This is a genomic window from Arthrobacter sp. FW306-1B-F12A (assembly GCF_058781865.1).
In genome coordinates this window covers 1-56,571 of the sequence record NZ_JBYSXD010000014.1, presented here as the reverse complement: position 1 = coordinate 56,571, position 56,571 = coordinate 1, and the positions used below count along the sequence as shown (strand labels likewise).

At 63.6% G+C, this 56,571-nt stretch carries 55 protein-coding genes and 1 tRNA gene (1 of these 56 only partly in view); 15 read left to right on the top strand and 41 right to left on the bottom strand.

Translation table 11 applies throughout. The annotated features are described in order from the left end of the window. Positions 1 to 88, bottom strand: partial view of an NUDIX hydrolase gene (locus AC3WJU_RS09360; RefSeq protein WP_059387458.1) — the start only. The gene continues 371 nt to the left of window position 1, outside the view; only the first 88 of its 459 coding nucleotides appear in the window; it begins with the start codon at positions 86 to 88; the stop codon falls past the left edge of the window. Positions 89 to 144: 56 nt separating this feature from the next. On the opposite strand from AC3WJU_RS09360, the gene AC3WJU_RS09355 reads away from it, so the two are divergent. After that, positions 145 to 1,188, top strand: a complete 1,044-nt coding sequence (locus tag AC3WJU_RS09355) for a pirin family protein (RefSeq protein WP_307052550.1) — start codon at positions 145 to 147, stop codon at positions 1,186 to 1,188. 9 nt (positions 1,189 to 1,197) lie between these two features. Here AC3WJU_RS09355 and AC3WJU_RS09350 read toward each other — a convergent pair whose 3' ends face one another. Together AC3WJU_RS09350 and AC3WJU_RS09345 are read right to left on the bottom strand one after the other, a co-directional pair. Continuing rightward, on the bottom strand, positions 1,198 to 2,112 hold the full coding sequence (locus AC3WJU_RS09350) for an N-acetylglucosamine kinase (RefSeq protein WP_492259712.1): 915 nt from the start codon (positions 2,110 to 2,112) through the stop codon (positions 1,198 to 1,200). A gap of 34 nt (positions 2,113 to 2,146) precedes the next feature. Further along, entirely contained in the window at positions 2,147 to 3,121 is a 975-nt protein-coding gene (locus AC3WJU_RS09345) for a LysR substrate-binding domain-containing protein (RefSeq protein ID WP_492259711.1), read from the bottom strand. 107 nt (positions 3,122 to 3,228) lie between these two features. On the opposite strand from AC3WJU_RS09345, the gene AC3WJU_RS09340 reads away from it, so the two are divergent. Next, positions 3,229 to 4,503 carry an MFS transporter gene (locus tag AC3WJU_RS09340; RefSeq protein ID WP_492259710.1) on the top strand — a complete coding sequence of 425 codons (1,275 nt, stop codon included), beginning with the start codon at positions 3,229 to 3,231 and terminating at the stop codon, positions 4,501 to 4,503. 6 nt (positions 4,504 to 4,509) lie between these two features. Here AC3WJU_RS09340 and AC3WJU_RS09335 read toward each other — a convergent pair whose 3' ends face one another. Continuing rightward, the gene (locus AC3WJU_RS09335; protein WP_284991379.1) at positions 4,510 to 5,673 is read right to left on the bottom strand and encodes a trans-sulfuration enzyme family protein; all 1,164 of its coding nucleotides are present in this window, start codon (positions 5,671 to 5,673) and stop codon (positions 4,510 to 4,512) included. A gap of 131 nt (positions 5,674 to 5,804) precedes the next feature. Here AC3WJU_RS09335 and AC3WJU_RS09330 point away from each other — a divergent pair, with 131 nt between their 5' ends. Beyond that, positions 5,805 to 6,308 (top strand): Lrp/AsnC family transcriptional regulator, encoded by a 504-nt coding sequence (locus tag AC3WJU_RS09330; protein ID WP_059387454.1) that lies wholly within the window; start codon positions 5,805 to 5,807, stop codon positions 6,306 to 6,308. 34 nt (positions 6,309 to 6,342) lie between these two features. Here the strand turns inward: AC3WJU_RS09330 and AC3WJU_RS09325 are convergent, their stop codons facing one another. From AC3WJU_RS09325 to AC3WJU_RS09315, 3 genes are all read right to left on the bottom strand, one after another. Then, a complete protein-coding gene (locus tag AC3WJU_RS09325) occupies positions 6,343 to 6,570 on the bottom strand; it encodes a 2-nitropropane dioxygenase (RefSeq protein ID WP_306958920.1) in 228 nt (75 codons plus the stop codon). Beyond that, on the bottom strand, positions 6,567 to 7,232 hold the full coding sequence (locus AC3WJU_RS09320) for an ArsR/SmtB family transcription factor (RefSeq protein ID WP_059387452.1): 666 nt from the start codon (positions 7,230 to 7,232) through the stop codon (positions 6,567 to 6,569). Before AC3WJU_RS09320 ends, AC3WJU_RS09325 begins: the two co-directional genes overlap by 4 nt. A 90-nt stretch (positions 7,233 to 7,322) precedes the next feature. Continuing rightward, positions 7,323 to 8,561, bottom strand: coding sequence for an MFS transporter (locus tag AC3WJU_RS09315; RefSeq protein ID WP_492259709.1), 1,239 nt, complete (start codon positions 8,559 to 8,561; stop codon positions 7,323 to 7,325). A 169-nt stretch (positions 8,562 to 8,730) separates the two neighbouring features. Between AC3WJU_RS09315 and AC3WJU_RS09310 the strand changes: the two genes are divergently transcribed. The 4 genes from AC3WJU_RS09310 to zapE are packed head-to-tail and all read left to right on the top strand — an operon-like array spanning position 8,731 to position 11,257. Next, positions 8,731 to 9,291: an Lrp/AsnC family transcriptional regulator gene (locus AC3WJU_RS09310; RefSeq protein ID WP_059387451.1), complete on the top strand. Its 561-nt coding sequence runs from the start codon at positions 8,731 to 8,733 to the stop codon at positions 9,289 to 9,291. Positions 9,292 to 9,300: 9 nt separating this feature from the next. Continuing rightward, a complete protein-coding gene (locus AC3WJU_RS09305; protein WP_059387450.1) occupies positions 9,301 to 9,726 on the top strand; it encodes a DUF1761 domain-containing protein in 426 nt (141 codons plus the stop codon). A 17-nt stretch (positions 9,727 to 9,743) separates the two neighbouring features. Beyond that, on the top strand, positions 9,744 to 10,739 hold the full coding sequence (gene corA, locus AC3WJU_RS09300; protein ID WP_059387449.1) for a magnesium/cobalt transporter CorA: 996 nt from the start codon (positions 9,744 to 9,746) through the stop codon (positions 10,737 to 10,739). Further along, positions 10,739 to 11,257 carry an AFG1/ZapE family ATPase gene (gene zapE / locus AC3WJU_RS09295; protein WP_284991373.1) on the top strand — a complete coding sequence of 173 codons (519 nt, stop codon included), beginning with the start codon at positions 10,739 to 10,741 and terminating at the stop codon, positions 11,255 to 11,257. Before corA ends, zapE begins: the two co-directional genes overlap by 1 nt. Before the next feature lie 78 nt (positions 11,258 to 11,335). On the opposite strand, the gene AC3WJU_RS09290 is transcribed toward zapE, so the two are convergent. The 6 genes from AC3WJU_RS09290 to AC3WJU_RS09265 form a co-directional block, all read right to left on the bottom strand. Further along, a complete protein-coding gene (locus AC3WJU_RS09290) occupies positions 11,336 to 11,482 on the bottom strand; it encodes a lmo0937 family membrane protein (RefSeq protein WP_113990531.1) in 147 nt (48 codons plus the stop codon). A 187-nt stretch (positions 11,483 to 11,669) separates the two neighbouring features. Beyond that, positions 11,670 to 12,176, bottom strand: a complete 507-nt coding sequence (locus AC3WJU_RS09285; RefSeq protein ID WP_492259708.1) for a hypothetical protein — start codon at positions 12,174 to 12,176, stop codon at positions 11,670 to 11,672. Positions 12,177 to 12,209: 33 nt separating this feature from the next. Next, positions 12,210 to 12,773, bottom strand: coding sequence for a GNAT family N-acetyltransferase (locus AC3WJU_RS09280; RefSeq protein ID WP_332601998.1), 564 nt, complete (start codon positions 12,771 to 12,773; stop codon positions 12,210 to 12,212). Positions 12,774 to 12,843: 70 nt separating this feature from the next. After that, positions 12,844 to 13,212 (bottom strand): fluoride efflux transporter CrcB, encoded by a 369-nt coding sequence (gene crcB, locus AC3WJU_RS09275; RefSeq protein WP_284991369.1) that lies wholly within the window; start codon positions 13,210 to 13,212, stop codon positions 12,844 to 12,846. Next, positions 13,209 to 13,709 (bottom strand): fluoride efflux transporter FluC, encoded by a 501-nt coding sequence (locus AC3WJU_RS09270; protein ID WP_084784312.1) that lies wholly within the window; start codon positions 13,707 to 13,709, stop codon positions 13,209 to 13,211. Before AC3WJU_RS09270 ends, crcB begins: the two co-directional genes overlap by 4 nt. Further along, on the bottom strand, positions 13,706 to 14,242 hold the full coding sequence (locus AC3WJU_RS09265; RefSeq protein ID WP_059387445.1) for a universal stress protein: 537 nt from the start codon (positions 14,240 to 14,242) through the stop codon (positions 13,706 to 13,708). The genes AC3WJU_RS09270 and AC3WJU_RS09265 overlap by 4 nt, the downstream gene beginning before the upstream one ends. 104 nt (positions 14,243 to 14,346) lie before the next feature. Between AC3WJU_RS09265 and AC3WJU_RS09260 the strand changes: the two genes are divergently transcribed. Next, the gene (locus tag AC3WJU_RS09260) at positions 14,347 to 15,081 is read left to right on the top strand and encodes an SOS response-associated peptidase (RefSeq protein ID WP_306958925.1); all 735 of its coding nucleotides are present in this window, start codon (positions 14,347 to 14,349) and stop codon (positions 15,079 to 15,081) included. A gap of 17 nt (positions 15,082 to 15,098) precedes the next feature. On the opposite strand, the gene AC3WJU_RS09255 is transcribed toward AC3WJU_RS09260, so the two are convergent. From AC3WJU_RS09255 to AC3WJU_RS09205, 11 genes are all read right to left on the bottom strand, one after another. Then, on the bottom strand, positions 15,099 to 15,368 hold the full coding sequence (locus tag AC3WJU_RS09255) for a hypothetical protein (RefSeq protein WP_148667388.1): 270 nt from the start codon (positions 15,366 to 15,368) through the stop codon (positions 15,099 to 15,101). Between the two features lie 105 nt (positions 15,369 to 15,473). Further along, a complete protein-coding gene (locus AC3WJU_RS09250; RefSeq protein ID WP_492259707.1) occupies positions 15,474 to 17,819 on the bottom strand; it encodes a gluconokinase, GntK/IdnK-type in 2,346 nt (781 codons plus the stop codon). Then, entirely contained in the window at positions 17,809 to 19,038 is a 1,230-nt protein-coding gene (gene manD, locus AC3WJU_RS09245; RefSeq protein WP_059387443.1) for a D-mannonate dehydratase ManD, read from the bottom strand. The genes AC3WJU_RS09250 and manD overlap by 11 nt, the downstream gene beginning before the upstream one ends. Before the next feature lie 175 nt (positions 19,039 to 19,213). Continuing rightward, positions 19,214 to 20,626, bottom strand: coding sequence for a glucuronide transporter (uidB, locus tag AC3WJU_RS09240; RefSeq protein ID WP_332602001.1), 1,413 nt, complete (start codon positions 20,624 to 20,626; stop codon positions 19,214 to 19,216). A 422-nt stretch (positions 20,627 to 21,048) separates the two neighbouring features. Next, a complete protein-coding gene (locus AC3WJU_RS09235) occupies positions 21,049 to 22,371 on the bottom strand; it encodes a mannitol dehydrogenase family protein (RefSeq protein ID WP_492259723.1) in 1,323 nt (440 codons plus the stop codon). Between the two features lie 86 nt (positions 22,372 to 22,457). Continuing rightward, complete coding sequence (gene uxaC, locus AC3WJU_RS09230; RefSeq protein ID WP_059387439.1) at positions 22,458 to 23,864, bottom strand: glucuronate isomerase; 1,407 nt, start codon at positions 23,862 to 23,864, stop codon at positions 22,458 to 22,460. Between the two features lie 89 nt (positions 23,865 to 23,953). Then, positions 23,954 to 25,000, bottom strand: coding sequence for a LacI family DNA-binding transcriptional regulator (locus AC3WJU_RS09225; RefSeq protein WP_059387438.1), 1,047 nt, complete (start codon positions 24,998 to 25,000; stop codon positions 23,954 to 23,956). Positions 25,001 to 25,101: 101 nt separating this feature from the next. After that, positions 25,102 to 26,268 carry a Gfo/Idh/MocA family protein gene (locus AC3WJU_RS09220; protein ID WP_059387437.1) on the bottom strand — a complete coding sequence of 389 codons (1,167 nt, stop codon included), beginning with the start codon at positions 26,266 to 26,268 and terminating at the stop codon, positions 25,102 to 25,104. 24 nt (positions 26,269 to 26,292) lie between these two features. Next, complete coding sequence (locus AC3WJU_RS09215; protein ID WP_492259706.1) at positions 26,293 to 27,153, bottom strand: sugar phosphate isomerase/epimerase family protein; 861 nt, start codon at positions 27,151 to 27,153, stop codon at positions 26,293 to 26,295. A gap of 41 nt (positions 27,154 to 27,194) precedes the next feature. After that, positions 27,195 to 28,202 (bottom strand): Gfo/Idh/MocA family protein, encoded by a 1,008-nt coding sequence (locus tag AC3WJU_RS09210; RefSeq protein WP_307052534.1) that lies wholly within the window; start codon positions 28,200 to 28,202, stop codon positions 27,195 to 27,197. A gap of 42 nt (positions 28,203 to 28,244) precedes the next feature. Further along, the gene (locus AC3WJU_RS09205) at positions 28,245 to 29,090 is read right to left on the bottom strand and encodes a sugar phosphate isomerase/epimerase family protein (protein WP_307052533.1); all 846 of its coding nucleotides are present in this window, start codon (positions 29,088 to 29,090) and stop codon (positions 28,245 to 28,247) included. A gap of 386 nt (positions 29,091 to 29,476) precedes the next feature. Here AC3WJU_RS09205 and AC3WJU_RS09200 point away from each other — a divergent pair, with 386 nt between their 5' ends. After that, positions 29,477 to 30,025, top strand: a complete 549-nt coding sequence (locus tag AC3WJU_RS09200) for a gluconokinase (RefSeq protein ID WP_332602006.1) — start codon at positions 29,477 to 29,479, stop codon at positions 30,023 to 30,025. After that, the gene (locus tag AC3WJU_RS09195) at positions 30,022 to 31,533 is read left to right on the top strand and encodes a GntT/GntP/DsdX family permease (RefSeq protein ID WP_441432546.1); all 1,512 of its coding nucleotides are present in this window, start codon (positions 30,022 to 30,024) and stop codon (positions 31,531 to 31,533) included. Before AC3WJU_RS09200 ends, AC3WJU_RS09195 begins: the two co-directional genes overlap by 4 nt. 85 nt (positions 31,534 to 31,618) lie before the next feature. On the opposite strand, the gene AC3WJU_RS09190 is transcribed toward AC3WJU_RS09195, so the two are convergent. Both AC3WJU_RS09190 and AC3WJU_RS09185 read right to left on the bottom strand, forming a co-directional pair. Beyond that, positions 31,619 to 32,263, bottom strand: a complete 645-nt coding sequence (locus AC3WJU_RS09190; protein ID WP_172465468.1) for an NADPH-dependent F420 reductase — start codon at positions 32,261 to 32,263, stop codon at positions 31,619 to 31,621. A gap of 151 nt (positions 32,264 to 32,414) precedes the next feature. Continuing rightward, positions 32,415 to 33,551 carry an App1 family protein phosphatidate phosphatase gene (locus AC3WJU_RS09185; protein ID WP_492259705.1) on the bottom strand — a complete coding sequence of 379 codons (1,137 nt, stop codon included), beginning with the start codon at positions 33,549 to 33,551 and terminating at the stop codon, positions 32,415 to 32,417. A gap of 215 nt (positions 33,552 to 33,766) precedes the next feature. On the opposite strand from AC3WJU_RS09185, the gene AC3WJU_RS09180 reads away from it, so the two are divergent. Together AC3WJU_RS09180 and AC3WJU_RS09175 are read left to right on the top strand one after the other, a co-directional pair. Then, complete coding sequence (locus tag AC3WJU_RS09180; protein WP_059387432.1) at positions 33,767 to 34,207, top strand: VOC family protein; 441 nt, start codon at positions 33,767 to 33,769, stop codon at positions 34,205 to 34,207. Positions 34,208 to 34,536: 329 nt separating this feature from the next. Next, positions 34,537 to 35,637 carry an ATP-binding protein gene (locus AC3WJU_RS09175; protein ID WP_492259722.1) on the top strand — a complete coding sequence of 367 codons (1,101 nt, stop codon included), beginning with the start codon at positions 34,537 to 34,539 and terminating at the stop codon, positions 35,635 to 35,637. A 238-nt stretch (positions 35,638 to 35,875) separates the two neighbouring features. Here the strand turns inward: AC3WJU_RS09175 and AC3WJU_RS09170 are convergent. The 5 genes from AC3WJU_RS09170 to galU form a co-directional block, all read right to left on the bottom strand. Next, positions 35,876 to 35,948, bottom strand: a tRNA-Ala gene (locus tag AC3WJU_RS09170). 31 nt (positions 35,949 to 35,979) lie between these two features. Next, positions 35,980 to 36,780 carry an SDR family oxidoreductase gene (locus AC3WJU_RS09165; protein ID WP_492259704.1) on the bottom strand — a complete coding sequence of 267 codons (801 nt, stop codon included), beginning with the start codon at positions 36,778 to 36,780 and terminating at the stop codon, positions 35,980 to 35,982. A 6-nt stretch (positions 36,781 to 36,786) separates the two neighbouring features. Next, positions 36,787 to 37,608: a hypothetical protein gene (locus AC3WJU_RS09160; protein ID WP_306958935.1), complete on the bottom strand. Its 822-nt coding sequence runs from the start codon at positions 37,606 to 37,608 to the stop codon at positions 36,787 to 36,789. Positions 37,609 to 37,820: 212 nt separating this feature from the next. Continuing rightward, a complete protein-coding gene (locus tag AC3WJU_RS09155; RefSeq protein ID WP_284991345.1) occupies positions 37,821 to 38,441 on the bottom strand; it encodes a GNAT family N-acetyltransferase in 621 nt (206 codons plus the stop codon). A gap of 6 nt (positions 38,442 to 38,447) precedes the next feature. Further along, entirely contained in the window at positions 38,448 to 39,353 is a 906-nt protein-coding gene (galU, locus tag AC3WJU_RS09150) for a UTP--glucose-1-phosphate uridylyltransferase GalU (protein ID WP_441437642.1), read from the bottom strand. Between the two features lie 117 nt (positions 39,354 to 39,470). Here galU and AC3WJU_RS09145 point away from each other — a divergent pair, with 117 nt between their 5' ends. The 3 genes from AC3WJU_RS09145 to cpaB all read left to right on the top strand — a co-directional run bounded on the left by AC3WJU_RS09145 (position 39,471) and on the right by cpaB (position 41,450). Next, positions 39,471 to 40,076, top strand: coding sequence for a 5-formyltetrahydrofolate cyclo-ligase (locus AC3WJU_RS09145; RefSeq protein WP_307052526.1), 606 nt, complete (start codon positions 39,471 to 39,473; stop codon positions 40,074 to 40,076). Between the two features lie 154 nt (positions 40,077 to 40,230). Then, positions 40,231 to 40,494 (top strand): FmdB family zinc ribbon protein, encoded by a 264-nt coding sequence (locus tag AC3WJU_RS09140; protein WP_059387425.1) that lies wholly within the window; start codon positions 40,231 to 40,233, stop codon positions 40,492 to 40,494. A 200-nt stretch (positions 40,495 to 40,694) separates the two neighbouring features. After that, entirely contained in the window at positions 40,695 to 41,450 is a 756-nt protein-coding gene (gene cpaB, locus AC3WJU_RS09135) for a Flp pilus assembly protein CpaB (protein WP_172465467.1), read from the top strand. Between the two features lie 19 nt (positions 41,451 to 41,469). Here the strand turns inward: cpaB and AC3WJU_RS09130 are convergent, their stop codons facing one another. The 10 genes from AC3WJU_RS09130 to AC3WJU_RS09085 form a co-directional block, all read right to left on the bottom strand. Then, positions 41,470 to 41,715: a hypothetical protein gene (locus AC3WJU_RS09130; protein WP_445286177.1), complete on the bottom strand. Its 246-nt coding sequence runs from the start codon at positions 41,713 to 41,715 to the stop codon at positions 41,470 to 41,472. 9 nt (positions 41,716 to 41,724) lie between these two features. Further along, entirely contained in the window at positions 41,725 to 45,639 is a 3,915-nt protein-coding gene (locus AC3WJU_RS09125) for an AAA family ATPase (protein WP_492259703.1), read from the bottom strand. Positions 45,640 to 45,767: 128 nt separating this feature from the next. Next, the gene (gene guaA, locus AC3WJU_RS09120; RefSeq protein WP_284991339.1) at positions 45,768 to 47,372 is read right to left on the bottom strand and encodes a glutamine-hydrolyzing GMP synthase; all 1,605 of its coding nucleotides are present in this window, start codon (positions 47,370 to 47,372) and stop codon (positions 45,768 to 45,770) included. 121 nt (positions 47,373 to 47,493) lie between these two features. Next, the gene (locus AC3WJU_RS09115; protein WP_492259702.1) at positions 47,494 to 48,012 is read right to left on the bottom strand and encodes a DUF3817 domain-containing protein; all 519 of its coding nucleotides are present in this window, start codon (positions 48,010 to 48,012) and stop codon (positions 47,494 to 47,496) included. Further along, on the bottom strand, positions 48,009 to 48,851 hold the full coding sequence (locus AC3WJU_RS09110) for an SURF1 family protein (protein ID WP_307052524.1): 843 nt from the start codon (positions 48,849 to 48,851) through the stop codon (positions 48,009 to 48,011). Before AC3WJU_RS09110 ends, AC3WJU_RS09115 begins: the two co-directional genes overlap by 4 nt. Before the next feature lie 58 nt (positions 48,852 to 48,909). Then, entirely contained in the window at positions 48,910 to 49,398 is a 489-nt protein-coding gene (locus AC3WJU_RS09105) for a PTS sugar transporter subunit IIA (protein WP_059387422.1), read from the bottom strand. A gap of 39 nt (positions 49,399 to 49,437) precedes the next feature. Continuing rightward, positions 49,438 to 51,198 (bottom strand): glycerol-3-phosphate dehydrogenase/oxidase, encoded by a 1,761-nt coding sequence (locus AC3WJU_RS09100; RefSeq protein WP_059387421.1) that lies wholly within the window; start codon positions 51,196 to 51,198, stop codon positions 49,438 to 49,440. A 100-nt stretch (positions 51,199 to 51,298) separates the two neighbouring features. Then, positions 51,299 to 52,435 carry a GuaB3 family IMP dehydrogenase-related protein gene (locus AC3WJU_RS09095; RefSeq protein ID WP_306958937.1) on the bottom strand — a complete coding sequence of 379 codons (1,137 nt, stop codon included), beginning with the start codon at positions 52,433 to 52,435 and terminating at the stop codon, positions 51,299 to 51,301. A 148-nt stretch (positions 52,436 to 52,583) separates the two neighbouring features. Then, positions 52,584 to 54,095: an IMP dehydrogenase gene (guaB, locus tag AC3WJU_RS09090; protein WP_284991334.1), complete on the bottom strand. Its 1,512-nt coding sequence runs from the start codon at positions 54,093 to 54,095 to the stop codon at positions 52,584 to 52,586. Positions 54,096 to 54,302: 207 nt separating this feature from the next. Continuing rightward, positions 54,303 to 56,357 carry an acyltransferase family protein gene (locus tag AC3WJU_RS09085; protein ID WP_492259701.1) on the bottom strand — a complete coding sequence of 685 codons (2,055 nt, stop codon included), beginning with the start codon at positions 56,355 to 56,357 and terminating at the stop codon, positions 54,303 to 54,305. Between the last annotated feature and the right edge of the window lie 214 nt (positions 56,358 to 56,571).

Genomic DNA, 56,571 nt, shown 5'->3' with positions numbered 1-56,571 from the left:
CGTCTTGCTTCCAATAGGCGAGAAGGATCGCTCCGTCGCGGATGACCACTCCGTACGCGGCCGGGCGGGTGTCGAACTGCATGCTCATGGAGCCAGCCTAGGCCTAAGCTGGAGGGAACACTGTTCAGCACATGGAGTTGTATTGTGACCAACTTGGAAACGGCCCCGTCCCAGGAAGTCTGCCCGGCCGGACATCCCGGGCAAGGACCTTTTGTACAGCTCTGGCCGGCCCGCGAGGTTCCCCTCGGCGGCGTCCGGGCCATGAACGTCTCGCGCACCCTCCCCCAACGCGGAATGCCGACGGTTGGAGCCTGGTGCTTCCTGGACAGCTTCGGCCCGGACCGCATCGCGATGAGCGTCCTTCCCCACCCGCACATGGGACTTCAGACGGTCACGTGGCCCCTCCAGGGCGAGGTGCGGCACCGCGACAGCGTCGGAAGCGACGTGCTGGTCCGTCCCGGGCAGTTGAACATCATGACGGCCGGTCGCGGCATTTCGCATTCCGAGTTCGGTGTCCTGCCGGCAGGACTCGACCCGGACGCGCCCGACGGCGGCGACCTCCTGCCGCTGTCCCGGGGCCTGCAGTTGTGGGTTGCTTTGCCCGACGCCGTGAGGCACCGTGCGCCGTCGTTCCAGCAGATCGTCGACCTGCCGGTGGTCGTGGCGGACGGTTTCAGGGCCACTGTGCTCGTGGGAGAGTTCGCCGGACAGCGCTCCCCCGCGGTCATGTTCAGCCCGATTGTCGGCGTGGAAGTCTCAGCCTCGGGCGCCGTCGAGTTACCTCTGAATCCCGATTTCGAGCATGCGGTGCTGGTCCTGGACGGTTCCACGATGATCGACGGCCAGGAAGTCGACCCCGGCCCCTTGGCATTCCTCGGCATGGGCCGGGAATCGCTCCGCCTCGATGCAGCCCCGGGAACCCGCTTCATGCTCCTGGGCGGTGAACCCTTCGAAGAGGACATCCTGATGTGGTGGAACTTCGTGGGCCGGACGCACGAGGAAGTGGCGCAGGCCCGCGAAGATTGGGAAGCCCAGGCGCTCCTGAGCGACGAGGACGCCCGTAATGCGCGCTTCGGTTGGATCCATGGCCACGGGCCCGACGCCGGAGCGGAAGCCGGGCGCATCCCCGCACCGCCTATGCCAGGGGTCCAGCTCAAGCCGAGGTCCCGGAACAGGGCTACTGACTAACGGTCCCGGCTAGGGCAGCTCCGCGACAATCCGCAGCACACCGAAAACCGGTTCCTGGTCCAGGACCCGGACATCGGTGATCCCGTGTGCGGCCAGTCCCGCCCGGAAAGCGGACTGTAAAGGCTCCACGTTCATGCCGAGCCCGCCGCCAAGAATCACCGGTCCGGGAAGGCCGAGTTGCCGGACGGCTTGCGCCGCGAGTTCCGCGAGATCCCGTCCTGCCTGGTCCAGGAGTTGGCGGCTGATCTCGAGGCCTTCCCGCGCGGTCTCGACTACGGCGCTTGCGCGCTGGGCCCAGTACCGCCGGTCGGTGTCCTCCGAGTGGAACAGCGCGATGAGTTTGTTGGGATCGTCCACCCCGCAGGATTCCAGGAGGGCCGCTGTGAGGCCATCCGGTTCCAGCCCTTTGTTCATGCGCCGGAGGCTGTGGCGCACCGCCTCCCTACCCAGCCAGTATCCGCTGCCTTCATCGCCCAGGAGAAAGCCCCAGCCCCCGGCACGGGCTTCTTCCCCCTCGGCATTCTTGCCCCAGGCCGCGGATCCGGTTCCGGCAATGACAGCCACTCCGGTGCTGGCCCGGCCTGCCGCCAGTAGCAGCCGGGAATCGTGGACCACCGTGACCTGCGCCCCTGGAACATGGGGTTCGATCAGCTCGGCGAGGGCGCGGGCATCGGCGTCGGTGTCGATTCCGCCTGCCCCGGCAAGGACCCGGTCCACGTCGCCGCCGCCGATCATGGCGAAGAGCTCTGCGAGATTCCTGGCCGCCGTCTCGCGGCTCACGTTCTGGACGTTCGAGCTGCCGGTGCTTTCGTCGCGGACCGGTTTGCCGTCTTCGAACCGGACACCGCGGGTCTTGGTGCCGCCGATGTCGAGCCCGATGACCGTTGCGTCGGGCCGGGGGGGTTTGTTCTCTGCAGTCTCCACGTCCAAAAGCCTAGCGCGGGGGCAACGGGTGGTCCTATTGGGTTCCGGATCGCGCTTTGACGAGGCCTGCGAGCAGCCCAGGCCCTTCGGAAAGCACGAGTTCGCGGAAGAGCCTGACGGGGTCCGGTTCCTTGCGCCGTTCGCGCCAGGCAATCCCTATCTCCCGGTATGCGAGCTCCGAGTCGAGCGATACCTCCACCCACCCCAGGTCCGTGGAATCAAGGACACCTTGTGGTCCAGGCCCGAGTCCTCCCGGCGGCAGGATGCTGTAGCCCAGCCCGGCCGACACGAGTCCTCGGATGGTATGCGAGTCCTGGCTCTCGAAAGCGATCCTCGGGCGGAAGCCCGCGTCCCGGAAGATCGCGTCGGTTAGCGAGCGCAGGCCGAAACCGGATCCCATGGAAACGAACGGCTCATGCTTGAGCTCGGCGAGCCGCACGCTGGGCCGCCGGGCCAACTGATGGCGGTGATGGACCACTAGCCGCAACGGCTCGCGGTACAGAGAAGCCGAGCCGAGGTTCCTGCCCGGAGCAGCCACGGGTGCCGTCAAGGCGAAGTCGGCGTCACCGGCGATGAGCGATTCAAGGCAGGCGGCACGGGCTCCTTGGCTGAGCTCGAAAGCCGTGAAAGGGTGCCGGCTCCGGAATGCGCTCATGAGCAGCGGCAACGTGGCCTCGCCGAATGTGTGTTGGAAGCTCACCGCGATTCTGCCGCGGACAACATCGGATTCGTGCCGGACCACATCCAGCCCCGCCTGGAATTCCGCGAGCGCCGCTTCGATATAGGGAAGCAGCGTCTTGGCGGCCTGGGTCAGCCGGACTCCGCGGCCTTCACGGACAAGGAGCTCGGTCCCGACGACGGCGCTTGCCCGGGCCAGCGCCCGGCTCACCGTCGATTGGGGTACTCCGAGCAACTCGGCCGTCTCCGTGACATGTTCCGTCCGGCCAAGCTCAGCCAGCAGGGGGAGCAACGGCAGCAGTTGGACCAGTTGCTTGTGTTCGATGTCCATGCTTGTCCACCCTCAGATCGACCTCTTCAAAACCATCCATGTCCGCTATCAATATTAAGCGAATCATGCATTGGAGTCATCACTGATGCTCGCCCTACTGTGGAGGGGTGAGTACAAACGCAGCCGCCAAGAGCCCCGCAGAGACCGATTGGGAAGGCCATCTGAAGGGCTCCACCGCTTACCGGCGTATCCTCGCCGGCCTGGCCCTCGCCGGCGTGGCCACCTTCGCGCAGCTGTACTCCACCCAGGCCGTCTTGCCGCTCATGGCAAATGAGCTGCACATCACGGCGGCCGAGGCTGCGCTCACGATTTCCTTGGCCACGGTGGGCCTAGCGGCAACGGTATTGCCGTGGTCCTTCGTCGCCGACAAGATCGGCCGCGTGCGTGCCATGGCCATCGGAATCGCGGCGGCCACCGTCTTGGGCCTGCTCGTCCCCCTGGCCCCCACCTTTCCGCTTGTCCTCGCTTTGCGGGCGCTGGAGGGCATGGCCCTCGGCGGTATCCCGGCGATCGCCATCGCGTACTTGAATGAAGAAGTCAACAAAGTGCACGCCGCGCTCGCTGCCGGCAGCTACGTCGCCGGAACCACCCTCGGCGGTCTTGCCGGCCGCTTGCTCGCGGGACCCATCGGTGAATTGTGGGGTTGGCGGGCCGCCGCCTTCGCGGTCTCCATCCTGGCGACGGCGTCGGCCGCCCTCTTTCTGCTGCTGGTCCCGAAGCCACGCCGCTTCACCCCACGCTCGGCCGGAGGTTTCCGCGGCGCCATGAAGACGTTGGCGGACCATTCCGCTAATCCGCGGCTGCTGGCCCTATACATTCAAGCGTTCCTCTTGATGGGCGGCTTCGTGGCCGTCTACAACTACCTCGGCTTCCGCCTCCATGCCGCGCCCTTCGGACTGCCCGCCACCGTGGTCAGCCTGATTTTCCTGGCCTACTTGTCCGGAACCGTGAGCTCCCGCTGGGGAGCCGCACTGTCCATGAGATTCGGCCGCCGCACGGTCATGCTCGCCGGGATCGCGACAATGACGGCCGGACTGGGACTCACCCTGTGGGACAACTTCGCCGCGGTTCTGGCTGGCTTGGTGGTCTTTACCGGCGGCTTTTTCGCCGCGCACAGCATCGGAGCAGGCTGGACCGGGACCATCGCGACGAGCGGCCGCGCGCAAGCAGCGTCGTTGTATAACCTCTCCTACTACCTGGGGTCCAGCATTATTGGCTGGGCCGGCGGACTCGCCTTCCAGGCTTTCGGGTGGACCGCACTCGCCTGGACGGTCATCGCCTTGGGATGCACGACGGCGGTGATCACCGCCGTCGTGCACCGATCCCCGGCGCCGCAGCTCGCCGTCGTCGGCTCCTTGAACCCGGCCGGACGGGGAAAGTAGCGGGCCCTACCGGGTGGACTCGAGGGCCTGGACCAGGTCGTCGATGATGTCGGCGGGATCTTCCAAGCCGATGGAAAGCCTGAGCATGCGCGCCTGGGGCTTGGCCTCCGGGGCAACCGGGCGGTGGGTCAATCCGGCGGGGTGTTGGATCAGCGTGTCGATGCCGCCCAGCGATACCGCGTGGGTGATGAGGCGGACAGCGCCCGGAATGCGCTCCGCATGCTCGGCCGACTCGAGATCGAAGGAGATCAACGAGCCCGGACCACTCATCTGCGTGCCGACCAGGTGCAGTGGATCGCACTCGGGAAGCCCCGGGTAGTACACCTTGGCCACGAGTTCGTGACTCGCGAGCGCCGCCGCGATCTTGTGGGCGTGGTCCTGTTGGGCACGCACCCGGATGGGAAGTGTCGCCAGGCCGCGGTGCAACAGGTAGGCGGGCCAAGGAGTCAGGATGCCGCCCGTCACGGCACGGACCCGGCGCAGCCGCGTGGCCCACTCCGCACTGGTTGCCACCACGCCGCCCATGGCATCGCCGTGGCCGCCCAGGAATTTCGTGGCACTGTGGAGCACCATCGCGACGCCGTGCTTGAGCGGTTGCTGGAGGATCGGCGTCGCGAACGTGTTGTCCACGAGCACCGGAACGTCTGCGGCGTCGGCCACCAGGCGGTTCAGGTCCACAAGATCCAGGCTCGGGTTGGCCGGGGTTTCCACCACCACCAGGCCGGTGTCCGGACGAAGGGCATCCCGCACGCCGTCGGCCTTGACGAAGGTGACCTGGTTACCCAGCAGGCCGCTGGCCAGGACGTGGTCCGTGCCGCCATAGAGTGGCCGCACCGCAACCACGTGCGTCTTGCCTTCTGATTGGGCGGCGAGCAGCACGGCGCTGAACGCAGCCATCCCCGAGGCAAAACCGACAGCTTGCGCAGCGCCCTCGAGCGCCGCTACGCCGTCTTCGAACCTGGCTACCGTAGGATTCCAGAGACGCTGGTACACCGTGCTCTGACCGTCGAGGGGCACGCCGCCCGTGGCCATCTGCTCGTAGGCGAGGCCGCCGTCGTGGACAGAAGGCAAAGGCGCAGTGGTTGAAAGGTCGATGGGAACGGCATGCACGCCCTGCTCCGTGAGTCCCGTCCGGCCGGCGTGGACTGCGAGTGTATCGATGGCTGTCACTGCTCTCCTTGAATTATTCACCGTTGAATTCGGTCAGTATCTGGCAATAATTCGGAGATTGACAGTGCAAATGAATGGATTGAGTGGAAACTGGCACCTATGATGAATAGACAGCAATTTCAGGAGGATCCGTGACCATCACCCCGAAGAACGTTCGGCCCGTCGGCACCAGCGAGCCATTGGATGCGATCGATGAGCGCATCCTGGCGGCCTTGGTCGACGATGCCCGGATCTCCAACAAGCAGCTGGCCGAACTCGTCGGAATTGCTCCGTCGACGGCGCTCATGCGTACGAGGTCACTCTCCGAACGCGGCATTATCGAGGGTTTCGAAGCAGTCCTCAGCCTCCCGGCGATCGGCCGATCGGTGCAGGCCTTGATCGCCGTGCGCCTTCGCGCGCATGACCGCGACCAGATCGACCGCTTCACGGCCCGGGTCCCCGCCCTCCCTGCAGTGATCTCCACGTTCCACACCTCCGGCTCCGTGGACTACCTGCTGCATATCGCGGTCGCCAACACCGACGACCTCCGCGACTGGGTCCTGGACAACCTCGCCACCGACCCCGTGGTGGGCCACACCGAGACCACTTTGGTCTTCGCCCACATCCAGGGCAACCACGGGCCGCTGCCGGAATAACGGCTGACTTGGACGCGGCTTGGATTAGACCCGCTTAGCGGCGTGGCTCGAGTCCCGAGTGGGCCGCCGCGATAGCGTCCTGGCGCAAGTCGCCGAGTTCCTGCCGGCGCCTCAACGCCGCTTGCTGCACCGCCAGCTCGAGCGGAGGAATGTAGCGCCTGCGCTCGGCCCACGAGACAAGCCCGGATCCGATTCCGGCGGCTGCCGATTCCAACATGGAGGGCCGGCGGTAGGTGCCGCATGATGCGGTGGCTGTGCTCATGACTCTTTCCCTTCGGTGCCTGCTGCGTGCGACTTCGCATCGCGGGACTTCTTGTCTCCGGCCCACGCCGGGACTCCCAGGATCGGGAATGCGTTGAAATGGATCTGCACGGGGCGGGCGTCGTCCGCCTCGGGTTCGCTCCGGATTTCCTCCAGGAGATTGCGGGCGAAGGCTTCCATGGAGCGGGCGTAGCGGCCAAGCTGCTCCGCTGACATCCGGGCGTTGGCTGTGTTGACGATGGCCGCGTCGAGCCATTCTTCGTCCAACGAGTCCATGCCGTGTGCCATGAAGTCGGCGAGGACAGCCTGCCTGCTGCGTTCGAACTCGCGGGTTACCAGCCGCGATGCCTCCTGTGTTGCCGGCGAATGTGCCAACTCGGGCGAAGTGATCTGAATGGCTCCCCTGGGCCGCTCCCACCACCGCTCCCGCGCTGTCCCCTTGCCCTGGACTTCATGGACGAAGTCGAACTTGGCGAGTTGCCGCAAGTGGTAGCTCGTAGCGCCGCTGGATTCATCGAGGAGTTCGGCCAGGCTGCAGGCGGTCTGTGGCCCATACCGGGACAGCATCTCAAGGATCTGAACCCGCAACGGGTGCGCGAGCGCTTTGAGGGATGCCGTGTCGACCTTGCGAACGGGGAATTCCGGCTCTTGAACCTTGTCCATGCCGGAAACGCTACTCTTGCAAAGAAACCTTTGCAAGAGTTTCTTTGCAAATCAATCTTTGCGAACTTAGTTCGCAGTCAGAACCGCCGGTCAGCCCCTGCGGAGCACCCTGCGGAGGGATGCAGCAGCGAGCACCGTAGCTGCCAACCCGCACACCACAGTGAAATAGCTGGCGGCCGCGCCTAGCCCGATCACCGAGGCAGCCAAGCCCAAGCCGATGACCGGCACCGCGCTGCCAAGGTAGGTGATGACGTACACGGTGCTGATGATCTGGGCATGCCGGGACGCCTCGACTTTGCTGGCAACGTCGTTGAACACCAAGCGGAAGGCGATCCCCTGCCCCACCCCGGCGGACAGGCTCGCTGCCACCAGCAGAATCGGACTGGACAGCGATGCCGCCGCGCCGACCAGCACAATGGAAATTCCCAGGACCATCAGGCCAGCGGGCACGGCGAACCTGCCGCGGACCGTCAGCAGCTGGCTGAGCGCGGACGCTGCGAGCGTCAAGCCGGCGAGCAGCCCGGTCATGGGGCGGGAATCGGCGTGCACCACGACGGCGAAATAGCCGGGCGCGAGCGAAAGGCAGAATCCGAACACGGCAAAGCTGAGGAATCCCACGCTCGAGGCCAGCCAAAACGCTCCCCTAGCTTCCCGGGAAACCGAGGGCCGTCGCGGGGCGAGCGCCATGTACGGACGCGGGCCCTCCGCAGGCCGAATCGCCGGACGCGCCTTGAGAAGCCACAACGGGACGAGCAAGAGGAGCAGGACGGCCGCGTGAATGAAGAACGGCGTTGAGGTTGCACCCGGGAGAAGCGAAAGCAGTCCGCCGATGGCAGGACCGGCAGCCACCCCTCCGGAGGATGACAGCAAGGTGAAGCGGGAAGCCCACTCGGGCCGGGACGGAAGCAATTCACGCAAAGCGGCCGAGCTCGCTCCGGTGGCGAGGCCCACGGCAATACCCTGGAGCATGCGGCCCGCTGAGAGCATCAAGAGGTTGTCTGCGTTGGCGAAAACCAAGCCGCCCACCAAGCCCACGAGGACGGCAAGCACCAGCGCTGCACGCCTGCCGATATGGTCGGACCAGTGGCCGGCAAGCATCAGCATAGCCACGAGCGCCAGGACGTAGCTTGCAAAGGCAATCGTCACACCCAGCGACGTGATTCCCAGTTCCGACTGAAGCAGCGGATACAGGGGGCTCGCCAAGTTGGCACCGACCAGCAGTGTGAACATGACGGCGCCGGCCAGGACAAGCCGCGCCGTGGTGGAAGCATCCCAGCCCCAGCGCCCGGCGGTGGCCTGGCGCATGCGCAGTTCGCTAAAGACAGTCATTTCCGTGCCTTCGCCTCAGCGGCCATCGCGGTACCCGGCCTTGCGCGCCTGGACTGGACGGCCCAAAATATTTGATGGCAACAGGATGTCGCAAGCCTGCCAGATAGATCAGATGTCCATGAAAGAATTGATCAAAATCTTCAAAATTGATGTCCATAGATGACCACAAATGAGCCGGAGTGATGATTTGAACACCCTCGATCCGACGGACCTGAAAATCCTGCTGGAGCTGATCCGTGATCCCAGGGTTCAGATCGGTGAACTCAGCGAGTCCCTGGGGATTGCACGCAACACCGCCCAATCGAGGATGCGCCGCCTTGTCCGCTCGGGCGTATTGAACGACGGCGGCCGCGAGGTCGACCTCGAAAAGGTGGGGTACGACGTCGTCGGCTTCGTGACGCTGGAGGTGACCCACAGGGAACTCGACGGCGTGATCGGAGCCCTGCGCCGCATCCCCCAGGTCCTCGAGGTGCACGAAATTTCCGGGCGGGGCGATCTCTTATGCCGGGTGGTGGCCACCGACACGCACAACCTGCAAACCGCGCTCCGCTCCATCCTCAGAACCAAGGGCGTCATCCGCACGGAAACGGTGCTTGCCCTGCACACCCATATCCCCTACCGGACAGAGCCGCTCATCGGCAGGCTCGTGGATGCCGCCGAGACGGCCGACGCCGCGAAACGGGTCAAAGCACAGGTTTCCACTGATTCGCCGGTCAGGGAAGCCGACTAGGATTCCAGAATGGATTGGCTCTCTTCTCTTCAGCACCTCAACTGGCTGGCGATACTCCTGGCCTTCGTTTCCAGCATGGTCATCGGATTTGTCTGGTACATGCCGGCGGTCTTCGGCAGACGGTGGATGCAGGCCATTGGCAAGACCGAGGAAGACCTCAAGAAGATCGACGGCGGCGCAGGAATCTGGATCCCCCTGATGGTGGCCGCAGCCCTCACGAGCATCGTGTTGGCCGTCCTGATCGGCAAGCTGGGCGTGCAGGGAAGCTTGCACGCCGGTTTCTTTGCGCTGGTGATTGCGGTGGTATTCCGAGTCGGCGGCCACGTCATCCACAACGGTTTCGCGGGCAGGCCGTCCGCCGTGACCCTCATCGACTCCGGCCATGACATCGTGGCCATGACTGCCGCCGGGGCAATCATCGGGGCGTTGCAGTAGAGGAGGAGAATAACCTCGTGACCATCATTGACAATGCCGTCTATGTGAACGGCATCCGGACCGCGACTCCGGGAAGCCTCGAGCAAAGCGTCGAAACACTGGCCGCGCACGGCGGAATGGTGTGGATTGGGCTGTACCGGCCGGACGAGACGGAAATGGCGGCCGTGGCTGCCGAATTCGGCCTCCACCTGCTCGCCGTCGAGGACGCCGTCAACGCCCACCAGCGGCCCAAGCTGGAACGCTACGACAACAACCTCTTCACCGTCCTGCGGCCTGCGAGATACGTGGACGCTACCGAGACCGTGGAGTTCGGTGAACTTCACATCTTCACGGGGAGGAACTTCGTAGTCACGGTCCGGCATGCGGAAACACCCGGGGTGGCCAAAGTCCGTAGGGATCTGGAACAACAACCGGAGCTTCTGCGGCATGGCCCCGAAGCCGTCCTGTACGCACTGCTGGACCGAGTGGTGGACGACTACGGCCCCGTGATCTCGGGCCTGGAAAACGACATTGACGAGATCGAGGACCAGCTCTTCGGTGGCGATCCCCTGGTTTCGCGGCGCATCTATGAACTCGCCCGCGAAGTCATTCAGTTCCAGCGCGCAATCAACCCGCTCCCCGAAATGATGGCCTCCCTGAAGCGCGGGTTCGAGAAATACGGAGTAGACATCGAGCTACAGCGCAAACTCCGCGATGTGGAAGACCACGTCGAGCAGGTAATTTCCCGGGCAAACGGGTTCCGCGACCTGCTCCAAAACGCCCTGACCCTCGACGGGACCCTCACCGCGAACCGGCAAAACGAAGCGAGTGCGGCACAAAACGAACAAACCAAGAAGATCTCCTCCTGGGCCGCGATCTTCTTTGCACCGGCGTTCGTCACCGGGCTCTACGGAATGAACTTCGACGTTATGCCTGAACTCCATTGGCCGCTCGGCTATCCCATGGCACTCGGCATGATGGTTCTCGCGGGCTTTGTCATGTATGTCATCTTCAAGCGGAAGAACTGGCTCTAGTGGTTCCCGGACAGGAGGGCTTCAGCAGGGGCAAGATCATTACTCCCGGAACGCCCGCGCAACTGGGAGCCTTCGGTTTGTTCCATCCGGCGAAGTCACAGGAGCGGATCCTCACCCCCACGGCGCAACGGCTCACCGTCAAGGCGGCCGACGATGTGCTCTGGGCCAGTTTCGCGGAGTTGTGCGGCGGCCCCATGTCGACAGCGGACTACATGGCTTTGGCTAAGGACTACGGAACGTGGGTGATCGACGGCGTACCCTCGCCGACGGCCGGATCGGTAGCCGGGTCCGCCTCGGCCTGGCAACGCCTCAGCGATCTGGTTGATGTCCTGTACGAGCAGGACATCACTCTGTTCCTGGTGGGCCACGGCCCCTTGGACTGGGATGTGGCCGGCGGCTTGGCGCACCGGACGAGTGCCGGGCCCGTTGACGGGGCCAAGATCGCGAGCCGCCTGTCGCTCCTGGGCCGAGTGGAGGCCACGGAGCCTTTTGAAGAAGTAGAGGCCGGGGGCAGCTGAAGGCTGGCTCGCTGGGGGCGGCATCCGCCCCCCTCCCGAGCCTAAGCCCAGGAGGGGTGGCGGTGCCGGAGCTGGACCCTAGACGCGTGACCTGCCGCGGATGAAGTGGAAAATCAGGACGATCACAGCAACAACCAGAAGCAGGTGAATGAGCCCGCCGCCGATGTTGCCAATAAAGCCGAGAAGCCAGAGAACGGCGATAACGATGGCTATCCAAAGCAACATGAGAGTCTCCCTTGTTTGGTTGCGTGCCCTGGCCGGCGGCCGAGGCATTCATTGGTAAGTATACTTATCAATGGGGGTGAGTGGGTGGTTCAGTGCGGTTTTTCCATCTGGAAGCCACACCGGCACGCGGAAATATTGGAGCAAACTTGTCCGGTTGAGCGTTAGTGGATTGGGATCTCGGCAGAGGCTAGCTTGCACGGAGGCCGAGCGCATCGAGGGTGGCAACAGCCGTCGTCGGGCCTCCGCAGTCGCGGCCGGCCGGATACGTAGCCGTGGGCTTGAGCCTCACATGGCTCATGCCGATCGACCAGCCGGAGGAGTTGGTGCCCGACGTCGTGAGATCGAGCGGGTGGTCGTTGATGCCGGCCTCGATACGAACGTCGATGCTTCCGTCCGCCATGCGCATGGACACCGATTGAGGCGCCCCGGGCGAGTTCGGCAGGGGAATGGGACCGGGTGTAAGCGGTGTCAAGGCGTTGACGGAAAAGCTGTGGCACGTGCCGTCCTGGCACAGCTCTATGACGAGCGCGGCGAGATTCGCCGCGCGCTCCGCGGTGATGTGCAAGCTTACCAACGAGATGTAGCCGACGGCCGGGCACACGCTGGCCGATCCACATGACAGGAACAGGGGCGCCCCGACGGCGAGTGCGCCAAGAACCGCACAGACGCGACCTGCTGGACCGAAGCGACGCATCGGGACCCCCTTACCGGAATCATGGTACGTCTGTCAGTGAGCGACACCAGGTCGCATGCTCATCCATTCGGCCCGAAGGATTGAAAATACCTCCTTGTCGTAACGCCTGCCGTCGTAGACCCAGCTACTGCGAAGGACACCGTCGGAACGCATCCCCAGCCGCTGCGCGACGGCTACGCTGCGGTCGTTGTCGGTGCGGCAGCGCCATTCGACGCGGGACATCCCCCGCTCTAGGAAGGCCCATTCCATGAGCAGTTCGACCGAGCGGGTGATGAGGCCCCCTCCGACAGCACCGGGTTCGAGCCAGCAGCCAATTTCGCAAATGCCCCAGGCGGAGTCGAACGTCACAAACATCACGCCTCCGACGATCCTGCCGTCGTTCCAGAGCCCATAGATGCGCGCCCCATCGTTCGCTGTGGCTGTGGCGTAACGCTGAAGCGTAGCGCGGGCACCCTCGACGGTCTCGGTGACAAAGGTCGGCCCGACCCACGGCCGGATATGGTCCCGTGCCCTGCTCATGTGCTCGGCAAAATCACGGGCGTGCCATGTCTCGAGAGGCTTCAAGACGACGCCTTCTCGCACTACTGTTTCGAACATAGTTTCTCCAGAGGGTTTCCCCAGGCTTTGCTTGCCACTGGGGGTGGGTGATTTCTCGGACGTGTGCGCCTCAGAACAACAAGACCAGCCCGACGCCGGCCGCCGCGGCTCCGACGCATGCCGCCATGGTGCCCACTCCGTTGAGGAGGGCCAATCCAGTCCGGCCGCTCTGGACAAGCCTGACGGTCTCCAAGCTTGCCGTGCTGAAGGTCGTGTATCCGCCGAGGAATCCGGTGCCGAGAATCAGCTGAAGGGATTCAGGAGCCTGATGTGACATGACCAGCCCGGCCAGGATCCCCATGAGAAGTGACCCGGAGAAGTTGATGAAGATCGTGCCCAACGGCAGCGCAGTCCGGGCCCAGGAACGGACCACCCCATCCACCACGAAACGCGCGGCCGCCCCTGCGCCGCCCGCGAGCGCAATCAAAAGGAGGGTCATTTCAAGGCCTTCTGACCTTGTTGGGTGGACCGGTGCCGGAGCGCCCCAAGCCAAATACCCAGGGTTGTGGCCGCGACACCGCCTAACAGGCTGGCTGCCAGGTACCACATGGCGTCCATGCCGCGTCCTGCTCCGAAGAGGTGCACCGAGTCCAGCGCCAAGGTGCTGTAGGTGGTGTAGGCCCCGAGGAAACCACTACCGATGCCCAAGCGGGCAATCCGGCGGAGGCCGGCGTCGGGTCCGCTCCGGGCGAGTGCTTCGAGGAGCCAGCCAAGCGCGAGCGCACCGGACAGATTGATAAGCAGGGTGGGAAGCGGCCACGCCCCTGGCGCCGGAAGGGCCATGCCGAAACCGTAGCGGCTCAAAGCCCCGAGGATTCCGCCGGCCGCGACGAGCAGAACGAACCGCCCGTGAAGATGGAGCGGGCGGTGCGGTTGCCGGTCCGGTTGCGCCGCCTGGGTTTTGGCTCCGTGCGGCGCGGTGCTGCTTTCCTTCATTGATCCCTGCTTGGGTCGTGACGGCCCAAGGGAACCATGAGCACTGGGCAGTTTTGGCGATGTGCCAGATGCAAGGCTACCGATCCGGTGACTAGTCCTTCAAACCTCGGACCGAGGCCATGTTCCTTGGTTCCCACGACGATCATGGAAGCGTTGATACCCGCCGCATATCGGCCTAGCGACCGGGCAGGCTCGCCGGCGAGCGTCACGAAGGTCCACTGCACACCCGTTCCGTCGAGTTGATCCGCGATGCGGGATCGGAGGGACTCGGTGATGGCCGCGGCGTCGTCGTCGATGCCGTCGGGGTCGATCGCTTGGGCTGTGAGATGCCCGTCCCGGTCCCCTGCCGCCGGAAAGCTCGTGACATCGGCGAAGGCCAGGACCAAGTGCAATCCGGCACTGAGCGCTACTTCGGCGGCTTTCTCAACTACCGCGACCGGCTGGTGCGGGAGCACCCCTGCCAGCACCGGCCCTGTCAAGCGGGCCGGGCTGACCTTGTCCAGCGGCATATCCTCGCCACGCGGGTTGCTCATGGGCCCTCCAAATGTCCGGATGGTCAGGATGCGGGTTCCTCATCTTGCTCCAGTATGGACTTCTACGACTGGCGTTGTCCCAAGCGCTACGCGAGAATGTCGATATGTGCGGTCGGTTCAGTGTCGGTTTCGAAGCAGACTATCTCTCGAGGAAGCTCGGTGCCGTGCTGCGCGGTGATACCGACTATCCCTCGCCAACGCTCCAGATCAACCCGACTGACCCCGTGGTCTTTGTGCGGGGACGCGCCGGGGACGATTCGCTCGGACGCGAGCTCGCGGCCGGGCGCTGGGGCTTGGTTCCGACCTTCTCCAAGTCCTTCGATTCGAAGGTACCCACGTGGAATGCACGCTCGGAAACAGCTGGGTCAATCCCCGCGTTCAGGGCTTCCCTGCCGAAGTGGCGGGCGGTCGTCCCTGCCTCTGCCTACTACGAGTGGAAGAAGTCGGGCCCCGGCCGCAAGGATCCCAAGCAGCGCTACATCGTCGAGCCACAGGACGAGCTGATTACCTTCGCCGGATTGTTTGCGCCATGGCGCGACGAGAGCATCGAGGACAAGTCCGCACCCGGCGCGTGGCGTTTGTCCTGCTCGATCCTGACCATGGATTCCCCTCCCGAAGGCGTTCACGAAAGACTGCACAATCTGCATGACCGGATCCCGGTGCCGATCTCCGCGGACATGATCGACGATTGGATCGACCCCAAGGAAACCAGGGGCCAGGCCCTGTTGGACGCCGTGCTGGGCGAGGCGTATGGCTTGGCGTCGGCATGGACGATGAGGCCCGTGGAACTCATGGACGACAACACCAAGCTGGTGGACGTCGCAAACCCGGCTGCCTGACTCAACGCTCTCTGCGCTCAACGCTCGTAGCGCAGCTCGGCCCTCACGTCCGTGTCCTTTAGCCACGTCATTCTGGTGGCCGATCCGAAGGGATTCGGCCACCACTGCACCAGGACCTTGCCCTCCGACGTCCGGGTGACCATGGCCGGAACATATTGGAGGTACTTCGGCCAAACGAGCTTGGCGATCACGGGCACCCTTGAGACGGTTGACAGCGGTTCCGTTTGGCGCGGAGGCGGGGCGCCGACTGAATTCAACGGCGCGGGATATTCGGGCTGGTCAGGCATGCCCGAATACTACTGCGAGGCCTCGACAATATGGAGGTTGTTCCCGGCCGTGCGGCGGCCACTCCCCCTGCTTCGGGGAAGTGGCCGCCACTCGCTGGAACCGCGCTAAAGCCGGGTGTCGAACGAATCGCAGAACACGTTCTCATTGAACGTTCCCTGGAATTCGGACTTCCCCTGGATTTTCTGGATCGTAGCCCGGATGGCCTCGCGGGTCCCTGCATGGGCGTTGATGGCCGTCTTGACCATTGGCACATCGATCAAGTGGTTCGGCTGGTTCAGGGAGACGAACACCGTGGGAACTTCCGTGACGTACCAAGGGATTTCCGCCGCCATGGGACTGGACCACTTGATACGGATCGCAGCCTCTTGGGCAAAACCCTTGACATTGGCAAAGACGAACGCGGCATCGTACTTTTCCGCGTAGTCACCCGTGGCCTCGTCCGAGATGACGGTCATGAAGTTCACGCCCGACTCCCCCGCAGCTTCGCGTTGCTCCGCCGTCTTGAAGAGGTGGACCTCGAAACCGGCGATTTCAAGTTCTTCCTTGACCGTATCCAGGTAGGCCAACGGATCTGCCCGGGTGAAATCGGAACCGCCGGAGATCCCGTATAGGCGGATGCGCTTATGCGTTTCCGGTGTGATCGGCAGGTTGCCGGCAGTGTCCTTGATCAACGTGACGGTCTTGTCGGCGATTTCGGCGGCGACGGCGAGGTGCGCCTCGCTGCCGATCAGCCGCAGGGCCTCAGGCGACGGCGCCAGTTCTTCCGGCAGTTTCTTGTGCAGCCCCAGGCTGGCCTTCAACCCCAAAATCCGGCGCAGCGCGTCATGCAGGCGCTGATCGCTGACCACGCCTGATTTGTAGCCGTCCAACATGTACTGGAAGTCCTCCGCCGGGTTGCGGAAGAACAGGAACATGTCGCACCCGGCGGCGATGGTGGCCGGGACCAGGTCCTTGCGCTTCTTGGCCTGGGTGAGGCCGACCATTTGGGATGCATCGGTGAGGATCAGTCCGTTGAAGCCGAGTTCGCCACGGAGCAAGTCCTGGAGAAGCTCCGGAGCGAGGGTGGCGGGCAGGATGTCCCTGTCTTCCGTCCCCGGACGGAAATGCCGCGTGAGCTCTGGCGCCCCGATGTGTCCGACCATGATCGACTGGATCCCGTGGCCGATCATTTCCCGGTAAACGTGCCCGTAGCTGGAATTCCACTCCGCGTACCCGAGCGTGTTGTACGAAGTGACCACGTGCTGGTCGCGTTCGTCCACGCCGTCGCCCGGGAAATGCTTGATGGCACAGACAGTGGCCGATTCGCTGATGCCGTCGAAGTACTCCTTGGCGCGCTCCACGACGATGTCCGGAGTGTTGCCGAACGCCCGGGTTGAGATGACCGTATTGCGCCAGTTGTAGTGGATGTCCACGATCGGCGCGAAGGCCCAGTTGCAGCCCAAAGCCGCGGTTTCCACACCGGCCACCTGGCCCATTTTCCGCGCGATGGACTTGTCCGGGTGTGAACCGGCCTGAAGGTGGGTCGACACGAAAGTTCCGTCGTCGCAGCTTCCTGCTCCGCCCATTTCCGGGTTGGAGGCCACCAAAAGCGGGATGCGCGTTTTGGATTGGGCATAACGGATGTGCTGCTGGACAGCGGCGGACGGACCCGGCCTGTACCGCATTCCGCCAACGTGATAGTTCTCCAGCACACCGTCGAGGTACTCCGGGGAGTAATCGTTGTTGTGGTTGATGAAGAGCTGCCCGATTTTTTCCTCAAGGCTCATGCCACGGATGGTGGCATCCACCCACGCAACAGCCTCGTCGTCGAGGTTGAACGGCGCCGACTGGAGGTCGACGTCGAACTGCCGCGCCGGAGTGCCCGCGATACCGGCGCTGCCGGCCGCCGGAGCTTTGGAACCCGCGACGGCGGCAATCCCCGCCAACGCCTCCGAGACCACCTCGCTGACCGGTGCGGCGATGTCGACGACGAACCCGGCCTCGTCGGCGTCGAGCGGTTCCAGGGTGGCGAGCTGCGAATCAAGGAGGGCGGGCGGCATGAAGTGGCCGGAACGCCCTTCTGTCCGTTCCCTGAGTACCTCTTTGCTGCCGTGCAGGTGCAGGAAAACGGTGTCCGGGGCTTTCTCGCGGATGGCGTCCCGATAGCTGCGCCGGAGGGCGGAGCACGCGAGAACCAGCCCGCCGTTGCCGGCGTTGGCGAGTTCGGTGCCCACGGTCGCGAGCCAGGGCCAGCGGTCCTCATCAGTCAGGGGCGTGCCCGCAGCCATCTTGGCAACGTTTTCCACCGGGTGGAGCGAATCGCCGTCGAGAAACGGAACTCCCAGCGCCCGGGCGACGAGGTCTCCGATGGTGGTCTTGCCGCAATCGGAGACGCCCATCACCACGATGCGCCGCGGCTGTTCCGCGGCTGCGCCGGGGTCGCCAGCCACGGCGATGTTCCTACCAGTCATGGACGGTGCCGTCCACGAGGCGGTTGTAGGGCAGGTAGGCCTGCTGGTACGGGAAGGAGTTGGCGGCTTCTTCGTTGAATTCGACGCCGAGGCCCGGCTTGTCGCCGGGGTGCAGGTAGCCGTCGGTGAAGGTCATGGACTGCTCGAAGACCGTGTTGGTCTTGTCCGAGTGCTGCATGTATTCCTGGATGCCGTAGTTGTGGATGGCCAGGCCCACGTGAAGCTGTGCGGCGAAACCGACCGGCGAAATGTCAGTGGGGCCGTGGAAACCGGACTTGATCTGGTACTGCGCGGCGAAGTCCATGACCTTCTTCAGCGGCGAGATCCCGCCGAAGTGCGTTGACGCGGCCCGGACGTAGTCGATCAGCTGTTCCTTGATGAGGGTCTGGAAGTCGTAAACAGTGTTGAAGATTTCACCGATGGCCAGCGGCGTGGTGGTGTGCTGGCGGACCAGGCGCAACCCCTCCTGGTTTTCGGCCGGGGTGCAGTCTTCGAGCCAGAACAGGTCGTACGGTTCCAGGGCCTTGCCGAGCTTGGCTGCCTGGATGGGGGTCATGCGGTGGTGGCCGTCGTGCAGCAGCGGGATTTCCGGGCCGAATTCGTTGCGCACCGCTTCGAAGACGGTGGGCAGGTGGCGCAGGTAGGCGCGGGTGTCCCAGTCTTCTTCCTGCGGAAACGCACCGCGGCCGGCTGGCTCGTAGTCGTAGCGCTCGCCCGAGGCCTGAGCCTGCGCGGCCACGCCGTAGACGGCCTTGATGCCCGGGATCGCGGTTTGGATGCGGATCGACTTGTAACCGAGTTCCAGGTGCTCGCGGACCGAGTCGAACAAGGAAGGGATGTCCGCGCCCGAGGCGTGCCCGTACGCGCGAAGCCCGTTGCGGGAGGCGCCGCCCAGGAGCTGGTACACCGGCAGTCCGGCCACCTTGCCCTTGATGTCCCACAGGGCCATGTCGACGGCGGCGATGGCGGCCATGGTAACCGGGCCGCGGCGCCAGTACGAAGAGCGGTACAGGAACTGCCAGGTGTCCTCGATACGGTGCGGGTCTTTGCCGATCAGCAGCTGCGCGACGTGTTCCTTCAAGTACGCGGCCACTGCGAGTTCACGGCCGTTCAGGGTCGCGTCGCCGATGCCGGTCACGCCGTCCTCGGTAGTGATCCGCAAGGTCACGAAGTTCCGGGTGGGGCTGGTCACGAAGACTTCAGCGGCAATGATTTTCACAGCTGGTCCTTTCAGGGTTGCTGATCGAGGGCTGGACTGGCCCGGATGCGACGAGCACCACAGGGCGGGTAAAGACGATCTTAGGATGGATGACAATTATTGGCAACCGGTTGCTGTATTATTTCGTGGAGATTTTTTCTGGCCCGGCGGTTTCCCGAGCGGTTTCCCCGGCCGTCTACGAGGCAAGTTCCGAGGCTGCCCGCTCGACGGGAGTCGCGGACTCGGCCTCCGCGCCAAATGGCTCTGAGCCGGATGCTTCCAGGGCGCGACGGGCCTTGATTTCGCCCAGGATCTGGGCATGGAACGCGTCGGTCAACTTGTACTTGGCCATAACGACGATCGCGAGGACGGTCATGATGGCGGGCAGCGCACCTGCGGCAAACTGGATGGCTTGCAGGGACTCGGCGCTGTGCGTGGTGCCGGACTTATAACCGCCGGCAGCGAGAGCATATGCGGCAAGGGCGCCGCCGACGGCTTGGCCCGTCTTACGGGTGAAGGAGAACAGTGCGTAGGTGATGCCTTCAGTCCGGACACCGGTTTTCCATTCGCCGTACTCCACAGTGTCTGCTTCCAAGGCCCACACCACGATGTTGACGGCCATCACGCCAAGCATGCTCAGGAGCAGACCCGCGAATCCAACCCAGACGAGGGTGGCCGGAGCGAAGAAGACGATTGCGCCGCCGATGATAGCGAGGAAACCGGCAGCCACGTAGATGGTCTTCTTGCCGAAGTTTCGGACCAACCTCGGCATGAGCGGAGCGAGGGCAAAGGTCACCACAAGCTGGACGATGGAGAGGACAGCGTAAAGATCCAGCCTGCCGAGGACGTCGCGCAAGTAGTACAGCTGCACCGAAGACAGTGCCATGTAGCCGGTCAGGAAGAGGAAGGAGCTGAGGCACAGCATGAGCAGGGGACGGTTTGTCTTGAGCGTCGCCATGCTTTGCTTGAAGGAAACTTTGGGTACCGCACGGTGCACCCGCTCCTTGGCGGTCAGGAACGTGAAGAAGTACAGAGCCGCGCCGATCGCGACGAAGGCCAGAGTAATGATGGTGAACGTGGACTGCAGGTTGGCGCCGGGCTTGATCAGCGGAGCTACGAAGATGCCCAACGCGGAACTGACCAAAAGGGCGCCGACCATGCGGGCGGATCCGAGCTTGGCTCGCTCCCCCGGCTCCTGGGTCATCGCGCCCGCTAGCGAACCGTACGGGATGTTGACCAGCGAGTAGGCCAGGCCCAGCGCCGCATATGTCACGTAGGCATAGAGCAACATCCCTGTTTCGCCGACCTGTGGAATGGAGAAGGCCGCGACACTCAAAAGCAGCAATGGGATGGAGCCGAACATGATGAACGGGCGGAATTTTCCGAAGCGCTTGCTGTAGGCGCGGTCAACCAATCGTCCGGCGAAGACATCGGCGAAAGCGTCGAAGATCCTGACCGTAAGCAACAGGGTGCCGGCGGCCGCCGCGGATATGCCCGCGACGTCGGTGTAGTAGACAAGCAGGAACATGGTGGCGGTAGTGAAGGCAAGGTTGTTGGCGGCGTCGCCAGCCCCATAGCCTAGGATGCTGAGTTTGCTGAGCTTATTCATTGCGGGCTCCTTTACCCTTGCCGGTACCCCATGCCCCGGCTTGCGATGATGGAAAAGCTTCGGCCGACTAGGCCAGAAATTGTTGAAGCTTGATGTAATTCTAGTCACCCTGGCAATCATTCGGCAAGCGGTTGCCAAATGTTTCCATAGAAACTTTCCAACTTCTGAACACATTCAAGATGTGAGCGAGCGATGCCGAAAAGGCCGTCAAAGATGAGCGAGCGTCAGGGGAAAGTGCCACATATCCGAGCGAGCGTCAGTTCCGGCAAACGCCCGCTCACATATGACCCGACTCCGGCGAACGCGCGCTCACATATGACCCGTCTCCGGCGAACGCCCGCTCACATATACCGGGCCAACGACGACGGCGCCCGTCGCCTTCACGGGGAAGGCAACGGGCGCCGTTGAAAGTGCCTGTCGGATTAGCTGAGGTTGCCGGCAGCCGCGAAGGACTCGGCCAAACCCTCAACGAGGTCCACGATCGCCCTGTCTTCAACCAAGTCCGGATCCACGAGGCCGAGCAAAGCCTCGAGCCGGGCACGGCCAGTGAGGAGGTTCGCGGCGGCGATCCCTGCCGCCTGCGGGTCCTGGAGACCTGTTGCCGTGGCAGTGTAGGCGGTCCAGGCCGCGATCATCCGCGCAGCGGCCTGGCCGCTGCGGCCGGCTGCGCGCTCGGCGCGGAGCACAGGCACTGCCCGCATGCGCAGCTTGGTGCTGCCGTCCATGGCGATCTGGGCCAGGTGGTGGGCGATCCGGGAGTTCCCGAAGCGTTCCAGCAGGGCGGCCCGGTACTCGGGGATTCGCAAGTCCTCACCAGGCAGGTTGGAGGCGGCCTCGTCCCAAAAGTCCTCCACGGCCCGTCGGCAGGAATCATCAGCGAGGGCTTCGGCCACTGTCTTGTGTCCACGCAGCTGCCCGGCATAGGCGAGCAGCGAGTGGGCGCCATTGAGGAGCCACAGCTTGCGGTTCTCGTACGGCTCGATCTCGTCCACGAAAACGGCACCCGCGTCCTCCCAGTGCGGTCGCCCAACGGGAAAGTCCCCGCTCAGGACCCAGTTGAGGAACGGCTCGGCGACCACGGGCGATTCGTCGCGGTATCCGCAGGCGGAAGCGACGGCGTCGATGTCGGCGTCCGTGGTCCGCGGCGTGATGCGGTCAACGGAAGTACTGACGAAACTGACATTGGCGTCGATCCAGGCGGCGAGCCCGGCGTCGAAGGCCTTGGCCATCCCCATCACGGCGCTTCTGGCGACGGTCCCGTTGTTGGAGAGATTGTCGCAGCAGACGACGGCGAGTGGGCCGGCGTCGGCATCACGGCGCGCGGCGAGGCCCACCACCAGGCGGCCCAGCGGCGTCGTCGGCTTGCCGGAAGCAGAAGCATCAGCGAGCACGGCGAGGTCCGCGACGACGTCGGGCGCTTGGCTGTCCAGCTTGCCGTCGGCCCCAAGCCGGTAGGCGGCTTCGGTGATGGTGAGCGTGATGAGCGAGGTCAGCGGCGCCGAGACAAGCTCGACAAAACGCTCGACGTCGGCACCGTCAACAGCTTCGACGATGCTGCCGATGACTTCGAAGGAATCACCGGCGTCCGAACGCTCCACCACCGTGTACAAGCCGTCCTGGGCGGCCAGGACCTCCGCGGCATCCGGGCGGCGGCCCGTGAAGGAGGCAATGCCCCACTCGGCCGCGTCGCCTGCATGCTGGGTGTACCACGCCTGGTGGGAGCGGTGGAAGGCCCCCAGTCCCATGTGCACAATGCGTACCGGGGCCTTGGCGATGGGCCTGACGGAGCGGCTCAAGCGGGGAAGCTCCGCAGTTCGCTCGGGTTCGTTGCTCACAGCTTGAAGACCCTTCGGGGTGAGGAGTCGACGACGTCGACGATGATTTCGTGGGCTCGGTCCTCGCTGACACGATGTTCGGCGACGAGGCGCGCAAGGAAGGATGCTTCGATCCGGCGGGAAGCGTCGTGCCGGGCCGGGATCGAGCAGAACGCGCGGGTGTCGTCGATGAACCCCGATGACCGGGAGAAGCCGGTGGTCTCGGTGACGGCGGAGCGGAACCGCAGCATGGCGTCCGGTGCATCGAGGAACCACCAGGGAGCGCCGAGGTACACGGAGGGGTAGAACCCTGCCAGGGGCGCCAGCTCGCGGGAAAACACGGTCTCGTCGAGGGTGAACAGCACCAAGTGGAAGTCCTTGGCCGTGCCGAAGTCCTGGAGCAGGGGGCGGATGGCTTCGGTGTAGTTGGTGGCGAACGGGATGTCGTGTCCAGTGTCCGCTCCGTAGGCCGCGAAGGTGGGCTGGTGGTGGTTGCGGAAGGAACCCGGGTGGATGGTCATGACCAAACCGTCTTCCACCGACATCCTGGCCATCTGGTACATCATGTGGGCTTCGAACGTGTTGCGGTCCTCGGCCGTGGCCTTGCCTGCGCGCGCCAGTTCGAAGATCCGCTCGGCTTCGGCCCGGTCCAGCTTGAGCGTCGCCGGGGTGAGGACGCCGTGGTCCGCGGAGACCGCGCCGTGGTCCACGAAATAACGACGGCGGTTTTCCAGGGCTTTGATGTAGCCGGTGTAGCCGCTAGCGCCGTCGGCGGCGGAATCGACAAGCCGCTCGACGTTGGCACCCCATGCCGGGTGCGCGATGTTCAGGTAGGCATCCGGACGGAAGGTCGGCAGCACGCGGCCGTTGAAGGAGGGGTCCTCGGCAATCGCCTTGTGGCTGGCGAGACTGTCCAGGGGATCGTCCGTGGTGGCCAGGACCTCGATGTTGAAGTCCTTGAAGAGTTGGCGGGGACGGAAATCGGGCTCCACGAGCTTGGCGGCAATGGCGTCATAGCTGGCATCTGCGGACATCTCGCCAAGGTCCGCGCCGAGCTTGAACACGCTGTCGAACTGCGTGCGCAGCCAGTACCCAGACGCCGTGCCTTCGAAGAGGGGCCACGCCTGGACGAACGTCCGCCAGATCTCCCGCGATTCGGACGCGTTGGCGCCTCCCGAGAGCAACTTGTCCATGGGGACTCCGCTGGCGTGGATCAGCCTGGTGACGTAGTGGTCCGGGCTGACCAGGAGCGCGGCCGGATCGGGGAACGGCGTGTTGTGCTCGATGACGGCGGCGTCAACGTGGCCGTGCGGAGAGATGATGGGCAGGTCCTGGACGCGCTCCAGTAGGGAGCGCGCAATGCTGCGCGTCCCGGGATCCGCGGGCAGGAGCCGGTCAGGATTGGCTGCGATCGACTGTGACATAGGTCAATTTTCGGCCGGAAGAATCAATCTGTCAACCGGTTGCCAACTATTGCCACCGCGTTGCATCTTCCACCGAAGATCACTTGAAACTACGCGATCAGCCGCCCGCTGGAACCGCGCACCACGAGCTCCGTGTCCACCCGGACGGCTTCCGCGGGCCCTTCCTGGCCTAGCAACATGTCCAGCAGGAGGGCGGCAGCGCGGGAACCGCACTCCCCCAGCGGCGACCTCACGGTGGTAAGCGCCGGCGTCGTGAAGTCTGCCCCGAAGATGTCGTCGAAGCCTACGATGCTGATCTGGTCCGGAACGTGCATGCCGGCGGCCTGGAGCTCCTGCATGAGGCCTATGGCAAGGAGATCGTTGTAGGTGATTACCGCCGTCGCGCCGCTCGCCAGGACGTCGCGCGCTACTTGGCGGCCGCCGTCGACCGTTGGCTTGGACGATTCCAAGCGGACGGCTCCCAACTTGTACCAATCGCAGGCAGCTTGGACGCCTTCCCAGCGGCGGCGCGACATCCAGGACTGCGGCGGCCCCGCAACATAGGCGAGCTGCTGGTGGCCGTTGGCGGCTAGGCTCCGCACGGCCTGGCCAATCCCCTTGTTGACGTCCGGGACTACGCACGGCACGCCCTCTATTTCGCGATTGATCACGACTACCGGCTTGTCCGCAGCCAAAGCCCGGATCTTTTCGTCGTCCATGCGGGGGCTCGCCAGTATGAGGCCGTCCACCGTGCCCAACATCCTGCGGGCCGCAATCAGTTCGGTTTCAGGCGACTCCGCAGACTCGGCCAACACCAGGGTGTAGTCCCGGGCCGACCCGGTGGTTTCCGCACCGCGGATAATGTCGAAGAACGTCGGGTTGGTGATATCCGCGACGATCAGTCCGATCGTCTGGGTACGGCCGGTGGGAAGCGCCCGGGCGAAGGGGTTCACCTGGTAATTCAGCTGCTCGGCGGCATCCTCGATGATTTTCTGGGTCTTGGCACTGACCCTGCCCGGTTTGCTCAGCGCGCGCGAAACCGTGGAAGGGTTGACTCCCGCGAGCCTCGCGATGTCGTAGATGGTGGGCGAGGATTTCTCCCCGCGTCCGCGCTTGGCGGGGGAAGTTACTGCTCCGGAGTTCGTCGCTTCAGTCACGGCTCAATCGTAATCTGGCTTGGCAACAAAAGCAGGACGGTTGCCAAACCACTCGGCCGGCGACCGCCCTGCTTAAGTGCCCTACTCACGCGCCCTGCGAGCTAGGAGCGCTCGGCGAACTTGCCTTCTTCGCTGATGCGCTTGTTGAGCTCGCGCATGTACTCCTCCTCGTCGAAGTCCAGGGAGACTTCCTTGCCGGTCCAGCTCGACAGGTGGATGGCGTTGGCCAGGCGGACGCCTTTGATGCCGTCCGAGCCGGGTGCCAACAACGGAGTGCCGTCGAGGATGTTGGCCGCGAAGTTCTCCAGGACGCCGGCGTGTTGGCCGCCCCAGGCCGACTCGAACTCGATCACCTCGGTGGTGTAGTAGTCCTCGGCTTTCAATTCGCCCATGAAGAGCTTGCGGACATCGTCCATGTCCATGCCGTCGCTGAGTTCGCGCTCGGGTTTGACCAGGCGTGTGACCGTGGCGGTCTTGCTGTTTTCCACCACGATCTTGCCCTGGTCACCCAGGATCTCGAAGCGGTCCGTGCCCACAAGGTCGTGCGTGGCCGTGACGAAAACTCCGGTGGCACCGTTGCCGTAATCCACGACGGCGGTGACCTCGTCTTCCACGGCGATGTCCCGGCGGAATCCGTACGCCACCTTGGAGTAGACGGACTTCGGCACGCCGCAGATCCACTGCCACAGGTCGAGCTGGTGGGGTGCCTGGTTGACCAGGACGCCGCCGCCTTCGCCGCCCCACGTAGCGCGCCATTCGCTGGAGTTGTAGTAGCCCTGCGGGCGCCACCAGTTGGTGATGATCCAGTTGGTGCGCCGGATGGCCCCGATCTCGCCGTTGTCTACGATCTCCTTGAGCTTCTTGTACAGGGGGTTGTTGCGCTGGTTGAACATGATCCCGAAGGAAAGCTCGGGCTTGGAAGCCGCGAACTCATTGAGCCGCTTGACTTGCTTGGTGTAGACACCAGCGGGCTTCTCGACGAGGGCGTGGATGTTGCGCTTGAGCGATTCGATGCCCATTTCCGGGTGCAGGTAGTGGGGCACGCACGTGACGATCGCATCGACGTCGCCGCTTTCCAGCATCGCGATGTAGTCGTCGTAGAACGGCGCACCTGGGTACAGGGAGGCTGCCAGTTCCTTCTTTGCAGGATCGGTGTCGCAGATAGCGCCGATCACCATGTTCGGAACCAATCCGTCAGTGATGAACTTGGCGTACGTGCCGCCCTGCTGGCCTAGGCCGATGATGCCAAGGCGTACTTTCTTGCTCATGAGTAGATCTCCGTTGTAGTGGGATTAGAAGAGGTCGGCGTGACCCATGGCCACCAGGTTGTCGTATGAAGTCTGCAGGGCTTCCCACACCGTTCGGCCATAGAGCTCGTCCTGCTCCACGAGCAAGTACTCCGCGCCGGCAGCCTGGGCCGCGTGAATGATGGACGGGAAGTCAAGGTTGCCTTCGCCCACTTCGGCAAACTGGACCACGTTCTTGAACTCGGCCATGAAGCCCGCGAGGTCCCCCGTTTCCAGGAGCCCGAAGGCCGATTCCGGCAACTCCCCTATCCGGTAGTCCTTCAGGTGCACCATGGCCGTGCGTCCGGCGTATTTGGCCAGGGTCCGGACGGGATCCAGGCCGCCGCGCTGCACCCAGTGCACGTCGATCTCCATGCCCATGGCCGGGGAGTTTTCGGCGATGATGTCCAGCATGTATGTGCCGTCGAACTTCGCGAACTCGATGTGGTGGTTGTGGTAGTACAAGCCGATGCCGTGTTCCCGGAGGTTTTCGGCGTATTCGTTGGCTTGTTTCGCGAAGTCCACCACGGCGTCGATCGACTTCATCGCCGGGAAGGGCATCATGCCAATCCGCAGGAGGTGGGTGTTGAGCCGCTTTGCGTCGTCAACGATCTTGTCGAAGTGGTCCTTGAGCGAGTCGCCGGGCATGCCCTTGGGCGTCTCCATGGCGACCGAAAGCGCCGCGATGTCCATGCCGAGTTCGCTCCGGGAGCGGTCCAGTTCGGCAACGTTTTCCGGCGTCATCGGGATCTGCGAAATCTCGACGGCGTTGTACCCTATCGCACTGACCTTGCGGAGCGTTTCAAACGCCCCGTCTTCGGCAAAACTGCCCTTCAGCATCATTGCCTGTACGCCGATTTTTGCCACTTTTGTCCTCCGTTGGTTCCGGGCCTTTATGGGCCGCGTGGTTAGCCCACTTGCCCGGAAATGTCCGGGTAGCTTTGGGCGTAGATGTCTTTGACGATCCTGAGTGATTTTTCGGCTTCCGCGGGGCTGATCCAGAAGGGAGCAGGATCCCCGAGCTTGGCATAGAAATCCTTGATCAGGAGTTCGTGGGATACGCCCCAATACGCGCGCCCACCCGATTCCAAGGCACGTTCCGCGATGGTTTCCACGGTGCCGTCGGCATAGCTGACAACAAGGTCGCCCCGGAGGCTGAGCGTGGCCTTTTCGGTCACGATGTCCAGCGTCACCGGTGCGTTGGTGGCATTGGCCAAGGTGGCGTAGAAGACGCTGGTGGCACCGTTTGCGTGCCCGGCGATGAATTCCGCCGTATCCTCCACCTCGATCACGCCGCCAAGCGAGCGCGTGGAGGCGTGGCCCTCCACCTTGGTCACGTCGCCTACCAGCCACTGGAGCAGGTCCACCGTGTGGATGGCCTGGTTCATCATGAGGCCGCCGCCTCCTTCGGCCCAGGTACCGCGCCACGGCCTGTCACGGTAGTACTCGGCCGTCCGGTGCCACATCACGGTTGCCGAGGCGCCGAGAACCTGGCCCAGCCCGCCGTCGTCGAGCAGTCTCCGCATGGCCTGGGACGTCGCGTTGTAGCGGTTCTGGAAACATACGGCGATCTTTGCGGTGCTCCGTTCAGCCGCCTCGACCAGCCGTCGCCCCTCTTCAAGGGTGTGGGCGAGCGGCTTCTCGACGATCACGCTGACTCCGCGCTCAAGGCACTCCGCGGCCAGCGAAGCATGCAGGTGGTGCGGAGTGCAGATATGCACGACGTCGGGCCTCACCGATTCGAGCATCTCCAGGTAGTCCTCGTAACCCGGCACACCGTAGGCGGCCGTTGCCGCCTGGAGGCGACCGGCGTCGGTGTCGCAGACCGCCACGAGTTCAACGTCGTCCATTTTGGCGATTGCTCCGAGGTGCACACTCGATACATCGCCGCAACCGATGACTGCTGCTGTAGGCATTCTTCTCCCTCGAAAGATGTTTTCCTTTGAACCTACAGGCCCTCAGGCGAGGGCAACACCGTTCTTGGCTGCGAGTGCCGCAAAGGCGCGCGCTGCGGCGCCGAAGGCGACGGGTCCGGAGAATCCGCCCAATTCGTGTGTGCTTGCAAGGTGGGGTTCGAGCGAAACGAAGCCGGCAAAGCCATCGGCCTTGAGCGCGGCAATAGTGGCGTCCAATTCGCCGTCGCCTTCGCCTGCAGGCACCACTTCACCTGTCCCGCTGATTGCATCCTTGATCTGGAAGTACTCCAAGTAGGGGCGCAGCACCGCATAAGCCTCGGTGTACGGCTTGACGCCCACCTGGACAAAGTTGGCGCTGTCCCAGGCAACGCGCAGCGCGGGTGAATCGACAGTCTCCATGATGTCCAGGACGCGCTCGGGCGTGTCGCCGTAGATGCCCTTTTCGTTTTCGTGCAGGAGGACGACGCCGGACGCTGCCGCCTCGTTGCTAAGTGCGGTCAGGCGCTCCATGACTGAGTCGCGGATGTCCTCCGGGCTCTGCCCTTCGGCCCGGTAGAAGGAGAAGATGCGGATGTATTTGGTGTCGAGCACCTTGGCCACCGAAATGATCTGGCGCAGCCGGGCGAGCTCATGTTCCACCGGAACACCGACGTCAACCTTGCCGATGGGGCTCGCGACCGCGGAAACCTTCAGGCCCTTCGCGTCCAGGATCGCCTTGAGCCGCCCGACCTCTTCCGGTTCGAGCTCCGAAACGTTGGTGCCCCACGCGCTGCGCACTTCGATATGGCCGGCACCGAGCGCCAGCAGGACTGCGGCCTGGACGGCGGGATCGGGATCCACTTCGTCGCCGAAACCGGACAGGCTCCACACGGCATTGGTTTCAGTCACGGAATTCTCCTTTGGATCCGTTCGCCCGAATGGCGACAAATGGCACCAAATCGTAGTTCACGGGCATGCGTTCGCCTCGAGTCTAGCCACCTTGGTGTCGGATTGACAACCGATTGCCAAATATTGGCAACTTGTGGATGCGCATCGGCCGGACTAAAAACGGGACGCCTGGTTTGTTTTCCGGAAGCAGTGTCCGTATCCCCTCAAGCTTTCCTGGTGTCGGGCTTCACCGGGCCTTGCCGCTTCTGTCCGAGATCGTACAACGCCCCGAATGAGCCGTCGTCAGGCCTGCGCCCCCGGGGCCCGGCCGCCAGGAGATCCACTGCGATTCCCTATGGCACTGAGGCCCACGTGCTGCCAAGATGGGCTCCATGGACCCTCTGGACATGGCGACGACCCCTCTGTCCGAACCCGTTGTGCTGGTTGTCATGGGTGTTTCCGGCTCAGGGAAATCCACGGTTGCCGCACTCCTGGCGGGGCGGCTTGGCTGGGCCTTCGAGGAAGGGGATGCCTTGCATCCCCAAACAAACATCGACAAGATGGCAGCGGGGCATCCGCTGACGGATGAGGACAGATATCCCTGGCTGGAGAAGGTCGCCGAGTGGGTCGACCAGAGGCTGGATCACGGGGAAAACGGCGTCATCACGTGTTCGGCGCTCAAACGGTCCTATCGAAGCATTATTAATCGCCGAGGTTCAGGCGTCGTCTTCGTTTTTCTGTCCGGGACGCCCGAGACTATCAGCGCACGGCTGGCCGAACGCCACGGCCATTTCATGCCCGCCAGTATGTTGGGGAGTCAGTTCGCGGATCTTGAAGAGCTGTCTCCGGGTGAGCCCGGAATCCGGATCGACGTTGGCCCGGCTCCAGGAGTGATTGCCCAACAAATCATGGACAAGTTCGGCCTGCGGCCGAGCGGAACAGGACGAGAACCATGAACGGAATCTCCATCCTCAGCAGGCCCCTCGCCGGGGTAGCCACGGACGCCACTACGGATGCGATGCATCAACCTTGGACCGGCCACGACACCCAAGTACTTGTTGTGGCGGCCATCGGCATCGCGATAGTCGTCTTGCTGATCGTCTGGGCAAAGATGCATGCTTTCCTGGCATTGAGCATCGGCGCCCTCTTCGTCGGCATTGCTTCGGGCATTTCCTTGGACAAGGTGACAACCTCCTACGAAAATGGCGTCGGCGGCGTGCTGGGCTACGTGGGTGTGCTCATCGCCTTGGGAGCCATGCTGGGCAAGCTGCTGGCTGATTCCGGCGGCGCGGACAAGATCGTGGACACGCTCCTCCATGGCCGGCCTGCAACGCTGCCCTGGAAGATGGCGCTCATCGCCGGCATCATCGGCATACCCATGTTCTTCGAGATCGGGCTCGTGCTGCTCATTCCCGTGGTGATGCTCGCTGTGCACCGCTCCAAGGGCCCGGCAATGCGTCTTGGCATTCCGGCCTTGGCCGGTTTGTCGGTCCTCCACGGTTTCATCCCGCCGCACCCGGGCCCGTTGGCCGCGATCGGCATCCTGCACGCCAATGTCGGTGTGACCCTCGCGTTTGGACTACTCATAGCCATTCCGACCGTGATCATCGCTGGTCCCCTCTTTGGTCGTCTCGCCGCACGGATCGTGCCGATCGGAGCCGCAGGCGCTGGCCTCGCCGTTACCGTTGGAGCCGGCGAGAACGCCGAGACGGCCAGATCGCAAGGCCCCGGCGCGAAGGCCGCCAGTTCGCGCGGCGACGCGCCCGTCGGCAAGGCGCAGGATCCACAAGCAACGCGCAGCCCGTCCTTTGGCTGGACCTTGGTGACCCTGCTGTCACCGTTGGTGCTCATGCTGATCAAAGCCGGGGCAGACATTTGGATGGACAAGAACGCGCCGCTCCGGCCTCTGCTGGACTTCATCGGCGACCCGGTCTTTGCCCTGCTCGTGGCGGTGCTTTTGGCAATGGTGACTTTCGGTACGAGGGTCGGCTTCTCAGCCTCCATTCTGACGAAGAAGATCGGCGAGAGCCTGTTGCCGATCGTCGGGGTCATGCTTATCGTCGGCGCGGGCGGCGGCTTCAAACAAGTACTCGTCGACGGCGGCACCGGAACCGCGATCGCCAAGATCGCGGTCGCTGCCAGCCTGTCGGCACTGGTGCTGGGTTGGATCATCGCAGTTCTGATTCGTCTTGCCACCGGCTCGGCGACTGTTGCCACAGTGACGGCCGCAGGAATCATCGCACCGCTGGCAACCGGCTTGTCCCCGGCTCAGCTGGCGCTGGTTGTGCTCGCCATCGGTGCCGGATCGCTGTTCTTCTCCCATGTCAATGACGCCGGCTTCTGGCTGGTCAAGGAATACTTCGGACTGACGGTAGGCCAGACGATCAAGACCTGGTCAGTCATGGAAACGATAATTTCCGTCGTCGGATTCGGATTCACGCTGCTGCTATCCGTTTTCGTCTAGTCAGGACCGGCACAACGAAGGCTCTCCGAACCTGCGATTCCGCAGTTCGGAGGGCCTTCGCTTCGTCCCGCCGCCGCGATCTGCTCTAGAGGGAGGCACGCGCCTCATCGGCGTTCAAAAGCCTTCCACCAAGCCCGCCATTCTGGTGAAGATCGCCTCGCATCAACTCGAGCCTGCCGGCCGCCTCGATTCCGCCGGCTTTGACCGGGTCAAAGCCAGCGACACGAATGAGCCGCTCCACCGTTTCGGCCGCAGCGTCGTCGTCGGTTGCGTAAAACAGAACTGCCCGCCCGGATGGCCGGTTGGCTGCCGAACCCAGCGCGTCGGCACCCAATGTGCCGAAGGCCTTCACGAAATGCGCGCCATCAGGGAGAAGGTCTGCCACGATCGATGCTGCTGATTGGCCCTCCGGCAGCGTCGTGGTGTAGCCGCCGTGGCCATCAGGCCCGATCGGGTTGGTCGGGTCGATGACGACCTTGCCGACCAGGGCGTCTGACAGTTGGGAGATGAGTTCCTTCTCGGTGTCCAGCCACACGGCCATCACGACAGCTTCAGCCTGTGACACGGCATCGCCGACGCTCGCCGAACTCGCCAATGCACCGAGCTCAGCGGCCAACGATTCAGCATGGGATTGATCGCGGGCCGCCAAGACCACCGGCTCGCCGCCTTGAACAAGATGGCGGGCGACACTGGACCCGATGTTGCCGGTTCCAATAATTGCAGTTGTCACGTCAACCTCCAGATCATGGTTATCGAGAATTCCCCTGTTCTGATCGTACGCGCGGCGCAAATTGCCAACCATAGGCTGCTTGTCTGCGAGATGAGTCGGCACCGCCTGCTGTTCTCACCGGGCGGGGATCCGACGTCGGTCAGCTGCGGGCCTACGGCGTCTCGGGCACGTCTGCGGGCCGGACGCTGCGCCGGATAATGCCCAGCTGCTCGAGCTGGGCCGACATCCCTGCACCGTCCGGAGAGTAAATCCAGGGAATCCCCGGCGTGGGCTGAGCCGCGGACTTTGACCGCCCGCCTGCGAGCACCGCTTCCCCGACGGAAAGCTGGCGGATCGCGATTGCCCTGACGTTCTGCGGATGGCGTTGGGCGAACTCGGCGTAGATCGCTTCGTCGTGCTGTCCGTCGTCACCTACCAGCAACCACTTGATGCCGGGGAACTCCGCCGCGAGACGTTCCAACGAACTCCTCTTGTGCTCCTGTCCGCTGCGGAACCAGTGGTCCGGGGTGGGACCCCAGTCGGTCAGGAGCTTGGGACCGGCGGGATATAAATTGCGGGACAGGAAGCGTGACAGTGTCGGAGCGACGTTCCACGCTCCGGTCGACAGGTACACCACGGGGGCCGACGGCGCCGTCCTCACGATCCGCTCATACAGCACAGCCATGCCCGGCGTCGGGGTCCTCGCGTGTTCGTCGAGTACGAAGGTGTTCCAGGCGGCTAGGAATGGACGGGGCAGCGCCGTGACCATCACGGTATCGTCAATGTCGGAGACGACACCGAAGTCTGCGTCGTCCGCGACGATTTGCACAGGGGCTTCCACGATCCTGGATCCGCCGGATTGCACGGTGATCATATGCCAGCCGACGTCGAGGGCTGCCGGGATTTGGGCGTCGACGACACCTCCGCGGTCGGCTTCGACGTCGTGGTCGATGCCCGCAATCGTCACCCGCACGGTGGCATGTGCCACGGGCGCGCTCGTGAAATTGCGCCAACCGCGCATGCCATCTTTCAGCGGTTTGAGCTTACCTGCCTGGGTGCCGCTCCCGCCGTCCCGTGGTTCACTGCGGACAATGCGCGCCAAAACCCGGACCCATGAGGTGGTGCCGTAACCGGTGTAAGGGATGACGGTCTCCACCCGACCGCGCCGGATCGCGAGACGCGTCTGGAACCTGAGCCAGGCATCGTCGATCCTCAGGGCCAGGTGGCGGCCTGCGCCGCTCGACGACGTCGGGCCCACGCTCTCAACGCTGTTGGACAGAGCGCGCGGCTTCACAGGGAGGGGACACATGCGTCCAGTCTGACATGGCGCTCCCCAAGCCTACGCACGGGCCGTGCCGGCCAATCCGCTGGTTTGCGCACACGGAGCCGGGCCGCCGACCTGGATCCCTGCCCGTACACCGTGCCAGCCGCGCGCCGGACCCTTTCTCCCAACGTGAATCCGCCGTAAAGTCCCCGGTAGGCTCCGTCCTGGACCGTGCAAACGAACACTTGGAGGTTTTTCTCATGTCGCGCATCATGCGGTTCGACCACGTCGGCGTCACTGTTCAGGACCTCGACCACGTGGCGGCGTTCTTCGTGGGACTCGGGCTCGAGATCGAGGGCCGGACCTTTGTGGAGGGCGAGTTCATTGATACGGTCACAGCGATCCCGGACTCCCGCACCGAGATCGTCATGTTGCGGACACCAGGCGGAGGAACCGGGGTGGAGCTATCCAGCTTCGTCAGGCCAGATCCGCAGCCGGGATCGCCCGCCGCCATGGCCAACGAACTTGGGCTGCGCAGCTTGTCTTTCGAAGTCGACGATCTTCAAGCGAGGGTCGACCGGTTGGCTTCGGAGGGGTACGGGTTGGTCGGTGGCATCGGCCAGTACGAGGGAGCCTGGCGCATGGCGTACGTTCGAGGTCCAGAGGGGATCATTGTGTCCCTGGCTGAGCGGATGAGCTAAGGATCGGCACGAGCAAGGCCCTCCCACCCAACGTTTCCGCAGGTCAAAGGGCCTTCACTGTGGAGCTAAGGAGATTCGAACTCCTGACCTCTTCTTAGGGGAGGGCATATTTCGTTGTCTTCCAAGGGTTGCCCTCTCCAAACGCGCGAATGCTGCATCTTCGTCTTCGGCGCCGTCCTTCCGACGCAGATCGTCTACCCCCGATGGACCCCTCAGTGGCTCGGATCCGAGGACCACGAGTATCATGGCCAAAAGTTCACCAAATTCACCCGGATACCCAAATTCACCAAATTCACCCAAATTCACCTGAGGAACGTGGCGTGCTCAACATGGACAACCCGTTCCGGCCTACGGCCGGAGCCACCCCACCGGAAGTCATCGGCCGCTCCGGACTCCTGGATGAATTCGAATATGGCCTTCAGCTCGGTTCCGGAGCCCCTGGACTCCTGTCCATCTTCACCGGTGCCCGCGGCATCGGCAAGACGGTCATGCTGGGAGCTGCCCATGACCTTGCCCAGGAGCACGGATGGGCAGTGGTGGCCGAGACCGCGACCGGAACCTTCATGGGTCGGATCGGCGAAAAGATGCGCCGAATCATCCAGGAGCTTGACGACCAACCCGAATCCCGCCGTCGTATCACAGGGATTTCGATTGCCGGGTTCAGTGTCACGTCCCAACTTTCGCCCGAACGCCAGGTGGACTGGTGGGAACTGGGGGAAACACTCCTGAAGCTTCTCGACGAACGCGGGACCGGGCTCCTCATCACCGTCGACGAGATCCATGCCGCCGACCGAGCCGAACTGGCCCAGCTGGCGGCCAACGTCCAGCACTTCATCCAAGACCGGCTGCCCATCGCACTGATCTTTGCAGGCCTTCCCTCTGCCGTATCGGATCTCCTGAACGAGGGCGTGGCAACATTCCTTGGCAGAGCCGACAAGATCGATCTCCATGCCGCCGCGGTACGCGATGTCGAGACATCCTTCACGGAAACCTTCGCCGCCGCCGGGATCACCATCGACCCGGACCTGGTGCACAAGGCAGCGACAACCACCGGAGGCTACCCCTTCCTCATCCAACTGGTCGGCTACTTCCTCTGGCGCGAGGCCGAGAATAACAACGGCGGCCTCTCCTCCGCCGCCGTCGACCGGGCAATTGCCGCCGCCATCCGACGCAACGAACGCGTCGTCATTGAAGCCGCCCTCGCCGCGGCATCCGCCAAAGACCAGGAGATCCTGCACGCAATGGCCATCGACGATGGACCCTCCACGGCCGGGGACATCGTCCGGCGGACCGGTTCACGGCCCACTCTCGTGGCCAAATACCGGACCAGACTCCTCGCCGCAGGCCTCATCGAATCAACCGGCCACGGAAAAACCGACTTCGCCATCCCCGGACTGCGGGAATACCTCCGCAAAAATCAGCCACACTGACCGCTGCCGGTCGGCGACGGACCTCCTCCACCCACCCGGCAGAGACTTCCAGCAAGCGGGGCTCAGACCCGCTCGAGTTTGCGGAGGCGCTCTCCCGCAAACGGCATGACCGAGAGCGTTAAACAGGTTCTCGCTGTGGTGCCGGGGCCGGGAGGATATGGCCGTGTGGTTGGCCCAATTTTTGGCACAAGAAAGGTCCTCCCACCCAACGTTTCCGCAGGTCAAAGGGCCTTCACTGTGGAGCTAAGGAGATTCGAACTCCTGACCTCTTCGATGCGAACGAAGCGCTCTACCAACTGAGCTATAGCCCCTGGTCAACTGTGCATTGCCAGTGTCCCTAGGCTACAAACTATCTTCGCGCTTTGCCAACCACGACTCGAACGTGTCAGTCCCGGTCCGCTGGCTTGGCACCAAATTCAGTCCGTTCCGAAGATATTTGCCCATCGCTCCGGGCAACGGCACCTCTACGATCCGTCCAGAACGCCCGGTCGCCTTGAGCCAGATCTCAGCGAGTTCACGCATGGTCCGGATGTCCGGTCCGCCGATGGTTCGTGTCCGGTGTCGCTCAGCGGAAGGTTCCCCCATGGCCTCGGCAAGCAACTCCGACGCCACGTCCAAAGGCGAAATCGTTTGAAAGCGGGCACCCTTGAAGACCGGGATGAGGCGAATTTTCGCCGCGGCCTGGAAAACCGCCGTCACGAGGCTGTGGAACTGGGTGGCCCGCACAACAACCGTCTCAAGCGCAGAATTCGCGTAGACCCGTTCTTTGTCTGCCTTGGAGACATAAAACGCCGCGTTGCTCTGGTCGCAGTTGATGATCGAGAGGACAACAGCCTTGCGGACACCGGCACCGGAGGCCGCAGCGAGCAGGCGCGCGCCGCCGTCGGCGAAATTCTTGAGGGCTTTCCCGAACTGCCCTTCCAAGCAATCGATCACGACGTCGGCCCCGTGCAGGGCTTCTGCCAGCCCGGCCCCTGTGGTGACGTCAGCCTGAAAGTAGCGGGCGCCGTCGTGATGGGCTGGCGACGTGCCCGACGGCGGGCGGCGGCTCAGCACCGTCACGTCGAGTCCGGCGTCGAGCGCCAAGCGGACGACTTCACGGCCCACCTGTCCCGTGCCACCTGCGACGCAGACAGTAGTCAAGGGAGGCTATGCCCGGCGGCGCTGCAAAACGTCGTCGAGGTTGCTGAGGGCACTCTGGGGCTTGCCGTGCTGTACCTGGACCGACGGACCCGCGGACGGCGCGCTGGCCGGCTTCAACGTCGGCTTGCCGAGCGGCTTGGGGGCCTCAGGCAAGTCGAGGGGTTCGGGCGCCGGTCGAGGCGCCTTGGCGGCGTCGACGTATGTTGGTTTGGGTACGTCCACCGGCCGCCATTCAGACTCTTTGGATTCCGCCGTAAACCGGACTGTGTTGTCGCCCGCGGCGACGGCAACGTTAAGGGCGGCCTGACGGAGCTCGACGGCGGTCAGTCGGGTGGCCTCACGGGCGTGGGCTTCGGCGTCGAAGATCTTGGTCGCAGGCCGGTCCGACGCCGGCGCACTTTCTCGGGGGCTCTCGACCGCGGGACCCATTGCATTACGGAAGGCCCTGTTCATCTTCGCCCGGCGGTCCCTGATGGCGAGCCGGCGAAGTAGGAAAACGGTCCCGACCACACCGACGATGGATGCCAGCGGCAGCCAACCCGAAACGAGGCCAAGAATGCGAAGAACGCCTGAAACGGCCGCCGTGAGCAGCAGGAGGAGACCGCCGAGTGCAAGGGCGCAGCGCCCGTATCTGACTTTGAAGACCGCCGCATCCGATGCAGCATCACGCCGTTCGCCGGCGCCGGCCGATACCTCGGGCAATGCGGTTGCGGTGCTCTGCATGGTTTCCATTGCTTTCTCCTGCCGAGGGGTGATTGACAGAACCACCCCGGCTTGCAGTTCATGAGCGTCTTCGTCGATGACATCTGCCGGGATGTCACCGGCCATTTGGACGTGGTTGTGACGATTCCGCAGTATGTATGGCGCAACCCAAACAATCCACAGCGCGACAGCAATGACCAATATCACCGAGCTGCTGAGAGGGAAGTCCACAATCAAAACCGTAGAAGGAAATACGCAGAGGCCGCCGCATTGCCCACGGTGTGTCGTCGGAGAGTCGGCAAATCAATGGATTTACCGGCTCTCATCCACTGGGCCGACTAGTTGGCTCCGCGTCTCAGCCAAGCGGCCAGCAAACCGCCGGGGACCTCTTCCGAGGTCAACGCAAAGCTTCGGTGGTCAGCCCATTCCCCGTTGATGTGGAGGAAACGCTCACGGCGGCCTTCGTCACGGAATCCCAGCTTCTCAACGACGCGTAGGCTCGGCCCGTTCTCGGGCCTGATGTTGATCTCCATCCGGTGCAGGCCCAGAGCCTCAAAGCAATGGTCGGTGGCCATGGCAACCGCGGTGGGAGCTATTCCGCGGCCGGCCCGCGCCTGGTCGACCCAATAACCAAGCGTGGCCGTCATCGCCGACCCCCACATTATCGAGGAGACCGTGAGCTGCCCGACGATCCTGGGCTCGGGGAACCCGGGAATGCGCTCCGTGATCACGAACGGAAGGGCACTCGCTTGCCGAGCCTGCGAGTTGAGGGAAGCCACCATCTGCCGATAATTCGGCAGGCGACCGCCAGGGGCCGGGTTGGAGGCTTCCCAAGGCGCCAGCCAATCACTGTTGCGTGAGCGGACCTCGGTCCATTCCTTCTTGTCCCGGTAGTGAATGGGACGCAAGATGAGGTCGCCACTCTCCAGCGTCACCGGCCAAATGGCCGATCCCCACACGATGAGCTACTTGCTGAGGCCGGCGGCGAAGCCGGGCAACCACTCACGCAGACCGGGACCGAGATCTTCGCTGTCGCACGCCAGCTGGACGCAGGCTTTGAGGTAGCTCAGCTTGTCCCCGGTGTCGTATCGACGGCCACGGAAGACCACTCCATACACGCCGCGGCCTTCGCCCTCCTCGGCGGCCAGGACCTGGAGGGCATCCGTCAGTTGGATTTCCCCGCCGCGTCCCGGCTCGGTGTGCTCAAGGACGTCAAATACGGCGGGGTGAAGCACGTAGCGGCCAATCACGGCCAGGTTTGATGGAGCTTCATCTGCGGCTGGCTTTTCCACAAGCTGCTTGATCCGGACGTAGCCGTCTTCGCCGATATCCTCGATGTCAGCGCAGCCATAGGAACTGATCTGGGAGGGCTCCACCTCAATGAGGGCTACGACGGATCCGCCGGTCTTCTGCTGGACCTCAATCATGTCGCTGAGGAGAGTGTCCCGGGCGTCGATCAGATCGTCACCGAGAAGAACCGCGAACGGTTCATAGCCGACGTGCTGCTTGGCACGCAGCACCGCATGGCCCAAGCCCTTCGGGTCGCCTTGGCGAACATAGTGGATGTCGCCCAGGCCGCTCGTGGCCTGTACAGCGTCCAACTTTGTGAGGTCTCCCTTGGCCTCAAGGGTCGCTTCAAGAGCCGGGACACGGTCAAAGTGGTCTTCCAATGCGCGTTTGTTGCGTCCCGTGATCATCAGGATGTCGTTGAGGCCGACGCCCACGGCTTCCTCAACCACGTATTGGATGGCCGGCTTATCGACCACCGGCAGCATTTCCTTGGGCATGGCCTTTGTAGCCGGCAGGAATCTGGTACCGAGCCCCGCAACGGGGATCACGGCCTTGCGGACGGCGCAGCTATTGGAAGTCACCGGACTAATCTAACGGAAGGAGCTGGACATTGGGCAAAAGAGTCCCGGGGCGCACAGCGGTGAAGCTCCCTTTCCTGCCCATCCCCGGGCCGCACAGCAGCAAGAACTGGAGCAAAGATGACTTTGAAGGACGATATCCGCCGGGACAACCGCAAGCGCAGGCTCACCTTGACCGCGCAACAGCGTGCTGACGCTGGAACGGGGATTGCCCGCCATGGCCTCCTGTGGGCGGATGCGGTTACCCAAGGGAATCCGTCGACTTTCGCGGCTTATGTCGGCGTGGCTGCCGAGCCGCCGACAATGCCCTTGCTCGCTGCGCTCCACGCCGCCGGGCACCGGGTCCTCCTTCCCGTCTGTGAACCGGAACGGCGTCTGAGCTGGGTCTATTGGACACCGGAAACGTCTTTTGTCCGCTCGAACTACGCCCCGATTGACGAGCCCGTGGGCGAACGATTCGACAGTGGCGTCATCAAGGATGCGGCTGGAATCTTCCTTCCGGCCACCGCGGTCGATGAAAGCGGAAACCGTATCGGGCAAGGGGGCGGTTACTACGACCGGCTCCTCGACAAGCTCGACGCCGACGGGCAGCGTCCGCCGACTGTCGCCGTCGTATATGACCACGAAGTGCTGCCCGCGGGGACGATCCCCGCACAATCATTCGACAAGCCGGTGGCCGAGGCACTTACCCCTTACCGGGTTGTACGCCTGGTTGCGGCGGCTTGACCGAGTTTGAGGTCTGTCTACTCCGCCACATTCCGTAGTAGCGGCCTCGACTCCGGATGATAGAATTGGCACTCAGGCCCTGCGACTGCTAATGGACGGAACAATCCGCCTTGGCAGCACAGGACCTGCAGTTCGTCCCGGAGGAGGATCACCAGTGCCCACATATGCCTATGCCTGCAAAGACTGCGGACATGCCTTTGACATCGTTCAGGCTTTCACGGACAGCTCGCTGTCCGACTGCCCTGAATGCCAAGGGTCGTTGCGTAAGAAGTTCAACAGCGTGGGCGTCGTCTTCAAGGGATCGGGCTTCTACCGCACCGACTCCCGGGATTCCAAGGGAAGCACCGTTTCGGCCGCTCCCGCCGCACCAGCTGCGTCTCCGGCTCCGGCGTCGGTTCCGGCGGCTGCCGCGAGCTGATAGCGTTTCCGGCTGCCCCCGGTTTTCCACATAGCACGACGTTTCCACATAACTCAACGTTTCCACATAGCTCAATAGGGCCCTGCCACGGGACCTGCGTGCCCCGTTAGCGTGGCACCATGCCAAAAATCCCGAACGTATCCCCGGGCCCTGTGCCTGCCGGATCTTCGTCGCTCCCGCGCGATAGGATCCCGTCGCCGATGAGCATGGCCCGTACGCGTCGCCTTCAGGTTCTTCCTTTCAGGGCGGGCGGGCGCCTCGGCGCTCCCACGCGACAATCCGGGCATCGACGCTTCGCTGGCTGGCTAAACCACAACCGCCGCCTCGTGGTGGCCCTTCTGCTATGCGTGGCCGCCGGGATCGCGGTCCACCAGCTGACTCCCCCTTCGGAGCAGCGAGTCACGGTCCTGGCCGCCGCGCGGGATCTTCCTGCCGGGTCCACTTTGATGGATTCCGACCTCAAACCCCTCGAAGTCCTTCCAGATGGAGTTCCCGCGGGGGCGCTCTCCCCCAAAACCGGATACGGCGGGAAGCAGCTTGCCTCGCCCCTGCGAAAGGGGCAGATCCCCACGGACGCCCAACTCCTGGGACCGGGCCTGCTCACCGGCACCGCACCCGCGACGGCGGCCGTTCCACTTCGCATGGCCGATCCCGCTTCAATCCAGCTCATCTCGCCGGGCCAGGTGGTCGACGTTGTGCTCACCGCAGCAGATGGGCCTGAAGGGCCCGGCAAGAAATCCGAACTCCTGGCATCTGCGGTCCCGGTCTTGTGGACGTCCGGGCAGGGAGGCAAGGCCACCCAATGGTTGGGCACGAACGAGGCGGACGGCCTTGTGGTTGTCGCCGCCAATCCGCAACAGGCCGAAATCCTCGCCGGAGCTTCCACGCGAGGGAAACTGTTCTTTGTCCTCGTCAATCCCTCTGACAACCGGCAATCCCGAGCCCCGGCCGGATAACCACGAGCAAATGGAGGGTTCAGCCCCAGTGCGGGGGCCTTTGCTCCTTCAGCCAGGCGTCGTGGTCATAGCCAGGCTCATCGCCCCAACGGCGTGGATCATCCTCGGAGGCTTTCTTGGGGAGAATACTCTCTCCTGCCGGCTTCCGCTCCGGTGCGGGCTTCACTTTTGTTTTCTCCTGCCCGTCCAACTCCGCGTCAGGGCCCAGCGCATCGGCACTGGTGTCCGCAGCGCGCTTGGATTGAGTGCTTTTGCTTTCCGCCATTGCGCTTCCTTAGGGGATCGCCGGTCCCGAGCCAGTGCCTTGCGTACCGCGGGGGCCTTGCATACCATCAGGCCCGGCCGTGGCCTGGTCCGCCTGACTGTTCAGTTCCAATTGTTCAACATCAACATCCAGGAATCCATCCTGGACGGCACCATACGAGGGTGCCGTCGGCTTCTCCAGCCCCAGATAGGAACCGATGCGGTCGGCGCAGGACGAAGGATCCGTGAATACTTCAATGGTCCACAAGGACATGTAACGCCAACCCAGGCGTTCCAGAAGTTGGGGCCGGAGCCTGCTGCGCTCCCTGACGCTCATGCGGCGGTATCGTTCCGTGCCATCCGATTCAATGGCCACCGGGGTGGGCATTTCGGTGTCATCGCGACCTATGGTGTGCACGGGATCGGCTGCCGCGGCAATGTCCAAGGCTCCATCGTAGTGGTGCCACACCCGGGCTCCGCGTGCACGGAGCCGCTCGCCCAGATCCGCCACCAACGGATCCTCACCGAGCGCCTGCTCGCTGGCAGCAGCCCTGGTGGCGGGCGTCCCCAGGTCCGAATTCCCGGACAATTCACGGTCCAGGAGTTCATGGAAATCAACGGCGCCGTGAGCCAACCTGTCCAGGTCGAGGTCCTCCGGACGGAAGCAGCTCAGGACGTGCAACGACCTCCGGGATCGGGTCATTGCCAAGGCAAACTTGTTTCGCCCGCCTTCTACGGAGAGCGGCCCGAAACTGTGCAGAGCCCGGCCGTGCGGGGTGCGCCCAAAGCCCAGGGAGAAGATGATGTGGTCGCGGACCAGTCCTTGTGCGCGCTCCAAATCCACCACGCGGAAGGACTCCGCACCGGCGTTGAAGAAACCCGACAGCAGCGGATAGTTGGGGAGCTGGAGCCTGATGGCCTCGCCGATCCTTGCGGCATGCCGCAGGCTTGCGGTGACCACGGCGAGCGAGGTCCTTGGCCGCAGACTGGCGTGTTGAAACACCAGGTCAACCACACGGTTCACTTCCGCGGCGACCGATTCGACACCTTCGTGATCCGCCCCGGGAAGGCCAGTACCATCCGGGATGTACTCAACTACCACCGAGCGGTCCAACCCGGTTACGGACTGCCCGTCCGGCAGCCGGCGAAGGCCACCGTTGTAGTAGTTCTTGCTCAACTGCAGCACGAGATCTTCGTCGACCGCGCGATACACCCAGTTCAACTGCCAGGTGGGCAGGACCCGGGCCAGGGCATTGAATGCACTGTCCACGGTGTCTTGGCTTGCGGCTCCGGCCATGGGTGGCTCCACGGCGACGCTGAAAGTGCGGGCATTGGCGATCTTCGCGTCGCCAAAGGCAACCACTTGCTGGGCCCGGGCAATGGCCGGCAGGACGGCCTGCAACGATGTGCTCTCGGCATCGAGAATCACCACCGCGTCGAATTTTTGTTCTGCGGGCAAGAGGCTCGTCAGCAGGTACGGACTGATGGACCACACCGGAACCAAGCGGGACACAAGGGCGGGCGCCTGGGCACTGAGCGCGGACAGGGTAACGCGGCCGTCTTTGATCAGGTTCCGCAGGAGCTCCGATTGGCGGGGGTGTTCGGCGATTCCAGCCCGCCACATTTCGGCAAGTTTCCACCGCAGGCGCGCGGCCCCGCTGGCAATGTGCGCGTGGTCCGCCAGGCGGTACTCCGCTTCGAGGCGGCGAAGGGAATCGCCGTCGGACATCGCGAGGTAGTCGTCACCGCTGATCATCGCTTCCAGGGCGGACTGCCACCAGGCGAGGTCCAGTTCCGCGGCAACAGATTCGGCAGGCACTTCGCGTTCAGCCAGGTCAGCAAGAAGCTCGGCGAGTCCGTGCTCGCGCATGTTCTCGACCAGAAGCGTGCGCTCCGGGAGTGTCTCCAAAGTGCCGGTGTCCGCCACAAGGCGCTCAAGCCGCTCCATGAGATCCTCGTAGCGCGTCGCGTGGAGGTCGCCGCCAGCCGCGGTGTGTTGGAGGCAATCGCCCAAGCGGCGGAGATCCCGGTCCAGTTCGCGGTAGCTCGCGCCGAGGTCGGCAAGTCCGGAGGGCACTGCCGGATGGCGCTGGGTGGTCGCGTACTGGGCCCACAGTGCCCGCTGTTCCTGAACGAGCGCCAAGGAGCTGTGCAGATCCGCAATGTGGACACCGGGGCGGACATATTCCTTTGCCACACGACGCAAGCGGGAGCGCTGCATCGAGGGCATCTCGACTCCCCGCTCACGGCGCCAAGCGGAGGTAGCGGTGGCCGAAATCAGGTCGTGGACCGGCCGGTCAAAAATATCCGGGGTGAACTTGTCCAGGCTCTCCCGGACCGCCATCAAGAGTTCAAGCTGCGCGCCCCATTCGGCGAAGTTCGCCCCAAGCCGGATTTCGGAGTGCTCCGCAACCTGGTTCATCCGTTCACGCAACCGGGGAAGTTGTTCGGCGGCACTGCTGGCCAGTTGCTGGGCTTCCTCGGTCTCCTTGCGCGTGACCAGGCGGGCCCCGTACCAAGGGCTCGACGTCGATTCACGGCTGAAGCTGCCAAGCTCCGCAGCGCGGCGCAGTCTCTCGGCCAACTCGGCCCGGTCTTTGATATTGTCCAACACGCTGCGCTTCAAGCGCACCGTCGTAGCGGGGGCAGGGTGGATCGAGGTGAGCTCCGCGAGCGACTGCATTGCCTGGTAGGGCGAGCACCCCCAGCGCTGCCGTACGTTGTGCAAAGAGGCGACGTGGTCCATGAGTGCATGGCGGTGCTCGGTCAAGGTCTTGTGGAGATTCGCGAGTTGCGGCTCCAGCGACTTCTCGTTGCGGATAATCGCGCTGACCAGTTGACCCTTGAGCTGCTGGGGCGTGGCACCGTTGCCTGGCCTGAACAGCATCGATTCAAGGCCAAGGGCTTCAAAATGGCCGGCCAGGCCGTTGAGGCTCGCCCGCCGGTCGCCCACCACAAGCACCGACTTCCCCTCGTTGACGAGGGCACCGATGGCGTTGATCGCGGTTTGGGTCTGGCCGCTGCCTGGTGGGGTGCTCACCACCAGCGAGTCCCCTGCCCGGACGGCATCCACGACGTACTGCTGATCCGAGTCCGCGTCCAGGAGCAGCGATTCTTCGGCGGGGTCGCGCTCGTCGAGGTTCGGGAACCGTCCGGACTTGATGGGTTCGGGTTCCACATCGCCGCCGTTGGCGGCTTCAAACAGGGAGGCAACGACGCTGCTGTTCTCGTTGATCCAGGGGTCGTCCAAGTTCCCGGACAGATCCGCCAACGTCGTGATGAGGAGATTGGGGGTTACTTCGGCACCGTGGATCGGTTGTACCAGTGTGGCAAGACGGTCGAGGACCGGCAGCGGGTCAAGGCGCGCGGTGTTGTAGGCCATGCGGCTCACGGCGTTGACGTCAAAGACGATTCCATGGACGGTCTTCAAATGCCGGACCAACGCGGGGTTGATGCCTGCTTGCTCGGTCAGTTGCAGCTCGTAGTCGTCTTCGCCCGGCCGCGCCGTGAGTGAGATGGCTGCCAACATGACGGGGGCGGAGACTCGTTGGGGTTTCCCTCCCACCGCCGACGTCCACACGACCGTGCCGCAGGAGAGATAGCCGGCGTCGATTCCCCGGTCATTTCCCAGTTCGAAAATCTTTGAGCGAAGGTTCCTGGCTGCACGCGCGGCAACAAGATACTGCTGGCGATCCCGGATCAAGGTGGAAAGACGGGTCCGACGTCCGGCGAGGAGCTGTGCCAGGCCTGAGGGGTGGCCGTTGCTTAGGTCTATCGACCCTTCCGGCGTCTTGACGAAGCGCAGCATGGTGTCCGCGCCAGTCACGGGCTTGAGCCCCGACAGCCATTTCCGAAGCTCTATGGAGCTCTCTTCGTGGCTTTGACCTACTGACACCGCTGCCTTCTTTTCTGTTATAGCTCGAGACGACTTGGACCAAATCGGCATACTTTCGAGGGTAGCGGGAATCGACCGGCAGTCCGCACCGCAACACTGGTGGAAAGGCAAATTGGCGCTGATTTCAGGGGAAAAACAAAGTGACCGGCCCCTGGAACAGAGGCCGGTCACTCAGAATGCTATTCCCACTCGATGGTTCCCGGCGGCTTGCTGGTGACATCAAGTACCACGCGGTTGACGCCATCAACCTCGTTGGTGATCCTGTTGGAGATCCTGGCGAGGAGGTCATACGGAAGCCTCGACCAGTCGGCGGTCATGGCGTCCTCGGACGAAACCGGACGCAGCACGATCGGGTGTCCGTAGGTGCGGCCGTCGCCCTGCACGCCAACGCTGCGGACGTCGGCCAGCAGCACGACAGGCATCTGCCAGACGTCATTGTCGAGTCCGGCCGCCGTGAGTTCAGCCCGCGCAATCGCGTCCGCCTTGCGAAGGAGGTCGAGCCGTTCCTTGGTCACGTCGCCGACGATGCGGATACCGAGGCCGGGTCCGGGGAACGGCTGGCGTCCGACGATCTCCTGCGGCAAGCCGAGCTGCGCGCCCACGGCACGAACCTCGTCCTTGAACAGCGCGCGGAGCGGTTCAACGAGTTCGAACTGCAGGTCCTCGGGAAGGCCGCCCACGTTGTGGTGGCTCTTGATATTCGCGGCACCTTCGCCGCCGCCCGATTCGACGACGTCCGGGTACAGGGTGCCCTGGACGAGGAACTTGATGCTCTCGCCTTCGGACGCAGCCTCGGCGATGATGGCCCGCTCTGCTTCCTCGAACGCACGAATGAACTCGCGGCCGATGATCTTGCGCTTGGTTTCGGGATCGCTGACCCCGGCCAGGGCGGACAGGAAACGCTCCTGCTCGTTGGCGACGTAGAGTTTGACGCCGGTAGCAGCAACGAAGTCACGCTCGACCTGTTCGGCTTCGCCTTCGCGCAGCAAGCCATGGTCCACGAAGACGCAGGTCAGCTGATCGCCAACGGCGCGCTGCACGAGGGCTGCGGCAACGGCCGAGTCGACGCCGCCGGAGAGGCCGCAGATGACCTTGGAATCGCCGATCTGCCGGCGGATCCGGTCCACCTGCTCGTCCAGGATGTTGCCTGTGGTCCAGTTCGGCTTCAGGCCTGCCCCGTTGAACAGGAAGTTTTCCAGAACCTGCTGGCCGTGGACGGAGTGCTTTACTTCCGGGTGCCATTGAACGCCGTAGAGATGCTTCTCTTCGTTCGCGAAAGCAGCCACAGGTGCTCCGGCGGTGGTCGCCAGGACCTCGAAGCCTTCAGGAGCCTCGTGAACGGAGTCTCCGTGGCTCATCCAGGTGTTCTGGGAGTCCGGGACACCTGCAAGGATGGAGCGCGCCTCACCGACGGTGGTGGCCTCGGTAGCGCCGTACTCCCGCAGACCGGTCTGAGCGACCTTGCCGCCGAGCGCGTTCGCCATGGCCTGGAAGCCGTAGCAAATACCGAAGACCGGGACGCCGGCCTCGAAAAGGTCCGCGCCAACCCTCGGGGCACCCTCGGCATAAACGCTTGAAGGTCCGCCTGAGAGGATGATCGCTGCCGGGTTCTTGGCCAGAAGCTGCTCGGTGGTGAACGTGTGCGGAACAATTTCCGAGTACACATTCGCTTCACGGACGCGGCGGGCAATCAGCTGCGCGTACTGGGCACCGTAGTCAACAACCAGCACCGGCTTCTGGGAAGTCTGAGCTTCAGAACTGAAGGGTGCGGTGGGAGTAGTCACCGTAACAGCCTACTTTGCCGGGATGCCCCGGTGCACCTTGAAGCCGGTCGTGAAGCCCGGAAATCAGCCCCGGAACCAGTCCGACGTTAGCGATCTCACAGTGACCGCCGCACCACGCCCGTCAGTAGCGCTTGGAGGCCTGCGGATTCGCGGCGAGTTCCATCTCTACCTCAGAGTGGAACTTCTTCTCCACGATGAAGGACATGAGAGGGACGACGCCGCCCAAGGCGAGCAGGACGAGCTTGGTGAACGGCCAGCGCATGAGCGACCACAAGCGGAAATCCGAGATGAGGTACAGCACGTACATCCAACCGTGGACGATCAGGACCCCCACGGAAACGTTGACCCCGCCCAGGACCGCCTTGGACTCGGCGTCGGCGAATCCGAAACCGAAAGGCTGACCGGTGATCGCATCGGTACCGCCGGCGAAGAGATACACGCCGAACACATAGCGCGCGACGAGTTCGGCGCACAGAAGCAACAGCATGGTGCCGGTGAGGTAAGCCATGACTTTGTAGAACTTCAGGGCCGAGCGGATCTGCGCCGTCGTTCCGCCGAAGCGGCGCTTCTTGGCCGCCCTTGGCTTCGCGGCGGATTCTCCGGACTGTTCGGGCTGGATGGCCGGTTTGGGCTCAATCATGGCTTTACCTGTTCTGGCTTGGTAATTGCTGGCAAATCGTCTGACGGGTGTTCGTCGTCGGGCTCTTCCTCGTCGTCTTCAAGGGTGCGCCGGTAGTCATCGGCCACCATGCGCCACCAGATGTAGAGGGCGAATCCTGCAAAGACCACCCATTCCACGGAATAGAAAAGGTTGAGCCAGTTGATCTGTTGGTTGGGTGGTTGGGCCGGGATATTCAAGGGCTTCAGCTGCGCTGGAAGTGCGAGGGTCTTGCCCGCGGATACTTCCGACGTCGCGGCGACGAAGCCGGGATAGCTCGAGACGTCCCACGTGTTGATGAGTTCCGCGACGGAGACCGCAGAGGCGCGTCCCGCTCCGGCGTCGACGTTTGGCACCGGCGCCTCGGACGGCAGGAGCCGTCCGGTCAGTTCAATGGTGCCCGACGGCGGCGGACCGGCTTGGGCGGGATCGGCGACCCAGCCGCGGGCCACGGGGATCCACGTCTTTCCGGTTGCGCCGACGCCGTGGAGGACAGGTGCTCCGTCGACCGCAAACGCGGTCACTACCCAGTACCCTTTTTGCCCTGCGAGCAGCCGGCCCTCCACGAGGACCTGCTTGGTGGGATCGTAACTACCCTTGGCACTGACCATTTGGTCCGACGCCGAACCCGGGAAGAACGTTCCAGGCTGCAATTCCCCGGTAAGCGGCTTGACCTGCTCCACAGCGGGGTCGTCAACCGGGGCGTCGCTCTGGGTGGATCTGCCGAACTGCCACTGGCTGAGCAGCACAAACACCCCGGAGAGCAGGAGCGCAAAGACAAGTCCTGCGATCCAGCGGGGCTTCAGAGCGGTTTTCAACACCCCTTAACCGTACTTCGTCAAGCTGTAGAACAGCTAAACGGGAGGGCCTGCCCCTTCCTCAGTGGTCGAAGAAAACCAAGCTGGAGTTGATCAGTTCGGCGATGACTTCGGGATCGTGGGCGCGCCGGAGGGATTCCCTGAACGATTCCTTGGACAGCGAGCGGGCCAAGGTCGCGAGGACTTCCAGGTGGTCCGAGAATGAGCTGGCGGGCGTAGCGATGAGCAGGACCAACGTGGCCGGTCCGTCGCTGGCGCCGAAGTCCAACGAATGACCGAATTTCGTGACACCAACAGCGATGGAGACCCTGGAGACATACTCGCTGCGGGCATGCGGAAGGCCAATGCCGCCCGGCAGCCCGGTAGCAAGTTGGTGCTCGCGCGAGTTGACGACTTCGAGGAAGCCCTCAAGGTCCGTGATGCGCCCGGCTGCGTACAGCCGTTCCGCGAGCTGGCCCGCGGCATCTGTTTTGTCTACCGCTTCCATCTCAAGGATGACGGTCTCCGGCGTGGTTAGTTCGGCATCATACGGGTCCAGTGGTTCCGCCAAGTCGTTTTCCCTCCAGTGTGGCCAGCCAACCCGGGCCGCTCAGCGGAGGGGAACGATGTCATCGACGCCCATGCGCGCAGCATCGGCCGATTCATCGTCGGGCTGCTGTTGGCTGAGCCGTTCAGCTTCCACCCGGGCCAGGTAGTGCTTGATTTCGCTTTCCCGCTGCGCATCGCTCCAGCCAAGAATTTCTCCCATCAGCTTAGCGACAACAGGGACCGCGGAAACACCTCTGTCCCACGACTCGATCGAGATGCGGGTGCGCCGGGTCAGGACGTCATGGACATGCCGGGCACCCTCATGGGTCGCGGCATAGACGACCTCTGCCGCCAAATAGTCGTCTGCCCCCGGCAGCGGCTCCGCCATCGCCGGGTTGTCCTTGATGATGGCGAGGACTTCCGGGGTCATGGAGCCGTAGCGGTTGAGCAAATGTTCCACCCTGGCAACGTGGACCCCGGCCTCGTCGGCGGTTCTTCCCCGCCTGTTCCACGCGGCTTTGAATCCCTCGGCGCCCAGGAGGGGGATGGTATCGGTGCAGCTCGCCGGCACGCGCTCGTCCATGGCCCGGGTCGCTTCGTCCACCGCGTCCTTCGCCATGACCCGGTACGTGGTGAACTTTCCACCCGCAACCACCACCAAGCCTGGAACCGGGTGCGCCACCACGTGTTCGCGTGAAAGTTTGGCCGTGGAGTCGCTCTCCCCCGCCAGCAGCGGACGCAGTCCGGCGTAGACACCTTCGACATCCTCACGGGTCAAGGGCCGCTTCAAGACACGATTGACGTGTTCAAGAACATAGTCGATGTCCTTGGTAGACGCTGCAGGATGCGCCTTGTCAAGCTTCCAGTCGGTGTCCGTTGTGCCGATGATCCAGTGCCGCCCCCAAGGAATGACGAACAGCACGGATTTTTCAGTTCTCAGGATCAATCCGACCGTGGACTGGAAGCGGTCGCGCGGGACCACAAGGTGGATGCCTTTGGATGCACGGACCTTGAGCTGGCCGCGATCCGTCACCATGGCCTGGGTCTCGTCCGTCCAGACTCCGGTGGCATTGACCACTTGCTTGGCGCGGACTTCGATGATGCTGCCGTCTTCCTGGTTTTCCACCTTGGCGCCGACCACGCGTTCGCCCTCCCGCACGAACGACACCACGCGCATCCTGTTCACGGCATGCGCTCCGTAATGTGCGGCCGTGCGGACGACATTGACCACCAGCCTGGCGTCGTCGACCTGTGCATCGTAGTAGCGGATGGAGCCGACGAAGGCATCGCTCTTGAGGCTGGGTGCTGCCCGCAGTGTTCCGCGCCGGAAGAGGTGTTTGTGCATGGGTACGCCGCGGCTGTGGCCGGAGGTGAGGCCAAGCGTGTCGTAGAGGAAGATGCCGGCACCAACGTAGGGCCGCTCCCAGAAACGCCGGGTCAGCGGATACAGGAACGGAACCGGGCGCACGAGGTGTGGGGCGATTTGCTGGATCAGCAAACCACGTTCCTGGAGGGCCTCCTGGACCAACGCAAAGTCGAGCATTTCCAGGTAACGCAAGCCGCCGTGAATCAGCTTCGAAGACCGTGACGACGTGCCGGAAGCCCAGTCCCGGGCCTCGACAATGCCCACCGACAAACCGCGGGTCACCGCGTCCAGCGCCGCACCGGCCCCCACTACGCCTCCCCCGACGATGAGGATGTCGAGTTCCTTGCCAGGCTCCGTGGTTCCCCTGAGGACTTCGATGGATCTTTCCCGCGCCTCCGGACTCAACGCACCGGTTGATGCATCAATCCTTTGCGAACCATCTGCAACACTGCTCATTGGACGCCTCCCATCGCACAAGCCCGTAGTTCCCCACACTACTTCTTGTCCAGCGGCTTGGGCAGGGTTTTCGCCTGCGCTAAAGCGGCCCGAGCGGGAGCTACTGGCCCGAGTATGGCGAGACGACGACGTCGACCCGCTGGAACTCCTTCAGGTCCGAATAGCCCGTGGTCGCCATGGAGCGGCGGAGCGCGCCGATCAGGTTTGATGTGCCGTTGGTGTGGTGGCCCGGCCCGAAGAGTACTTCTTCGAGGGGACCGACGGTGCCGACGTTGACCCTGTCGCCGCGGGGCAGCTCAAGGTGGTGGGCTTCCTGGCCCCAGTGCCAGCCCTTGCCCGGGGCCTCTTCGGCACGGGCCAAGGCGCTGCCGAGCATGACGGCGTCGGCGCCCATGGCGATGGCTTTGACGATGTCACCCGAAGTACCCATGCCGCCGTCGGCTATCACGTGCACGTAGCGTCCGCCGGATTCATCCATGTAGTCGCGGCGGGCGGCGGCGACGTCGGAAATGGCGGAAGCCATGGGCGAATGGATGCCGAGGGCGCGCCGCGTGGTAGTCGTTGCGCCGCCGCCGAAGCCCACCAGGACGCCGGCCGCTCCGGTACGCATGAGGTGCAAAGCCGGGGTGTAGCCGGCAGCCCCGCCGACGATCACGGGGACGTCGAGCTCATAGATGAACTGCTTGAGGTTCAGGGGCTCATGGTTCTTTGAGACGTGCTCGGCCGAGACCGTGGTGCCCCGGATGACAAAAATGTCGACGCCGGCGGCCACCACTGTCTTGTAGTGTTCCTGGGTGCGCTGCGGTGTCAGCGAGCCGGCCACTGTCACGCCCGATGCGCGGATTTCCGCGAGCCTGGTGGTGATCAGTTCGGGCTGGATGGGGGCCTTGTAGAGCTCCTGCATGCGCCGGGTGACCGTCGGGCTGGCCGTTTCATCCGCAAGGGCAGAGATCTCGTCCAGCACGGACTGGGGATCTTCGTACCGCGTCCACAGGCCCTCGAGGTCCAGAACGCCCAAGCCGCCCAGCCGCCCAAGCGCGATGGCCGTTTCAGGCGACATCGCGGAGTCCATGGGTGCGGCGATCACGGGCATCTCAAACTTGTAGGCATCAATCTGCCATGAGACCGAAACGTCCTTGGGGTCGCGCGTCCGGCGGTTGGGGACGATCGCGATGTCATCCAGGGAGTAGGCACGACGCCCACGCTTGCCACGGCCAATCTCAATCTCGTAAGTCACTGCTCTAGGTTATCCCAGTGCGGCGCGATGTTCCGGCAGGGTGACGCAGACCATGACGACAGGCAATGCCTGATAAATAAGTGAGCCCGCCGCCCCCATAGTGGAGGTGGCGGGCTCGCTTGGAACTGCCTGGGATAGGAATTTACGCCTAGCGGGAACCGTAGTTCGGAGCCTCGACGGTCATCTGGATGTCATGCGGGTGGGACTCCTTGAGTCCGGCCGCAGTGATGCGCACAAACTTACCGCGTGCCTTGAGTTCGGCGATGGTCGGGGCACCCGTGTAGAACATGGTCTGGCGCAGGCCGCCGACCAGCTGGTACGCCACCGAGGAGAGCGGGCCGCGATAGGCGACGCGACCTTCGATGCCTTCCGGGATGAGCTTGTCATCACCGGAAACGTCCGCCTGGAAATAGCGGTCCTTCGAGTAGGACGTGTTCTTGCCACGGGACTGCATGGCCCCCAGGGAACCCATGCCGCGGTAGCTCTTGAACTGCTTGCCGTTCACGAAGATCAGCTCACCCGGCGACTCGTCGCAACCAGCCAGCAATGAGCCGAGCATGACGGTGTCGGCACCGGCCACGAGGGCCTTGCCGATATCGCCCGAGTACTGCAGGCCGCCGTCGGCGATCAGCGGAACACCGGCGGGGATGGCCGCCTTCGAGGACTCGTAGATAGCCGTGATCTGGGGAACGCCCACACCGGCAACAACGCGCGTGGTGCAAATGGAGCCCGGGCCCACGCCCACCTTGATGCCGTCGGCACCGGCGTCGATCAGTGCCTGGGCGCCTTCGCGGGTGGCGGCCTGGCCGCCGATGATGTCAACGTGGGCAGCGACGGGATCCGACTTCAGGCGCGTGATCATGTCCAGGACACCTTGCGAGTGGCCGTTGGCGGTGTCCACGAAAAGTGCGTCGACACCGGCGTCGATCAGGGCCATGGCCCGTTCCCAACCGTCGCCGAAGAAACCGATGGCTGCGCCGACCCGGAGGCGGCCTTCCTCGTCCTTCGTCGCGAGCGGGTACTGCTCGGCCTTGGTGAAGTCCTTGGTGGTGATCAGGCCCTTGAGGCGACCCTGCTCGTCAACGAGGGGCAGCTTCTCGATCTTGTTGGTGGCCAGTTTGTGCGAAGCCTCTTCGCGGCTGATGCCCACGTGGCCCGTGATGAGCGGCATCTTGGTCATGACGTCGCTGACCAGCCTCAGCGGGAAGTCGGACTCCGGCACGAAGCGGGTGTCGCGGTTGGTGACGATACCGAGTAGACGGCCGTCCGTGTCGATCACGGGCAGGCCGGAAACCCGGTAACGCGAACACAGTTCGTCCAGTTCCTGAAGGGTGGCCTCCGGGTGGATGGTCAGGGGGTTGGTGATCATCCCGGACTCGGAGCGCTTGACGCGGTCGACGTGGTCGGCCTGGTCTTCGATGGACAAGTTGCGGTGGATGACGCCAAGGCCACCCTGGCGGGCCATGGCAATGGCCATCCGGGACTCGGTGACAGTGTCCATGGCGGCGGACAGCAGCGGGGTCTGGACCGAAATCCGCTTGGAGATCCGGGAGGAGGTGTCAGCTTCGGACGGAATGACGTTGGTGTGGCCCGGCAGCAGCAGGACGTCGTCATAGGTCAGGCCAACAAAGCCAAAGGGATCGTGTTCGGGCTGGGTCATGAGTGCGCCTCTTACCTTGGTTCTTGGGGGTTGCTCTGGTAGGGGTTGCAGCTGATGACCAGCCCGTCATTACGGGACTGGCCTGTGCAGAAAGGTTCTGAATAAATAGTAGAACCTCGCCGCCGATCCCCATATTCCGCGAGGGCAATGTGAGCAACAGCACCCGGCATCCGCCGCCGAGCCGCTGGACAACCCAACTCTGGCCGCCTAGCTCCACCCGGTCGCGGCCATGAACGCCTTCTCGAAGTATGGGGTCAGGGTCTTCATGTAGGTGGCGGTCACGTGGTTGTCGTCCTTGTAGACAATCACGTTGCCGATCACTGCAGGACAATTCGCATCAGGGCAGAAGTACTTCGAGAGGTCCAGGAATTTCGTGTCGGGCATTGCCGCGGCGACGGCCCCCGTCGGGGAGTCTTCCGAATAGATTTCGGCGCGTTGGGAACCACAGGCAACATACGCGCCGGGGTTCTTCTCAAGGCAAGCGGGAACTGGCTGCGCTGCCCGTGGTGTGTCTCGGAAGGCGACCACTTGGATTCCGGCGTCGTTGAGGGTCTTTACTTCCGTGACCCAGGAAGGATCGAGCCGCTCCGGGACGTTGCTCTGAGCATTGGTGCGCGTACTGGTCGTCACCACAACATCCGGCTTCATCTTCAGGACCTCTGCGAGCGTGGCCTTGTTGAAGTCAACGCATGCCTGCGTAATGTCTGCCGCGGTGTCCTCGCCAAGCGGGCAATATCCCTTCGTGATGGACGTCAGGCTCCAATTGTTCTTTGCGGCCATCGTAAGCAGCGGCGTGTTCAGCACGTGGGCGTGCGAACTGCCTATGACCACCACGGACTTCGTCCCGTTCTTGATCCCGTTGGTGCATCGGTTGACGAACTCCTGCGGGTCCGCGGTCCCTGTGCAGGCGGTCGGGAAAACCGGCCAGTCCCCATCAACGGCGGTCATGCTTGGAACCAAGGGCACTCCTGGATCGGGGGTGTACACGAAGTCCCCGCCCACGGCCGCCGCTCCGGGGTTGCGGGCATCCATGTTTGCAACCAAGGCACGGTTTGTCTGCTCGATCTGCAGGGGCCAACCCGCCAAGGGCAAAATAGCCACGGCCCCTACCGCAACCAGCGAAATCGCGCTTCTGCGCCGGTTGGCCTCGGGCCACTTCCACTCCCGCAACGGCTTCTCGATGAACCTGGTGGTCAGAACAGCCAGGAGGAAGGCACCAACAATGATCACTGTGCCGGACAACCAGCCGGCGTGGGTCTTGCCGGACCAAGCCAGATAGATGACCAACATGGGCCAGTGCCAGAGGTAGAGGGCGTACGAATTGTTTCCCATCCGCACGAGCGGCTTGGAACTGAGGATCCGGTCGATTCCGAACCGGCTCTGGGTCTGGCCCGCCGCGAGGATACAGGCTGCGGCCAGCGTTGGCCACAAGGCCAACCACCCGGGGAAGACCCCCTCGACGTCGAGGATGAGCCCGCAGCTGAGCATCGCCAGGATACCGAGCCAGCCTAAGACGATCCTGGCCGACCTGGGTATTTTGACCGAAGGCAGGAAAAGTGCCAGAAGAGTTCCCAGGGCAAACTCCCACAGCCTGGCCGCCGTCGAGAAGTACGCCGCCGATTGGTCCGAAGCGGTGTAGAGGACCGAATACACCAGGGAAACCAGGAAGACTAATCCAAAGATGTAACGCAGAAGGGGAACGTACGCGAGCCTGAACCTCCTCGCCACCCAGCCAGCGCCCACGAAGATGATCGGCCAGACAATGAAGACCTGTCCTTGGATGGACAGCGACCAGAAATGCTGTAGCGGGCTGGCCAGGCTGTGGTCCGCGGCGTAGTAGTTGACTGCCTGCGACTGCAGCAGGAAGTTCTCAACGTAGAAGAGTGAAGCCCAGCCCTGCTTGATGGTATCGACCCAGCGGGTGGCCGGCATGAAGATGAAAGTGGCGGCCAGCGTTCCAACGATCACCGTCACGGCTGCCGGCAAGAGCCTCCGGAAGTGATGAAGGTAGTGCTTGATCAGCTCCGTCTGCCGCCCGCCGGCATACCGCCGTGTGAACTGCGCCGTCATGAGGAATGCAGAGACCAGGAGGAAAATATCCACCCCGCCGGAGACCCGGCCGAACCAGATGTGGTACGTGACAACCATGAGGACGGCAACAGATCGAAGCCCTTGGATCTCAGGACGGAACGTTGATTTGGGGGCCGATTTCTGCGTCTCGCCGCTAGTTCGCCGTAGCGCAATCGGGCGCGTGGTTGTCAAAGTCTTGCCTCCAGGGTGCTACTCAAACCGTCTACCCTACTGATTCGAAATGTTCGTCGTCAATTGAGACCGCGTTCAACCAACTTCCTATGATCCATTAGGACACAAGGGGCTGGGAGCTTCCGGAGCGTTGTCTGGGTCAATCCTCCATGCCGTTTTCCGGGCAACGCGGGGTCACTTACGGCCCATCCGGCAGCACCTAATGGGCCGTAAG

Excerpts from the sequence above, each read along its gene's own strand:
- AC3WJU_RS09345 (WP_492259711.1), bottom strand. The coding sequence starts at position 3,121 with ATGGACATCGAACACAAGCAACTGGTCCAACTGCTGCCGTTGCTCCCC.
- AC3WJU_RS09325 (WP_306958920.1), bottom strand. The coding sequence starts at position 6,570 with ATGAGCACAGCCACCGCATCATGCGGCACCTACCGCCGGCCCTCCATG.
- AC3WJU_RS09320 (WP_059387452.1), bottom strand. The coding sequence starts at position 7,232 with ATGGACAAGGTTCAAGAGCCGGAATTCCCCGTTCGCAAGGTCGACACG.
- AC3WJU_RS09315 (WP_492259709.1), bottom strand. The coding sequence starts at position 8,561 with ATGACTGTCTTTAGCGAACTGCGCATGCGCCAGGCCACCGCCGGGCGC.
- AC3WJU_RS09310 (WP_059387451.1), top strand. The coding sequence starts at position 8,731 with ATGAGCCGGAGTGATGATTTGAACACCCTCGATCCGACGGACCTGAAA.
- AC3WJU_RS09305 (WP_059387450.1), top strand. The coding sequence starts at position 9,301 with ATGGATTGGCTCTCTTCTCTTCAGCACCTCAACTGGCTGGCGATACTC.
- AC3WJU_RS09290 (WP_113990531.1), bottom strand. The coding sequence starts at position 11,482 with ATGTTGCTTTGGATAGCCATCGTTATCGCCGTTCTCTGGCTTCTCGGC.
- AC3WJU_RS09285 (WP_492259708.1), bottom strand. The coding sequence starts at position 12,176 with ATGCGTCGCTTCGGTCCAGCAGGTCGCGTCTGTGCGGTTCTTGGCGCA.
- AC3WJU_RS09280 (WP_332601998.1), bottom strand. The coding sequence starts at position 12,773 with ATGTTCGAAACAGTAGTGCGAGAAGGCGTCGTCTTGAAGCCTCTCGAG.
- crcB (WP_284991369.1), bottom strand. The coding sequence starts at position 13,212 with ATGACCCTCCTTTTGATTGCGCTCGCGGGCGGCGCAGGGGCGGCCGCG.
- AC3WJU_RS09270 (WP_084784312.1), bottom strand. The coding sequence starts at position 13,709 with ATGAAGGAAAGCAGCACCGCGCCGCACGGAGCCAAAACCCAGGCGGCG.
- AC3WJU_RS09265 (WP_059387445.1), bottom strand. The coding sequence starts at position 14,242 with ATGAGCAACCCGCGTGGCGAGGATATGCCGCTGGACAAGGTCAGCCCG.
- AC3WJU_RS09260 (WP_306958925.1), top strand. The coding sequence starts at position 14,347 with ATGTGCGGTCGGTTCAGTGTCGGTTTCGAAGCAGACTATCTCTCGAGG.
- AC3WJU_RS09255 (WP_148667388.1), bottom strand. The coding sequence starts at position 15,368 with ATGCCTGACCAGCCCGAATATCCCGCGCCGTTGAATTCAGTCGGCGCC.
- AC3WJU_RS09250 (WP_492259707.1), bottom strand. The coding sequence starts at position 17,819 with ATGACTGGTAGGAACATCGCCGTGGCTGGCGACCCCGGCGCAGCCGCG.
- uidB (WP_332602001.1), bottom strand. The coding sequence starts at position 20,626 with ATGAATAAGCTCAGCAAACTCAGCATCCTAGGCTATGGGGCTGGCGAC.
- AC3WJU_RS09235 (WP_492259723.1), bottom strand. The coding sequence starts at position 22,371 with ATGGGACTGGGGGCCTTCCACCGCTCCCACCAGGCGTGGTACACCCAG.
- uxaC (WP_059387439.1), bottom strand. The coding sequence starts at position 23,864 with ATGTCACAGTCGATCGCAGCCAATCCTGACCGGCTCCTGCCCGCGGAT.
- AC3WJU_RS09220 (WP_059387437.1), bottom strand. The coding sequence starts at position 26,268 with ATGAGCAAGAAAGTACGCCTTGGCATCATCGGCCTAGGCCAGCAGGGC.
- AC3WJU_RS09210 (WP_307052534.1), bottom strand. The coding sequence starts at position 28,202 with ATGCCTACAGCAGCAGTCATCGGTTGCGGCGATGTATCGAGTGTGCAC.
- AC3WJU_RS09200 (WP_332602006.1), top strand. The coding sequence starts at position 29,477 with ATGGCGACGACCCCTCTGTCCGAACCCGTTGTGCTGGTTGTCATGGGT.
- AC3WJU_RS09195 (WP_441432546.1), top strand. The coding sequence starts at position 30,022 with ATGAACGGAATCTCCATCCTCAGCAGGCCCCTCGCCGGGGTAGCCACG.
- AC3WJU_RS09185 (WP_492259705.1), bottom strand. The coding sequence starts at position 33,551 with ATGTGTCCCCTCCCTGTGAAGCCGCGCGCTCTGTCCAACAGCGTTGAG.
- AC3WJU_RS09180 (WP_059387432.1), top strand. The coding sequence starts at position 33,767 with ATGTCGCGCATCATGCGGTTCGACCACGTCGGCGTCACTGTTCAGGAC.
- AC3WJU_RS09175 (WP_492259722.1), top strand. The coding sequence starts at position 34,537 with ATGGACAACCCGTTCCGGCCTACGGCCGGAGCCACCCCACCGGAAGTC.
- AC3WJU_RS09160 (WP_306958935.1), bottom strand. The coding sequence starts at position 37,608 with ATGGCCGGTGACATCCCGGCAGATGTCATCGACGAAGACGCTCATGAA.
- AC3WJU_RS09145 (WP_307052526.1), top strand. The coding sequence starts at position 39,471 with ATGACTTTGAAGGACGATATCCGCCGGGACAACCGCAAGCGCAGGCTC.
- cpaB (WP_172465467.1), top strand. The coding sequence starts at position 40,695 with ATGAGCATGGCCCGTACGCGTCGCCTTCAGGTTCTTCCTTTCAGGGCG.
- AC3WJU_RS09130 (WP_445286177.1), bottom strand. The coding sequence starts at position 41,715 with ATGGCGGAAAGCAAAAGCACTCAATCCAAGCGCGCTGCGGACACCAGT.
- AC3WJU_RS09125 (WP_492259703.1), bottom strand. The coding sequence starts at position 45,639 with ATGCCGATTTGGTCCAAGTCGTCTCGAGCTATAACAGAAAAGAAGGCA.
- AC3WJU_RS09115 (WP_492259702.1), bottom strand. The coding sequence starts at position 48,012 with ATGATTGAGCCCAAACCGGCCATCCAGCCCGAACAGTCCGGAGAATCC.
- AC3WJU_RS09100 (WP_059387421.1), bottom strand. The coding sequence starts at position 51,198 with ATGAGCAGTGTTGCAGATGGTTCGCAAAGGATTGATGCATCAACCGGT.
- guaB (WP_284991334.1), bottom strand. The coding sequence starts at position 54,095 with ATGACCCAGCCCGAACACGATCCCTTTGGCTTTGTTGGCCTGACCTAT.